Consider the following 57199-nt stretch of genomic DNA (forward strand, 5'->3'; position numbering starts at 1 on the left):
AATTTTACACCAAGAGCCGGACTTTTCGAAGCCCGGCTCTTGCTTTTGGTAAAAAAAGTGCTGCCGCACTAATTTTTATTTAGTGCGACAGCTCCATGTATCATGGTGGTATTGGCTGTGTCCGTTCCGTAAAGGACTGCCCTACGGCGTATCGGCTTCGCCTTGTTCCTTTACCTCACTGGATATCGACAAACTGGGATTTGTTTTATTACTTGTTTTCCATAAATCCTATAATCGAAAAAATCAATCCTACACTCCCAATTCCGATAGCAAGTAGCCCCATTCCTGATGAACAAAGAGAGATTATGATAGCAAAAAGTAGTATCGCAATACCTAAACCGATTTTTTTCATTGAATCTCCTCCTTTGCAAAATTCTGATTTTTCTATTTCTTTCTCAGTTAAACAGACTGGGATTTAGCTCTTTTAACTCAAGTGGCAGTTATTTCATTTCCACAATAATGGAGCTTTCCATTATTTTAATATCCTCAAAAGAACTGCTATATAGGCTTTTTGACACATCTTCAAAGGTCAATTTTTCATTGTCCGTAAGAACGACATAATAACTATCTGCCTCAGCATTTGGCATTCTTCCGTCCAGTTCTAATCGAAATGGATATATTGTATCCTCACATTTCCATGTTCCATCATTCATTTTATAGTATGTTATTAGTATTCCATCTTGTTCTGATTGTTTATAGGTTTTAGAAATATCACTCTTTCCGCAACCAGTAACCAATAAAGTATAAAGTACCAAAGCCGTTACTATTTTTTTCATTACAATACCGCCTCGTTTTTCAAGATTAATTTTTACACAAATTCCATTTTTTCTATTTCTTTCTCAGTTAAACAGACTGGGATTTATATACCAAATCCATTTGTTAATCCAATAACAACCAAAATCATTCCTGCTATTCGTATTCCCTTTTCTGCATCTTTCCGTTCTAAACGAACTATATTTTGTGGATATACAGGGTTAATGAAAAAGACGAGACCTGTAAAGGCCCACGCAAGATTATAATATATATCCTTATTGAACCATAAAGAACTTATAAACCCTACAATAACCAAAATCATAGTAGCAATTATTTGCGTTCGGAAATTTATTCTCATTTTCTGCTCCTCCATAAATTCATTTTTACCACTTTCTATAAACTGGAAATGGTCTATTTCTTCATCCTATACATTACTATAAAAATTATTGCAAAAACCATAGGGACACAAGCATAGCCTGCTTTTACTTCTCCATGATTAAGTAAAACATATCCTACACCTATCAAGGTTATTATTGTGAATATAATACCCAATATTAAATATATCCTTTTCATGCTCATACCTCGAATTTATTTTTTTCTAAATGGTAATGCTATTAAATTACCTAGTAACGCAATAACTGTATACGCAACTACATAAACCCACGCCGTATAGTTATAAAAAATAAATATAGATGGAATAAGCATAATAAGTACAATCAAAATATACAAAAAGCGAAAACCGTTTCTAATTCCATAAAAAATAGACGTTACTAAGCATACCAAAGGAACAATCATTAACATAACAATCATTCCGCTCCCTGTGTCTTTTATAAGACACGGAATAACATAAAAATCTGCAAGCAATACAATATAAAAAATCATATTCTTTTTTAACTTATCCATAATTTCCACCCTCCTTGCAAATTCCAATTTTTCCGACTATTTTCATGGTAATATTATATCATTCTGATACAATATTGTCATTCAGTTTCAATCTTGATTTTGAACATTTCTGGGCGGTCTTTAACATTGTAGACGTAATTATTTTCTGTGCCTGCTTGATATAAAATTGTAAAATGATTATCCCCAAGTTTTCGACTTAATTCATTTGGATAAACAGAAATACATATTCTATTTGGATATCCTGTTATGTCATACGAAAAACGTACCTCACGAAAAGTGTTATCTGTACATCGTTCTATTATTTCTTCAGCAAACTTTTCTTTATTTGAAACAAAGAGTTTATTCGCTATGATAGTCAATCTTTGCTCATAAAATTCACTGGAGCAATTCAGAACACTTGATTCCACCTTAACATCACGTCCATATTGTAAGTAAATCAAAGTGGTAAAAATACCAATGAATACAAATACCGTAATAAAGCGTTTTTTCAATATTTCCACCTCTTACAGTGTTCGTATACGAACACTATTATTAAAACAATTTTACGCTAATAATAATTACATAGCAACAGAAATTTGTAAGAAAGCGGAAAAGCGTGAAATGATAAAATATGACAAGTTGTGGGAAACAATGAAGTCTAAGGGAATTACTCAATATGATTTGTATACTCGTTATCATATGAATCGTTCCCAACTAAACAGACTGAGACATAATCGAAATGTAGAAGTAAACACCATAGATAAATTGTGTAATATTTTGAATTGTAACATTGAAGATATTATGACGCATTATCCAGACGATAATGTTTTTTAATGAGTAGCAGAAGTATTTATTAGAACGATACCATGCTGAACGATTTCTCCTTTCTGATTGTTATTTTATATCCATGTAGTCAAAATGTAGTCACTTGTAGTCAAACAGAATTTGAAGAAATGCTGTATTTTCGGGGATTTCGAGAGTTCCCCACAGGGTTCGAATCTCCTCCCCGCCATCCATCTGAATCTGGTCCATAAACAATATCCAGACCGGAAAAATATCATAGGAATTCTCTGTATTCTTTTGAGCCATCATATATAACGCCATTTTATTGACTTCAAAAACATCATCTGAAATAATCATTTCATACTGACTCTCCACTTTCTCAGTTAATTCATCCAAAGTAAGCAATGATACCGGCTTCTTTTCCTCAGAAGGATTCATTTCAAATAATTTATCAATATCCAAGCGTTGAATGCCTTCCTCTGAATAAATCACTTCAACCCCTGTATAGCACGCCTCCACATTCTTCATGACGTTTCCATACACATAATATAAAGGCAATCCTTCAATTTTCTGACGCACAAAACAATAATAACAACTATCCTGATCATTCCACGATTCTTTATATTTACTTGTATCTTCATTTCCATACATATCACTGGCATATTCTTCCTGTTCCAGTATCTTATAATCCATCGCATATATCGATGGTATAAAATCCATATCCGATTCAAAACCGATACGATTCAAAACCGACAATATTTCCTCATATACATCCTCACCACTCATAAATTTCAATTCACCATTGAGTTCATATCTATCCAGATTGTACCGGGAACGGCCGGATTCAGGGTATACGCATCTCAAAATATAATTTGAAAAAGGCAGTGAAAAGGTCAATGATTCCCCGTTAATGTGAAAATACTCCTTATTTGTGCCAACATAATGTTTGGATTTAAGCATTTTCCCATTGTCCCCGAGAACATCCCCTTCGTGGATTTCTTTGACTTCTCTATCCTTAAAAAACGCATCATAAGCCGAATTCATGTCATATCCCGCCCGCTTTGCTGTAAAGCGTTCCAGTCCATTTACATCTGCTTTCTCCGGCACCACGATTACCGTTTTAAAATTCAACTTATCATATGCTTTTTCATAATATTCGGGAAATTCCACTGTCACTGCTTCCTGATTTATTTCCCCCTTTACCGGCGGTTCCATCTTTTGACATCCGCTCACATAGACCGCCAGGCAAACCATACACCAAAAAAAGCCAAAACTCTTTTTCATAAGCCACTCCTCCTCTATAAGTATTTTAATAAAATCAATCTGCAAATTAATATAAATATTATCAATCGTTGTAATATAAAACTTTCAACAATACAATACCTCCCCTTTCTTCTGACATCGATATCACCATATTTCATCAAATTTGATAATTCAATTATATATTCATAATTGTGCAAAAACAAGAAGGTGGCCATCAACGACACGTTTCAGGCCACCAACTGCACTTTTCTATTTACTTTTTATAACTCCTCACTTGCAATACGGTATTTGTAATCATCAAAGCCAACAAGAAAATAAAAATATTCCAGCTATAATGCCACCAGTAAACTAACATTAAGCTTATTAAAATGATAACTGAGATACTTTCAGTAATCATATATATTTTATAAGCAACCTTACGGGAAAAGAAATTTTTGAGTCCAAAAACAAAAGCAAGACAAACTTCATATAGATAAATCAGATAAGCATATTCTGTTTGAAAAGTATTCGCTATTTCATTTCTGATCACATCATACAATGGCTGAAAACAAATAATCAAAACCCAAAATACCAAACATAACCCACAGTAAAAAAACTTATATTCAAATCGACTCATAGAACACCTCCATTATTCTGCTTCAATATTCTCTCTGACATTTTCCGGATTTAAGACGATTTTTTATTGCTATACCGCAAACACATTATATTATGTATGACCCCAATAATCACTAAAACTGTCGCCAGATAAAATCCTATTCTGTAGACCGGAACAATATAATTCCCCAGGCGCTGCATAAACAGCTCATGCTCATAAATCCGAAATAATTGTCGATGTTCTTCCGAATACAAAACAAACAATGGCGCTGTAATAAATTGGAATATAAGCAGGATTTTACTGATCATAGCAATCACATACCCTTTATGATTCTCAATGACCAGATATTGAATTAATAAACATAAAATATAAGTGATAAATATACTGCCGCCATTAAATGTAAATATTTGCATACCATTTATTGATTGAAAAAAGATTTCTATATTATCGGCATCCAGGACCGACGGAACGGTTGACCTGTACCACTCTATCGGAAAAAGAAGCATAATAGCTAATAAACATGCCATACCAAAATATTTTCTCATTTTTTCTTTCATCATATCTCTTTGCCTCCCCCGTAAAAGACACCGATGCGCCCAACTCTTTTATCAAATCAGATTCTATTCTATCATTCCTTATGCCCTACCATATTTTGTCAACAAATCATCAATTACTTCTTTTTGCTCGGGTACATGATATATACATATATGCTGTTTATATTTTCTTCCCACTTTGCCATAAACAGAGATTTCAACATCGCTTTTCCGCTCGTATTTATAAATACTCTCCCAGGGAATTATTCCATGTTTACAATCAATACCAATGTTTCCGAACGATATGTTTTTAGCTTCTGAAATTAACATAGAAATACACGCCAATAAAAGTGCTTCAATCCATATTAAATATTCCCACAATGGCATAATATTCTCTAACAGTATCCATTCACCGATACAATTTAAATACATAACCCCTATAATTTGCTGATGTGTGATAAAGAAGTAAAAGAAGTGTAAAAAATTTTGCCGTTCCTATCCGGCACTTGCGCATTGTGTCGGATAGGTCGGGCGGTCATTCGGGCAAGTCTACTTTGCCGACGAAAGAGTAATAGATTTCAATTTCCTGTCTGCGGGTTCCGTTCTCGTCATAGCTGCACTCATGCACTATGATTTTCTCTACAAACTCCCGCAACAGGGTAGGGGTAAGTTCTTCAAAATTCATGTTCTTGCGGACGATATTCATAAACTTTCCGGCGTTTACGGTGGCTTCCTGTGCTTTGGAAAGTTCCGCCTGTAATGCGGCGGCTCGCTCTTTCAGTTCTTTCTGCTCGGCTTCATAGTCTGCCGACAGTTCCGTAAACCGTTCATCAGAAATGCGCCCGGTCACGCTGTCCTCATACAACCGCTTGAAGATAGCGGATAGTTCGCCGATACGCTTCTCGGCGGCTTCCAGTTCCTTTTTCTTTGCGGCGTTCCTGCGCTTGCCCCCGTCCTCGTTCTGCTCAATCAGCAGCTTCATAAAGCGGGCTTCGTGCTTCGCCGCATAGCTGGTAACTTTCCGCAGATTATCTGTCACTCCGGCGGTCAACAGGTCGGTGCGGATAAAGTGCGCCGTACAGTCATGGGTACGCTTCTTGTAGCTGCCGCAGATGTAGCAATCCTGTTTCCGGGCGGCGTTCTGGTAACGCTGCTGATAAAGGACGCTACCGCAGTCGGCGCAGAACAGCAAACCGGAAAACAAGCCCACTTCATCATAGCGGTTCGGGCGTTTGCGCTGCTTTCGTAACTCCTGCACTCGCTCCCAAATATCCCCGTCAATGATAGGCTCATGGTGGTCTGGGAAAATCGCCTGTTTCTCAATGGGGTTCTCTACGCTGTGCTTGGTCTTGTAGGACGGCTTCTCCGTTTTGAAGTTTACCAGACAGCCCGTGTACTCCCTGTTTTCAAGGATATGTACAACGGTGTTCGTCGCCCACTTGCACTCATAGCCGGGGTGGTAGCGGCGGGTGCTGCCCGTCCTGCGGTATTCCAGCGTCCCTGGCGTGGGGATCTGCTGCTCCGTGAGCATACGGGCGATTTTGGTCGGCCCGTTCCCGGCAAGGCACAAGCTGTATATCTGCTTGACTACGGGGGCGGCTTCCTCGTCAATGATGAAATTTTCGTCCTCGTCCATGAGGTAGCCGTACACGGGCTTGCTTGTGACAGGCTTGCCGCTCATGCCCTTAGACCGTTTTACTGCCTTGATTTTCTTGCTCGTATCTCTCACCAGCCATTCATTGAAAATGTTCCGCAGCGGGGCAAAATCATTGTCGCCCTGTGCGCTGTCCACTCCGTCATTGATAGCGATAAAGCGGACGCCTTTCTGCGGGAATATCATTTCTGTGTACATTCCCACTTGCAGGTAGTTTCGCCCTAATCGTGACATATCCTTGACTATGACGGTGCCGACTTTCCCGGCTTCAATGTCTGCAAGCATGGCTTGGAAGCCCGGTCTTTGGAAGTTCGCCCCAGAATAACCGTCGTCTGTGTACCATTGCAGATTAGAAAAGCCGTTCTGCTTTGCATAGGTTTCAAGAATACGTTTCTGGTTTGAAATAGAATTGCTCTCGCCTTGCAGTTCGTCCTCGTGGGATAATCTCGGATAAAGGGCGGTAATAAGGTTTCGGGTGGTCTGTCTTAACATAGTGTCCTCCATTTCCGACAGCCAGCCCCACTATTCCGTAGCTTTATTGTACCACGGAACAGGGGCGGTTGTATAGCGGTTTCTGCTTCTTTACGTCCCGTCAAATTGCCGATTTTTGTGTAGCAGCTTCGGCTTCCAGTACTTTCATCATTTTGTCGGCGGCGGTGGCGGTGGTGTTCTCCTTGAAATAGCCGGAAACGACAAGGACAGAGTTGCCTACACGGATTTCCGTCACGCAATCCGGGCGGCGGGCGGTGCGGTCATGCTTTGGGGTGTTGGTCATAGGCGGCTCTCCTTTCCATTTAGCAGCGTTTTCAAGCGTTTCATTTTTTCCTGTGCCGTGGCTTTTCTGAAATTCTCCCCGGTAAACCGGACGGGGGAACACATTTCAAGCAGACGGTCATAAATGCGGGCGTGGGCGGTGTCCTCCGGGTGCTGCAAGTCCTCCAGCGTGAGATTGGTCGTAACGATTAGCGGCTTGTTGCTGCGGTATCGGCTGTCAATCACGTTGTAGACCTGCTCTAAACCGTATTCCGTCCCCCGTTCCATGCCGAAATCGTCAAGAATGAGAAGCGGAAAGCTGCAAAGACGGGATATGTACTCATTCCTGTCCTTGAAGCTGGCGGCAAGGTCATTGAGTATCAATGCAAAGTTCGTCATGCACACGGCAATTTCACGCTCCATGAGGGCGTTTGCGATACACCCGGCGAAATAACTCTTGCCTGTGCCGACTTTGCCCCACAAAAGCAAGCCGATATTTTCCGCTTTCATCTGCTCCCAACATTCCACATAAGAACGGGCGTGCTTCATCTGCGGGCATTTCCCGTTGTCGTTGTCAAACGTCCATTCCCGCATAGCCGGATTGGTAAAGCCCCGCTGCTTCAAACGCTCAACCGCTTCAAGGTGGGTGCGCCGCTTCTCGGCGGCTTCCCGCTTTTCACGCGCTGCCCGCTGGCAGTCGCACTCTGCCGGGTGGCGGTCATGTCCCAGCCATGCGGCGGTTTCTTTGGGGAAGTAGGCTTCTTTGGGCTTGCGGCACTTCCCGCAGTATAAAAGCCCGTCCTCTCCGGTATAGTCCTCCGGCTCCGGCGTGGTCTGCGTCATATTCAAAACCATATCATCAAACTGGCTCATAAACTTTCTCCCTCCTTGCAAGTGTAATCGGGTATGCCTTTCTTCGGCTTCTTCTTTGCTTCGTCCTCCTGCGCCCACTTGTAAATCGTGGCTGCATGGCTTTTGTATTTCTTCCCGCTGGAAGCGATATGGCAGGATAGGCGGTCAATGTAATACTCCCACTTGCCGGGAAGTTCTGCTTTCAGTTCGGCAAGTTCCTTGTCTGAAAGAAATACATTGTTATATCTGCCATAGGCGGCGGGGTGTCCCGTTTCTAACTCTCTCTCTTTTTCTATCTCTATATCTATCTCTTTCTTTATCTCTATCTCTGGTGGACGAATGTCGGACAAATGTCCGCCGTTTGTCCGGGGCGGCAAAAGCGCCCTGTTTTCCAGCCTTGCAGCCCGTTTCCGTTCCGCTTCGGTAGAGGACTGACCTATCATCAGTTCAATGTCGGTCATGTAGAGAAGCCCGCTGTTAAGCTGCTCCACAAGCCCCAACTGCCGGAAAATCTCTAAAGCCCGTTCAACCGTCCCTATCTGGTGGCGGGTAAGCGTCGCAATCATTTGCGCCGTATAGGGGATATGTTCGTCAAGCTGCAACTTTCCGCCGTTTTTCAACGATTTTAAGTACAGCTTCAACAGGATATTGGAGTACAAAATCCCGTCTTTCATATCCTCCAACAGCACAATGGAGTCGCTGTCAAAAAAGTTCTCTTTCAGCTTGAGGTAGTAGTATTTGCGGTTATCTGCCATTGGCTGCGCCCTCCTTTTTCCAGCGTTTGGAGTAGTAGCGGGGGCAGAGTATGATAATTGCCCGGAAGCTCTGCTTGCAGTCACGGGTACAGCCCCGGCATAGGTCGTTGTATGTGATACGGTTGCGGTGGTTGAGGAAGAAAGACCATTCCTCTTTCCGCTTCTTGCTCATTCTTGGCAATCGTAGGCTCCTTTCTGCCGTTTCTATCGGCGTGGCGGGATAGGCGGCATTTTCTGTATGTTCTCGGTGTCATTTTCGGGCTTTTTCCGCTCTGTAAGCCCCGTTTGGAAGTCGGGGAGTATTGCGGTAAGGGGAAAGCCCACACCCTCGTTTTTGTATGGTTTCGGTATCATTTCGGGGCAGTCTTTAACGCTCCTGTTCCTGCTTTTTCTGCTGGCTCGGCTCCCGGCGCAAAATCTGGTCGATATTGCCCTTGACGGTCTGAAGCTGGCGGACACGCTCACGCTTTTCCCGGTAGTCGTTATATCCGGTGTTCTTCTGGACGGTAAGCTGCTCAATCTCTCTTTGTAGGGCTTTGCTGGCTGGCAGCTTCGTGATTCCATGTGCCTTGAAATAGCGGGCGGCGGATTCCGCAAGGATAAAGTCGCTCTGGTGCTGCTCCCGGTAGGCTTTCCGGGCTTTCTCCGATTTCTGCGCTTTCAGCCCGTCACGGGCGGGCTTGGTGCCGATGTAGCTTAGGAGATTGCGCTGCAATTCCTTTTTGTCTGCTATGGCGGCTTCCAGTGCTTTCAGTCCAGCAAGGCTTTCCTGCATATCCGCATGGGCGGCTGTGAGGGCTTCGTCCAGTTCTTCCGGGGAAGAAAAGCCGTATTGCTGGTAGGCGGCAAGGGTAGCCGCCATTTGCTTTAGGTTGTGCATGGTCGCCCACTTCTCATAGCCCCGTCCCTTGCCCTCGGCTTTCTTTGCGGCTATGTCAACCATGCGCTGCACACCGTCATTCTTCGGGGCGTTTTTCGCTGGTTTTGTCCTCTGTAACCGCTCTTTGATACTGGCGGGGTATTCCGGTATGGCTGCGGCTTTTTCGGCGGCTCTGGCGGCGTTCTGCTCCAAAGTGGAGAGGACGGCGGTGCGGTCAAAATCGTCCCCCAGTTTGCGGGCGGTAATAGGTTTTGCCCTGTCCGGCGTGAGGTAGGACAGTCGCCCCCGGCTCTCCTTGACGGTCACGCCCTCCCGGAGAAGCAGAGAAGAAAACTCGTCAAAGCTGGTCGCTTCGGAAAGTGCTGCCCGGATAGTCCGGCGCAGCTTCGCCTTGTCTGTTTCAAACTTGGTCGTGCGGGGTGTGATACTGTCCGCAATCATGGGGGCGTTGCGCTCGTCCAGTGCGGCTTGTCCTTTCTTCTGCGCCCAGTATTCCCGGTCGGTCACTCGTTCCTTGCTGCCATTCAAAAGGTCAATCTGGTAAAGCCCCTCGCTGTGGCACATTTCCATGACTTCGGCTTTCAGATAGTTCATGGCTGCGTCTGTACAGCGGTGTTTGCAGCCTGCTTTTCTGTCCGCTGGTCTGTCCATGTGGGGCAGCATGGGAACCTCCGCAATCCGCAGGCTGTTAATGACGATATGCACATGGATGTTTTCAGTGTGATTATGCCCGTCCGGGTGGGTGCATACAAGGGCTTGGTGTCCGGGGAAATGCTCTCTGCAAAACTTCTCGCCCAACTCCTGCGCCCGGTCTACGGTCAAGCCGTTGTCCGGGCCGTCACGGGGGTCAAAGCTGATGATATAATGGTGGCTCTTTACGTCCTCCCGTTTCTGGTTCTTGCCATAGCGGAGATTGGAACGCATACAGGCAATGGCAAAATCCTCCCCGTTGCAATTCAAAGAAGAAATGCGGTAGTCTGTCCTTGGTATCAGCCGCCCGTCTGCGTCAAGGGTGGGCTTCATGGTAAACTCGTCATGCTCGAATGTGAGATACTTTTCAGCGTCCCCGTAGTCCGCATTTTTAGAGCTGATATGTTTGAGTATCGCCAATAGCGTCACCTACTTTCTTGAGGACTTCAAACTTGAGGGCGGCAAGGTCGGCGGCGGCTCCCCGTACCTCGCCGGATAAGTTGGCGTAGGGTGCGCCGTACTCATTCAAAAAGCGGGCTATCTGGTTTAAGTTGCCGCCGATCCGTCCGTACTCGGCGGTTAGCTTCCCGACAGCGGAAAGCAATTCATCATTGACGGGGGAAACGGTAATCACGGGGCGTATGGTTGCCCCCTGTATGGCTTGCCGGATAAACTCGGACTGGCTGATTTGATAAGCCGCCAGCCGCTCCATGAAGTCGGCGTGTTCTTCATCGGACAGCCGGGTTTTTATCACATGGCAGCGGTGGGGCGTGTTGTATTTCTTTCGCATGGTATGACCTCCTTTCGGTTGCCGCATAACGGCGGCGGTATGAGCGGCGCAAGCCGTAAAGCAGGGTTTGGGGAAGGCACTCCCCAACAAGATTCCCGCAGGGGCAAAATGAGCGGATAAGCGAATTTTGGTACTGTGGTAGAATCTTGCTCTAAAAAAGTGGCAGCTTCCGGCTCCCTTCACTTACTACTACAATTCCGGCGGGGCGTTTTGGCTTCTCTGACTTCACTAACAAAGCGATTGCAACGGCAGTTTCTGCCCGCTTTTCACTAACAAGACAAATCAAAATGCCTTTTCTGCCCGCTGTTCCCCTCCACGGAGAAGAAAAATTTTTGCCAATGCTGCGGCGGATATTTTTCTCTTTAATACCTACAAACCAGCAAAAGGTAAAATAGACGGAGATTTCAGAAATTTTTATCTTATTTTCCCTTTTCGTGGGGTAATACAGGGTTTTTTCAAAAACGCCGAATAAAACCGGAACTTTTTTATCAAGGAGCGGCAAGCTGGCTCTCCGGCGAAAAATGAGCGCAAAAAAGCAGGAAACCTTATCACTGATTTCCTGCTCCGTGTGCCGCTGTATGGCGGCGGTTATTCAGTTGTGAGTTTATCGGTCAAGCCGGAACTTGAATAGGCTTTCTATCAGCTTCGTCTTGATGTAGTCCTCCATATCCACGTTGTAATGTCCGTAGATGTGGGAGTAATAGCGGATATATCCGGCATAATGGGCACGAACGGCGTTGACCGCTTCCGGCTCCCCGTTGGTAGCCTGTATGATTGTTTCATAGGGGAGAAGCCTGCTCATGGGCTAACACCTCCATTTCCTCCCGTAGTCGGCGCAAGTCAAGATAAATGTGCCGTCCGGCTGTGCTGCGTGTCCGTCCGTACCGCTTGCCGATTTCCTCATGGGTTAGATGTTCAAAGAAGTACAGGAAGATGATTTCCTGCTCTGTTTCCGGCAGAGAGGACAGGGCTGCGGCAAGATCTGGATTGCTTAACATGACAGTCTGACCGCAGACCGTGAACGGGTATTCCTCGCTCGACGGCGGCTTCGCAAAGTATTCATCTGTGGCGGCAAACGGCATGAATTTTTCTTCGGACAGGTATTCAAGGGAGATTTCCCGCTTCCACTTTGAATACAGCTTGCGGGCTGCGTCAATGGACGCATGGCGAATAACAATCCTGCAAAAAGCATTATGCGTGTATTGGATATGCTTTTGATATTCTTCAAATTCGGTCATGGAAAATCCCCCTTTCTGAATAATGTGAGGGGCGGCAGCACTCCTTGCTGTCGCCCCTTGATTGCCTACCAGCAAAGGCGGGCGGGGCTGTCAACGGCGGCGCAGTATGCGCCGTTCATCTTGACCGTTGACTGGCTCGACTGGTTTTGCTATTTTATACAGACCTTTGCTTTAATAAGTTAAATATGTATCTTTCATGTGTGATGATTCCTCTGTTGCAGCTTTTTTTACAATCTCTTTCAAAGCTATTTAATATCTTTTCGGCTTTGTCTTTATCATGCGAGATAAACGCTGCATAGGAATATTGTGTATGATACGAAGCCAGTGGAACAAGCCTTGCCTTTGTCGTGCTTTTTTTGAGAAAGTACGGTTTATTCGTTGATGTTATTCCTAACATTATTTCGCAAAACTGTTTCTCGCAGGTTGCTTCATTTTTGTAAATGCCCGGAATATTTTTTGCTTTAAGCATTTCATTACATATATCCAATGCCTTTTGATATTCCTCCAATTCTAAAAAATAGAAAATCTTATCAATGGCAAAACAGCAAATAAGAGGATTATTATAGTCATTTTCCGGCAAGTCAGAAAATAAAATTGCTGGATAGTCCAAAATGATTCTTTCTTCCATGCCAAACGCATTTATTTTCATAATTCTGTAAAAAGCCCGTTTTGCACTTGGATTATTTATCATCATTAAAATATTATAAGCGTCATTTGTTTGCAAATGTGTTCGCATTGGTATGCCATTAGAAACGGCAAAAAATAGTCCAACAATGGCAATGGCTACAAAAAAAGTTCTTATAAACGATTCATCATTAAGCCATAGAACAAACCATCCCGCAAGAAAACTTAAAAGCAAATTAAAAACTGTTCCGCCGGCATTATACCAGAAAACCGGAATATTATCAGATTCACTAAAATTAGGTTCCATAGCAGCTTGACCACCCGCACCGATTACCGGAGAGAGTCCTACAGTAAGTTTCTTATCTCTTTTGTATATCCGAATATTCAAAATTGTAAAAGAAACGAATTTATATCCTGTCATTAGCCCAAACACAAGATGTCCAGCTTCATGTACGACTATTTGTAACAATACGGCGAAAATCAAAAAGAGAATTAAAGATATTGAACCAACCATGTTTCTGTTCCTCCTGACTGATATTGACCTTTTGGATATAGCTCACCCACCTCTCGATTATATACTATTTCTTGCTGTATGTAAAGTATTTCATACTTAAAGGGTAAATAAATTCGCCACTCGGAATAATAAGACTTTGATATTTGAGCGGCGAATACTATGTTATCGAATTTTTCTTAAAACCAAAATAGAAATTAAAACTACAATCAAAAAGCCGTCATACACTAACCGTAAAGCATTAGCAAATATCACTATGTTTTCTATCGCAGCGTACATAAAATAGCTTAATATATTCATGAAGATAAACATGGCGATTATTCCATAAAAACAAGCTGTACCAATAATAGTCCTACCATGTTCATCACGTCCCTCTTTTGAAAGGCAGTAGGCAAAAAATAAAATGGAAAGAAGAATTGTTACGCCCCAAAGAAACCATGTAAATGTCATATCGTTCATCAATTTATATATTAACTCTGACATTATTATACCTCCTCAAAATCAAATAAATCTTCAATCGTCACACCAAAGACTTTTGCAATATTATAAACTAACAACATAGAAGGATTGTACCTATTTCTTTCAAGCTGCATAATAGTCTGCCTTGAAACACCCACCAAATCGGCAAGTTCTTGTTGTGTCATTCTCTTTGTAGCTCTATAAACATGGATTTTGCTTTCAAATCGGTATTTGTTACTTGCCATTGGTTCGCCACCTTTCTTTGATTTTAGTGGTACTGTGTAAATATGAGTATAACATATTTCTTGCATTTTGTGAAATAAAGATTTTGAAATATTTAAGGAATAGTGGGCGGCTGCCTATCAAAATCTTTGTTTGTTACTTTATCGCACATGAGCATTATAATAAGAGTTGTAACAATCAACACCATAAAACCAATAATGTATCGATGCCATATGGGATACTTTACATTCAAATATATTGATGTATTTTTTGATGAATATATATCTTTTATTCTATATATTGTATAAACAATGATTATCCCACACCCTAAAATCCCATATGTAAAATATACACGAAACAGTTCTTCCATAGTGACGCCCCTTTATTATCTTGTTTGATAATTCAATTATATACTCATAATTGTCTAAAACAAGCAGGTGGCCATCAACGACATGTTTCAGGTCACCATAGCCATTCATAAATCAAAATAATTCTGCCATAAGTTTTTCCGGATATAATGAAAAAGTTAAATATATATCGCGCTCTAAAAAACTATCCCACTGTGATTCTCGCATATGAATTGGAGCCACAAATGTCGGCAATTTTAATTGTATATTTTCTCCTGGCTGTAAAATCGGGTTAAAACTCATTTTTTCATTATCTTCATTTAACTTAGTAAACGCCATATAGTGAATCGCATTTTTCCATCCCCCTGATTCAAATATCAAGGCTGTAAGATCAATTTTCTTCTCTGTAAATGAATTATTCTCAATTAGAACATCTGCCACTATACCAATACACCCACCATAATGCTCTTTTTCCCATGAGAAATATCGATTTATATCTGTTTCATTCATGACATAACCATCTGTAATCAATACATTTGCTCCCTGATACTCAATACATTGATTTAATCCCACAATCTCTACCTTTGTTTGAGGATATTTACTATTAACTCTGATAACACAAATTCCATAAACTGCTAATAAAGTAATCACGATAATTTTTATTAACCATCTTTTTAATCTTATCACAACTCGACCTCTTTCCTCAGCTCACTAGGTATATAATGACTAATCATCTTACCTTCCTGCATACAAAAAATTTCATCCGATAAAAACTCTAAATCTTCTCGTATATGACAAGATATAATAATTAAGGCGCCTCTCTTTTTATGTTCAAAGAGCAACTCTTTTAATATTTTTGTACTATGCTCGTCCAAAGCATTTGTTGGTTCATCCAGCAAAATTAAATCAGGCTGTTCCATAAGTGCCGCTGCAATCCCTAGTTTTTGCCGCATTCCCAATGAATATTTTTTTACTCTTTTCTTATCCTGTGGATTCAATCCAAGAGTCTTCATTATTATGTCAATCTCTTCATCGGATATTTTGTTCTGTATAGAAGCTAACACCTTCAAATTTTTAAATCCACTGTACCCCGATATAAAACCAGGGCTCTCAATCAACGCCCCAATACTCCGTGGAAAAGAAATATCTTTTCCTAAGGACTCTCCACCAATAAGAATTTCTCCATCTGATAAGAAAACCAAGCCGCTAATCAAACGCATTAACATCGTTTTTCCGCAACCGTTTTTTCCCCAAAGTCCGTAAATATGCCCTTTTTCCATACTTAAATTTACATTTTTTATAATATCAGCCTTTCCGATTTTTTTAGACACATTCTTCAATTCCAAATACATTCCAGACCGCCCTCCTTTATTCACTGTAATTTGCCAATATGTCTTTCTTTCTAAATCCCACATATCCAATAATTCCAGAACTGCAAATGACTGCCACCGAATAAAGAATTCCTTTTTCCGCAATTATTTGTGATACCGGATTGAAAGCATAACTTCGCATTAACATTAAATAGTTTCCCATCATCCATGGCCAGGAAAAATATATGGACATTATATATATTGAAGCAGATACAATTAACCCCACCATCGGATGAACGAGCACAGCCCACATCATTTGAAATAATGATATGGCTATTGTCACAACTAAAGGAACTACACATACGATTAAAATAAATTGGAATATATTCACCGATGTGACAATCATTTGGTTATAATAAGCCTGTACATTTACCTGAGGCATGATATTTATATTTCCTGTGATGACACCACATACAAAAACATCCATAATCATAATGAAATAAAATATGCCAATGCTCAATATATTCCATATACATTTACTGAACCACCAGTACTTTCTTTGTTTTGATTGCAGTAACATCAATTGCCCATATCCGTGCAAATCCTTTAAAGGATAATAACTTACCGAAAAAGTAATATACATATACATAAAAATCCATGTGAATTCTGGAACATATATTTCAGTCAACGAAGGTTGATAAAATTGCATTCCCTTTAGAATATACGAAAGCAAGTCGCCTGTAGACAAACTTTTTTCTAAATCTTCGAAAGCTAATACACTACTATGTCCCATAATAAATTTCAAACATAAAAATAAAATGAATGCAGAAAAAACAATGTATTTTTTCCATTCCATCAACAATCCATGATGTAAATCATATTTTATATATTTAATAAACTGTTTTAACCCGTTATCCAACATAAAACTCCTTTTTATAGCTGAACCACTCACCTATACCAAGCAGGCCAATAATTATTAACAAAGCCGTCAATAATTTATTCCAAACGAAACATTCTATCCAATCTTCATATTTTAAATAAAGGTTTTGGTAAAAAAATGTGTATTTACTGTAATATTCAAAATAAAATAAGATAATCAGAGAAAACCAGCTTGCTACAGGAATATTAAAAATCCACCGATTAATAATATAAAAAACCATACTTCCAAAACTAAATAAAAAAACAGAAAAAACATATACCAATAAGCATGAATACCAGTTTATATGCAAAGTTCGCTGCATATTTAGAAAAAAGTAACTTCCTACGATATCCCAATTATATTTTGTCAACTTGCAACTTACTGCATATCCAAGCAAGACTATGACCTCCGCCACAGTTATTATGCCTGAAAGCAGCAAAGCTCTACACGTTTGTCTCCGCCATAAACTTTTACGACTTTTGTACCTTAATACAACAAAAACCGAAAAATCATTCTCTGTGCCTAATATAATCATACATAAGCAGATAATCAATAAATAGGGAAAGGATGTTCGAAAATAAGACGCTTCAACAAATAAATCTAACAGACATAATGAATCTTCGATGCCTAACATATATCATCCTTACTTCCTTTGACAACAAATATCCAAAAGGTTCCTGCCATAATGATAAGCCCTTCCAACATTATTGGTAATATTCTATTTCCACTATAGCCAGGATTTAAAAAAAAGACCATTTGCCAATCTGTTAATCCCAACATAGAAAATAATGAATTTAAAAACACACTGAGAACAAACGGTGTAATCAGTACGATGAACATATGATCTGTATAATAAGTTGCAATAAAGGCAACCGTTGCCAAAATTCCACCAAACACAAAAATAATCATTAAAAATATGCATACATAAAGCATCGGATGTACAAAATAAAAATCACCTAATGTACTTCTCATTCCAATTAACGTTGTATAGTCTGCAGCCTGAGGCTTTACAAACGGCAAAACGGCAGCTGTCAGAATAAAGTTAAACATCAAGGGTATGATTGCCACCATTCCACCCGATATAAAAGCAGCCACATATTTTGATCTGTAATAATGTTTTCTTTCCTCTCGAATACATAATTCCTCAATCATATGATAATCAATATCCTGAAAAAATGAACCCGCATGCGGCAACGCTACAAACAGTGGAATAAGAAAAAAATACAGATATGAAAAAGTATATGTCTGAGCCCCAATCCAGTTATTAAACACATTAAATGGATACTTCATACTATAATCTGAAACCATATATGTATTCTGATAAAATGCTACCGGCAGCACATTGAACATCCATTGAGCAACGGAGATGCCACAACCAAAGAGTAAGGAAATCTTAACCCCCCAACTTTCACATCCCCTCACTAATTCCAGCTTATATATATTCTTCATAATCTATTCATTCCTCTCCAATAACGAATTCAGGTAAATATCCGCAACATTATCGGTATCCATAATTTCAACAGTCTCACCTTTTTCATTTTTCCCGTATATAACAGCTCCTTCTGTACCAAATGGACTAAAATGAAGCGCCACCCTGTTCCCCTTTTGCATAACATCATCGTCTATCAAATAAAATAATTTAACTTCTGACGCTTCATTTGCCGGAATCATATGATGGAAATAATCAATTCCTACCTTTTTGGCATCCACATCGTTCACATTACCCAACTGAAATCTTTCGATTTCATTCCCCTCTGAATCATAAATTATCAAACTGATACTATTCAATGACATAACTTTTTCTTCCAAAGCATTATTCGTAATAATAAGCTGCACCTCCAGATAATTGGATTCGCTTTCATTTTGATGATAGTCTGTCTTTTTTACTTCAAAATCATAATTTCTAAGAGAAACCTTACTTTGAGCATCCTTATTTTCATATTCTGTTCTTTGCATCGTTTCTTTTGTACTCTCTGCTTGATTATCCGTGGATTCTCTGATGACTCTATTATTCTCAGGACAATTAAATACCTTTTTATGTACACCTCCAATGATAATTATGACAATCATAATTAATCCAATAACGATTCCTGCACCCTTACCTTTTTTCATTACGATTTCCACTCTTTCTATAATAATTTCAATAAACAATGCGCTAGCCCAATCATATATTGGACATATATGTCAGGCTAGCAGTATTCACTCATCTACAATGATTAATCCAAATATTTTATTTTCTGTTAAATGCTGTCCGGACTCCACCAGATATGAAGATACATACCTTGTAATCCGTTAACAGGATGAAACATCAAAAAGGCATGTGTATAATCTGGTTTATGTGAATAAATTCCTTCACCATATTCATAAACCAAATTTGGTAAATAATACGCAGCTCCTCTAGGCAGACTCTTCGGTGTACCATATGTACAATCTTCATGTTGTCCAGTTGCAAATGCTCCATAAACCCTCACTTGCATAATATCTGTATTTGAAGCATCATTATATGCATAGGATGAAGAATCATCCCATTTTTCTCTACGCTCCGTCGGCGCATCTGTTATTTGGACACCCCAATAAGAATTTGTATACTCATATAGTGTATCTGTCCAATTACCATCCGCATAGCTAAATAATGAAAAATTTGATAAAAAGATACTAGCCACAAAAACTGCCGCATATACTATACATAATCCTTTAAAATTCTTGGATACTCTTGTCGATTTCATTATTTTCTACTCCTCCCTTTAGTTTTTCTATTATCAAAGCGCTCTGATATTTTTAATAATACCTATTAACCTTTATAAAAACAAGCAGGTGGCCATCAACGACATGTTTCAGGCCACCAGTTGCATTACTCCATATTCTCTTCTTTTAATCCAGTCCCAATATATCCGGCAATGTGTGATTTTCTCGTTTCAACAGAAAATACAATATTCCGCCATACCCATTCATAAGCCCCGGATTGATTTTTTCCTGCGGCAAAAGGCTTATCTCACTCTTCGGCCAAAGCGCCGCACCCGTTGCTCTCTCCAAAATCGTCAGATTGCCGCATATGCCGTGGCACAGACTCCAACTGTCCCGTTTCCAATACTGTTCAAGTTTTTTCAACGCTCTGGAAACATCCTTTTCAAGCCGTTCCCGCCACTTATCGTTCTGAAGATTCTCAAGGCATTTTAATCTTGAGAGCAACACACCTCCGGCGCCATGACACCAGGCCACCGGTCCGATATCATCCATCCTTTCTTCCCTTGACCGTACATCTGTCCAATTATTGATTCTCACATCGTACAGGTATTCTTCATATTGCCATATCTGCTCCGCCAGCTTTTCATATTTATCCTCTCCGGTAATCTTCCACAGTGCGGCCACCGGTATAAGCATCCCGCTATTTCCGTGGGCCATCCCGGCCATTGGCGGCATATTCTCTTTGACCGGCCATCCGATTCCCTTTTGCTGTCCGATAGCTGACTTTTCTATAGCTTCAACCGCCCTTACAGCCATATCCAGATATCGACCGTCATTGAACATATCATACATTTTGAGCAGTACCTGCGCCGCACCCGCATTGCCCGATAAAATATCGTAATTCTTGTCCTCATCAATTAATTTATCTAATATCTGTATATGTCTTTTGGCATAATCCAGATAAGCGCCGTCGCCGCTAAGCTGATACAATGCCAAATAAGTATACACGATCGAACTTTCTCCATTAAAGACTCCTGTATTTTTGGATTGTAATTTATCCGGATTACTGACACACTCATCCGTATATCTGAAAAGTGTCCATTCCAACACTTTCCTCATATATGAAATCTGTCTATCTGAATCAAAAAGCTCCAAAGCATACAAAATCAATAAAATTCCAGCCAGCCCGTCATAAAGATACATATTCATCGGACGGATATCCCAGGTAGTCTTCCCGAAGGATGACAGTTCCAGGGTATACCAACTTACCTCTGTTCTGTCTTTATTCCACACAGCATTGTCAATCAATCGATTTTTAAGAACACGTATATTTTCAAAAATATCTTCTCTTTTGATTTCTTTTTTGTAATCCTTTTCTTTTGCCAAATATACATGGTTCCTGTATCTTTTCTCATCACCGGGCATCAAATCCAGAGATACCTCAATAAAGTCACACTGTTTTTTCATATCTGTCTCATTCAGCATTTCCATTCTTTCGGACAAAATCTCCATGGCAGACTGTGTAAAATAAGGTTTTCCTCGTCGGGCATCCCCCAATATTTCACTCCCCTGTACCGTAAACAGACGGGTTTCGTTCAATGAATCATAAAAATAAGGAATATCCCCATTGAGCAGGCTCAGCTTCTCACTTTTTACAACTGCCCCGTCCTCTGCAGTCCTTCCCTGCCACAGTAAATCCAAAAATTTTTCCCGTTCGCCATCTTTCATCAATAAACTGGGATGATAGGAACTGGAAAGCAGCATACTGTAACGCTGTGTATCCGCGATCAGATAACGGCTTTTATTTTGAGCAAGAGGTTTTAATAAATCCCAAAATATACTTTTTTGAGCCAGGACCTGTCTGTAGGCGCATGTAAAACCATACAAAATCTGCTTTTTATATAAATATGGCTCATAAAATTCGCCTTCCAATACGGCCAGATTCTGCGCCTTTTTTGAAACAGGATATTGATATTCGATACGCATATCGGATGTTCGTGCCTTGACAATGACAGGAATCTTAAAAGGATACCGCTGTCCGCCACTGCCGCTGATTCCGCTGTGGTCCACGCCCTTTCCATCCTTATTCCAATGATAAAAAGGAAGTAAGCCTGAATATAATACCGATTGGGACAACTGATAAAAGATTTCTTCTCTGACTGTTTTTCGTTCCTGATTGCGTCGGATATTCACCAACGTTTCCAGATCAATCACCACCGGATATTCACCGGATGCAATCACATTTTCACAGTGCAGGTCCTTTGTTCCCAAATAATAAGCCAGAAATATTTGAACTCCCAGACGGATATAATAATTCTCCAGTTCGGATTGGGTATGGCAATCTTTATAAGCTACAATAGAACACCAGCTATGGTCCGAAAAAGATAAAAAAGGATACTCAAGCTGGCTTATCCCTATCCTTTCACTTATGTATCGCAATAATTCTGAATACCCTTTCTCATTTTCCATCGAATGTGGTTTATATAATATCTCATAAATATCATCCAACTGAACCCGTAAGACCTGTTTACCATTATTATGGACATCGGAAAAATTTCCCCATATCCTTGTAATTTTATCTGCCCCCGGACACAGTTTCCTGCGAATATCTTCTCTGTCTTTCTGAAAAGCATTTATAAGTTCCTTATAAAAAGCTGTCGTCTGCTGGATTTTTCTTTCAATACACTTCTTTAATACAGGAAACATCTCAAACAGCTTTTCTGAAAACTGTCGACTTCCCACGATTTCCCGACAAAAAAATTCATACTCTTCTTCCGGATTGTTCCCTTTTAGTTTACCCATTTGTTTATAATAGTGCATCTGTGCAATTAATGACCGCAGGCAAATAAACTGTAACTGTTCCGCCAGATGCAATGAATAATCCGAATATATTGTCCCAGAAAAACAAGAGGCTTTTGCATCAATATTTTCCTCCAGTCGCTCAACAGCTTTTTTTAAAATATTTTCATAAAATGTTTCAAATACAATATTTTCCATTTGTAATATCTGTCCCTTAAAACACAAAGAGCAGAACGTTTCAAACATTCCGCTCCCTGAAAAACCATTCAATCAGCAACAATAAATAGTTAAAATCGGACTGCATTCTACGCTGAAACTGTCTTTCTGCTCCAGACCATCTGATTTCTCTACAAGTCCTCTGATTTCTCTTATTTCCTCTTCCAGATTACCCGCATACAAAAAACTCTTTTCAATCACTAAAGTCCCCTCCTATATCTATTTTTTTATTTCATAAAAGAAATTTTTACTTTAAACGCCTCTTCCTCTACAGAAAACGAAAAAACGCCATCATATTTTTGAACGATACGTTTCACACTTTTCAGCCCATAGCCGTGTAGTATTTTATCCTTTTTCGATGTAAGAAGCTCGCCATCCTTTATTCTGGGAACAGTACCCAGACTATTGGATATTTCTATAAATAAAGAACGTTGTCTTTTTTTTAATTTAAATAAAATCCACCGTTTCCCATCCTGCATCTGTTCACAAGCTTCTATGGCATTATCCAGTAAATTTCCTATAAGAATGCTGATATCCCCATCACTTAGGGATGTTTCCATCAATGCTGTGACACAAATTTCAAAGTCAATTTCTTTTTCCTCTGCCGCTTCTTTTTTCTGATTCAATATAAAATCCAGAATTCTGTGTCCGGTCCACACTTTATTCTCAAATTTATAGAAATCCCCATCGATTTCTGATAAATACTGACAAAATTTCTCATATTCGCCATCACGGGCATAGCCTTGAAGAACGGCCAATTGGTGCTTTATATCATGAACTCTCTGTTTATTTGCTTCCATGTTCATCATCAGGTTCTGGTAATTCTGAAGCATTAACTCATCTTTGGACATCAAAAACTGATTTTCCTTTTGTAACATCAGGCTTTTAACATATAGCCCCCAAACAGATAAGATAATCACCATCAACAATAACAACGACATGCCGCTGTTCATTCCATTATAGGGGATTCTCCCAAACACCATCCGGCACATGACCACCTGATATCTTCTAAGCAAAACAACAAGAATAACACTGATAATATACAGCAGCTTTCTGTATTCTAAAATATTTTTTAAAAATAACTCTCCCCTTTTCTTCAAAAGGAACAGACATATGAGCATGATCACACGCGACAAAAGAAAAATCGGCAGTTTCAGCCAGGATACCCCGTCATATATGGCCTGGGTCGTTGGATAGTCCAGTACGGCCATACTCAAAAACAGAAATAAAAAATCCAACAGCGCTGTCAGAGAATAGCTCATAACAAGAAGACTGACAATTAATCTTTTATATTTCTTTATAATATTTATGGTGCAAATACCTGTAAAGACCAGGCCTAATATAAACACACCATGAGAAAAAAATATAATATTCCGATTGTATGAAACCAATATTCCCCACACAATAATATTTGTCCATATAATTATTTTTTCTTTCAGATTCAAATATTCTTTTTCCAGAAGCGTACAGTACAGCAATTGATAACACAGCCAAACCTCGAGCATGGACAGAAAAATTTGGATTCCCTGGAGCAGGACTGTCAGCATCACAGCTCACCCCACTGTTCATTGATCTTCATTCGGACGTCCGCCAATCGTCCCCGGCTTATAACAATCTGTTCGCCATTGATCATATTGATTACATTGCCCTTCACCTGGACAATATGACCGATATTCACGATATAACCGCGTTCAGCCAAAATAAATTCTTTCGAATTTATCTCCAGCATCAACTGTTCAAGTGTAATACGCTCTCGAAAGATGCCATACAGCGTCACATATTCGACATATTTAGAACCTTTAACCTTCTTTATGCAGATAATATCCTGATAGAATATTTTATTTCCGCCATTGGCCGTTTCAATGATCCGAAATTTTTTGCGTTCCTTTTGTATCTTGAAAATTAATTTTCGCATGACCAGAGGAATTCGCTCGCCCATCTGTTGTTTTAAAATATATTGATAGGCATCTACAGTATAACTATCCGCCGCATAGTGAGAAAAAGAGGTCAAAAATATCAAATAAATATGAGGAAATTTCTCCTGAATGATGGTTCCCAATTCAATGCCCCCCATTCCATTCATTTGGATATCGGTAAAAAGAACCTGACATATATCGTCCGGTCCTATTTTACTCAAAAACGCCTCCGCACCACAAAAAGTCGATATTTCGACGTCTTCCGGTAAATCATCTATTCCTTCGATACAGGCTCGTGCCTGTTCCAGTACCGTTTCATCATCATCAACAATTGCCACTTTAATCATTCGTTTCCTCGCCTCTATACAAAAATGTAATATTTATCCAGATTACAAAATATTATAACATACTTTTTATCCTTTACCGCATCAAGGCCATGAATTGTATTGTTTCAGGCCATGAACGAACAATTTCTCTCTACACAACAATTTAGCGGAATCAGGATTTCTCCTTTGATTCCGCTAAATCTAAATATTCTCTAAATTAATTTCTGTCACCTGCTTTTGCATTTGTTTAGCGCCTGCTTTCCCGGCATATCTCACAGCAAAAAGGAGAGCTTCTCAGCTCTCCACGGTCCATTCTCGGCGCAGCTCCAATTCCTTGTTGACAACGCCGATCCAGTAAATTTCTCTTTTTAAAAAATGCCTGTCCCAGGGCATTATGGACTTTTTTCGGTTCTTAAGTTGGGATTTGCGAAGCAGCAGATCGGCGACCAATTCTTCTTTTGTTGCCAATGCCAATGATTCTTCGTCCCATTTACGAGGCTTTGTTAAAATCCTGCGATACATAATTTGCTCCCCCTGATGATTAATCTATGCTTTCTTCCTGTTGTTTATTACAAATTTCACTTTTAAATATCTCCTTTTTAGTATATCATAGAATTATAGAAAAGGAGAAGGTTTTATGAACGATATTAGTATGTTTGACATTATCGGTCCGAATATGATCGGCCCTTCCAGCTCACACACAGCCGGCGCTTTGAGAATCGCCCATCTGGCCGGAAAGCTGGCGCCTGCGAAAATCCTTTCCGTAACCTTTACGCTCTATGGCTCCTTTGCATGGACCTATCGTGGCCATGGTACGGACCGGGCGCTGGTCGGCGGTATTCTGGGTTTTCTCCCGGACGATGAACGCATCAGAGATTCCTTTCAGTATGCCGATGCCGCCGGACTAAAATATGAATTCATTGAAAACACTACGGAAAAGGACATTCATCCAAATACGGTGGACATTTTATTGCACTGTGAAAATAACCGGACCATTGAACTTCGGGGCGAATCTATCGGTGGGGGAAATGCTGTCATCCGGCGTTTAAATGGTATTGACATCGCTCTTTCCGGAGCCTATTCCACACTTATTGTCCATCATAAGGACAAAAAGGGAGTCCTTGCTTATATCACGACCGTATGCAGCGGCATCGATCTGAATATTGCCTTTATGAAAGTATACCGTAAAGCCAAAGGTGATTCAGCCTATGCGATCATTGAAGTCGATTCTGACATCAACCCTTCCATTATCAGCGTTCTGGAATGTCATGATGCCATTATCAATGCAACGATCGTACCTGCGATTTAAAATGGGGGAGGAACAGTTGAATGAATTTTACGAATGGAAAGCAATTGCTTGAAATATGTTCAGAAAAACATATTCCAATTTCCCAGGCCATGTTTCTGAGAGAAACCGATTATCTGGAACAGGACCCGGTAGAAGTTACCTGCAAAATGGAACATGCCTATGATATTATGAAACAGGCCATTCACCGGGCCTTAACGGAAGATTTGATCAGTACCGGCGGCATGATCGGCGGTGAAAGTAAACAAATGAATGCCCTTAGAAAAGCAGGAAAGAATATATGCGGTCCGCTGGTTTCAAAAGCCATTACCTATGCCGTCGGTGTTCTGGAGGTTAACGCTTCCATGGGACTTATCGTGGCGGCTCCAACGGCCGGCTCCTCCGGGGTCATTCCCGGCGTTCTATGTGCTGCTCAGGAAGAATATAACATGGAAGATGCGGTTATTATCCAGGCTCTGTATACGGCCGCAGCTGTCGGATATCTGATCACACGTAATGCCACCACCGCCGGTGCAGAAGGCGGATGTCAGGCCGAAGTTGGCTCGGCCAGTGCAATGGCAGCCGCAGCCATGACCCAACTCATGGGCGGTACTCCTTCCCAATGTCTGGATGCTGCTTCCTTTGCTCTTATCAATATTCTCGGTCTGGTCTGCGACCCGGTCGGCGGTCTGGTTGAAATTCCATGTCAGAATCGGAATGCCATAGGTGCCTCCAATGCTTTAGTCAGCGCCGAGATTGCCCTGAGCGGTATACAAAGCGTCGTACCGATTGACGAAGCTATTGAAGTTATGTACCGTGTCGGACGCTCCCTTCCGGTCACTCTCAGAGAAACCTCTCAGGGCGGCACCGCTATGGCGCCGAGCGCCTGTCATGCCTGCCAGACAAGATGGAAAAAGCCAAAGTCTTAAGTTAAAACAGCGGGCGGGCAAATTGATACGTACCCGGAATTCTGGACACATATCAATTTACCCGCCCGTTATATTTTTTAATATTTTTCCTTATTCATTCCGGTTAATATATTCGCATGCAGCTAATCCGGCGACAGCGCCGTCGGCGGCAGCCGTTGCCAACTGACGTACCGTTTTTGTCCGGCAATCTCCGGCAGCAAAAACGCCTTCGCTGGTTGTTTTGCAATCTTCCTGTGCCCGTATATAACCGCCCCCATCCAATTCAACCAATGGCGCAAAGGAATGGTTATCCGGCATTTGCCCGATAGCTACAAAAAGGCCTGTCACAGCAATGTCTCTCTGCTCTCCCGTCTTTGTATCCCGAACCCGGACACCCTCCACACTGTTTTCTCCAATAATGTCCGTTACCACCGCATTCAAAACAAACTCGACATTTTCTTTTTTGCGAAGATTATCTACCAGCCACTGCTCTCCACGGAATTCGTCCCTCCGATGAATCAGGTAGACTTTTTCACAGTAGGCGCTCAAAAACTCCGCATCTTCCAGGGCCGTACTGCCTCCGCCAACAACTGCCGTTGCCTGTCCCCGGAAAAAAGCCCCGTCACAGGTTGCGCAGTAGGATACGCCTGCCCCAACCAGCGCTTCTTCTTTGTCCACACCCAATGGCCGATTTTTAGCCCCTGTTGCCAGAATAACGGAATGACACGGAATCTCACGTTCATCCGTATAGACAACAAAATCCTTTCCGTCTCTTTCCACCCGGGTAACCGCTTCAAATTCAATCACTGCTCCAAGATTCTGGGCCTGTTCATACAGACCCGTAGCAAATTCAAAACCGGAAATCTTCGCAATTCCCGGATAATTCTCAACTTCAGGCGAATTAATGATCTGACCGCCGTAATTCTCTCCTTCAAGGACCAACACTGTTTTACCGGCACGCACACCATAAATAGCCGCAGAAAGTCCGGCTGTGCCTGCGCCTATAATAACTATATCGTACATATGAATAACCTCCGTAAAATTTTAAAGATCTATAGCATAGTTTAACACAAATCTGCTTTTAAAACCATTGACTTTTCATAAATTTAGCCCTACACTAAATTGAAATAACATTAACTTCATTTATGAAAGGACGTGACAGCTATGTTTGGTTATCCGAAACAATCCTGCCTGCATCTCCCGACACCGATAAGCTATCTCTCCAACCTGTCGGACCGCCTGGGTATTGAATTTTACATGAAACGTGATGATCTGACTGAATTTGGCGTCGGAGGAAATAAACTCAGAAAATTGGAATATCTGATATACGATGCAAAAGAAAAGGGTGCGACCATGCTGATCACCGTCGGCGGAGCTCAGACGAATCACGGCCGCCTGACTGCTGCCGTTGCGGCAAAAAATCAAATGAAATGCGCCATTGTCGCTATGGATGATTATCCTGGCATTCTCTCATCCAACATGCTTCTTGACCGGATTTTCGGTGCCTATGTCTTTTTGCACAAACCGGATGGCACGCCTCTTATGGATGTGGTTGAACGGGTTGCTGATAAATTCGAATCCCAGGGTGAACGGTGCTATTTCATTCCAATGGGCGGTTCTAACGAGATTGGCGCCCTTGGCTACTACGAATGCGCCCAGGAACTTAAACAGGAGTTCAAATCCGGTCACGTCATTGTTCCCCTCGGAAGTATGGGCACCTATATGGGGCTTTTCTGCGGTCTCCATGATTCGGACCTGACCCTTACCGGTATTCAGATTATGCCTTATGAAGAGGATATTTATACATACGCCTGCAACTATTTTAATAAGATAAAAGAAAGCTGGCATCTGGATTTTGATGTGACCGAGGAGGACTTTGATATCGCCACCGACTACCTTTACGGCGGATACAATGTTCCATCTGAAACAGTGCGTAATGCCATTTATGATATGGCCCGTTCCGAAGCAATCGTTCTGGACCCTTGTTACACCGGTAAAACCTATGCCGCCCTTCTCGACATGCTCAATGAAGGTAAAATCAAAAAAGATGAGACCATCATCTTCATCCACACCGGCGGACTTCCTGGTGTCTATACACCATCCCACCAAAAGGCATTTGAAGCCGAATTGATGGACGGTGTGACCATCTTGGGTTGATCCGTTATCCATTCGCTGTCGAAATAGTTTCACTACATCTTATCAACAGGAGAGGGAATAGGCTCGCCGGAAAGCGAGCCTACTCAACCCAAATTATATATATTTGAGCATTATTTGGTATCTTTATAATAACGAATATTGTATCAGAAAACAACCCGTTGGCCATGAACAGTACCTTTTCAGGCCACCGGTTATTTTCATCTCCCCGATGTATCGCGCCTGCTTCCCGGTGTCTATACCCCATCCCATCAAAAGGCATATTACGAAAAAAGAAAGTATTTTCTCCCCTCAAAGAAAATACTTTCTTTTATTATTGGATATTTTGAGATAATAGATAACTTGACAGTATATCTATAAATTCGCCGGATGTCGGCTTTTCATAAAGCGGGATGCCCGCCATAGATTCCAGAATGTCTGCGTACTCACTTCCCCAACAACGCTTTACCACTGTCCGTATATCCCGCTCAACACAATTAATTGTCGTATTATGAATCCTTGCAATTTCTGGATACAAAGATTTCGATATATATAATAACAAAGATGCATCTTCCATTACCAGACGCACCGCATCTGCCACATAATAGTACCCCTTGTATGTTCGCCGTATTCCTAATGCTTTTAACACATCATCTATACGGCTCATGACCCACCTCCTGCGCTGACTGTTTAATGATAGCACAGCGGTCGTTTTTTGTCATCATATGCTCCAAAAAGAATACACAACTGACATGCTTCGACATATATCTACACACTTCTTTTTTGCTATTCTTTTAATGAGAGAAAACTCAAAATCAGATGGTTAACATTCAAAGAATTTTCATGAGAAACACCATCTAATGATGGTTGTATAAATCACCGTTACGAGGAGGATGCGGCTCCGATGATCGTGCCATTTAATCAGACGATTTCCGTCGGCATTTACAGTGATCTGCAGATAAATATTTCCGAATTAGTGTAAAATGTATTTGAAAAACCTTCGAATATGTAGTATAATAACAAAGGTTCTGATTCGTATGCAGAACCTTCGTCAAATGGAGACGTACCGAAGAGGCCATAACGGGACTGACTCGAAATCAGTTTGTCGGATTTACCCGGCACATGGGTTCGAATCCCATCGTCTCCGCGAAATTTTATAAAACAGGGGCTGCCTGTTCACAAAAAAGCTACACATGGATATGCTTCATGTGCAGCTTTTCTATTTTAATAAAACACTATATAATTTCTACATAACCGCCCGAGGCAACAAGCAGGGCGCCCACCAGTACCGCATCATCCAGCAACTCACTCTGTAAGATCTGATAACGGCCTTTATTGGCAATGAAGGCCAGATTATCCGTAAACTTCCGAATCCGGTCAAACAATATATCACCCATCTTGGCAACACCGCCGCCAATGACCACGGTATCCACCCCCTGGGCTGCCAGTATATTGACAAGAGAGATAGAAAAGCTCTCGGCAATCTTATCCAGTTCCACACAGGCAAACATATCCCCGGCTCTTGCCGCTTCCGCCAGATCAGCGCAGGTAATCCGTCCCATATCACCGCCATAACATCTGGAAAGAGATGAAATCTTCGGTATATAGCCTTCGCTGCGCAGTCGCTTCTCAATACTCCGTCCGGAACAGAGCAGTTCTGTCCGTGTATATCCCCCCGGAAGAAGTGAACGCCAGTCAGGTACCAGCATATTGCCAAGATAAGATGCTCCAAAACCGCTTCCGTCATAGTATTTTCGATGAATATAGAGTCCGCCGCCGATACCGGTACCGATATTCGTATAGAAAAAATTCTCCGAATTTCTTCCCGCTCCTTTGTACAACTCGGCAAAACCGCCGGTTACCGTATCATTGACCACATTGACCGGAAGGCCAAATGACTTTTCGAACCACTGCTTCAACTCAAAGTCTTTCCATCCCGGCACCTGAAGCGAGGATAAAACCCGGCCTGTGGCTGTTTCCAACGGTCCGCCAAAACCAACGCCAATCCCCGCAATATGCCCCGCATAGGGTGCCATTGCCAGATATTCCCGAATATTCTCTAAAAGCCAGTCGAGTATATCCTCTGCGCCCCTGCGATAAACAAGCTTTACCTGCCTGCTGTCCAGAATAGTCCCATCGGAAAGACCAACCGCAAGCTGCTGTTTCGTTCCGCCGATTTCTACACCGATATAATACTGGTTATTCATGCCATTGTGCACCGTATTTCTTTTCAATATCAGAAATCATATCCACGCGAACGGCATGACGACCGCCCTGGAACTCTGCGCCGAAAAATTCATCGACGATCATCTTCGCCAATTCCGGACCTACAACACGAGCTCCCATGGCAATAATATTCGCATTATTATGTTCCACCGTTAATTTTGCTGAATATGGCTCACTGCATACGGCCGCACGAATCCCCGGCACTTTGTTTGCCGCCAGAGAAATCCCAATACCTGTTCCGCAGATCAATACGCCCTTTTCAACTTCCCCGCGCATAATGGCCTCTGCAACCCTTAAACCCGGCTCCGGATAATTCACCTTAACATTCGGGTCATAAGCACCATAATCCACACACTCATAACCTTTTTCTTTCAAATGCTCCATCAATGTTTGTTTTAATTCAACAGCCACATGGTCGCAGCCAAATCCCACTTTCATATCTGATACCTCCAATAAATTCTAATATTCGCGCGATATAGTATACCCATACGGGCATACCGTATGTCAAATGCTCCGCATGGGCGCGCTCCGTCAGGCTTCGCGCGATATAGTATATCATATTCCCCAAAACCCTTCAAGAAGAAGGCGGCGAAATACGTATATCCGCCTTAAATAATGGTAAAAAAGGGACTGAATATCTCAGCCCCTTTCTATTATGTCCTAATCAGACATTCGCAACCCTAAAATCTGCCTGATTATTCTTTTGTAACTAATACGGAATCAACTGGTGTCATATCCGGAACAACACCAACTTCACCGATATTGCCAGCTTTTACAGCTTCTACTAACAGTTCAAGACCTTTGGCGCCGATACCTGCCGGATCCTGAGCAACTGTAGCGGATAACTGTCCTGCATTTACAGAATCAACAGCTTCTGTGTCACCGTCTGTACCAACAACAAAGATTTCTCCAAGTTTGTTTTCATTGATAACAGCCTGTAATGCACCAAGAGCCATTGTATCGTTACAGCAGTAGATACCCTTTAAATCCGGGTTCTGCTGAATAAAGCTTGTTGCAGCATCCAATGCTTTCTGACGGTCCCAGTCACCCGGAACACTTCCTACAACTTCAAGACCAGCAGCTTCAAAAGCTTCTTTAGCGCCCTTTGCTCTGTCTTCACCGGAGGCATTACCAGCTTTACCTTCGATAATAGCTACTTTGCTTCCTTCTTCAACGTTTTCAACGATGTAGCCGGCACCTTTGTTACCAACAGCTACGTTATCTGTTGTAACAAAACCAACAACAGCGCCGCCCTGTTTTTCCATCTCTTCCATATCGAATTTTTCATCGATATTTACAACTGTAATTCCTTCCTTATAAGCTTTCGCAGCGGTGGAAACAAGATTGGATGCGGACAGCGGAGCGATAGCGATACCATCATATCCATCATTGATACATTTTTCAAGGATAGCAACCTGACCTTCGAAGTCTTCTTCACTCTGTGCGGAGTAGATATCAACCTGGATACCCATCTCTTCAGCTTTGTCTTCAACACCCTTCCACATCTTTGTCCAGAAGTCTGTTGCCTGTGTTTTCAGGATAACAGCATATTTTTTGTCACCTGTACTTTCCGCTTTGCTCTCTCCCGTTGTTTCTGCTGTGCTTTCAGCAGCTGTTTCAGCTTTTGTTTCTTTGCTGGAATTTCCACATCCTGCAAGTAAAGCTGTTGCCATAGTCATTGCACACGCTAAAGCTACAATTCTTTTTTTCATTTCTAATCCTCTCCTTTTTGCTTTCTATATAGACTGTTTTTCACAGAACTATATCATGTTACTTTTCCATCTTCCCCAACTTATCGAAAGCAGCGTAAGCCCCTCCAATTACTCCGCTATCCTGTGTGTGTTCAGGGAAAACAAATTCCAGATTTTCGGATGGGAACGGCTTTCTTGCCCGTTTCTTTACCGCCCAGATCAGGCGCTCCATCGGAAAATCTTTCATTGTCATGACACCACCGGCCATGATCACATAATCCGGATCCAGAATATTGATCTCTGCTGCCATCGGTATGGCCAGTGTATCCACATATTCCAGAATTCTCGGATCATCTCCGTGTTTTACAAACACCTCGGAAATATCCGTATCCGGGAAACAGGTATCCGACAAATATCTCAGATATCTTCCGGAGCAGCGTGTTTCAGAACAGCCAATATTTCCGCAGGTACAGGCCTCATCAATGCCATACATTGGAATATGACCAAGTTCCCCGGCCACGCCGTTCTTGCCCACATGAAGCTGTCCATTGATGTAAACGGCATTTCCAAAACCCGTTCCCAGATAAAATCCAAGAATCGTCCGTTCCCGTTCCGGGTCCAGATGATGACTCTTAATATCATTTACCAGAAGATAATTGACATCCCGGTCTACAAATACCGGAACATTGACATAAGCCTTTAACAAATTTCCCAAATCAATATTTTCAAGACCTTTTAAATTCGGTGTCGAATAGATAAAACTCTTATCCTTGCTCACCATCGACGGCACGCCCACCGAGACCGCTGCCACCTGACCCTTGAGTCCACAGCGTTCAATGTAAGACCGGACTTCGCTTCCAAGATTTTTCACAGCATCTTCAGATACCAGAGAAGCGCTGGACTTTCTTTCAAAATTCACCAGCCTTCCTTCCGCATCCACCGTTCCGATTCTCAGATTCGTTCCGCCGATATCAATGCCTATAACGTACTTCATAGCTCGTCCTTTCTGCACTTAAGCATTCACACAGGCATTAAAATTCTCAATCATTTTGTCCCATGCAACGGTTAAATCTTCGTCCAGATTAAAAAGTCCGGATGTTCCTACAATAAAACATTCTGTGCCGGCTTCTGCCAACTCTTTAAATGTACCCGAATTGCAGGAACCGTCGACTTCAATAATGTATTTGTAGCCATTCTCCTCTTTCAGACGTTTTGCTTCAGCAATCTTACTCAACATCTCGCGTATAAACGGTTGTCCGGCAAATCCGGGATCCACACTCATAATCGTGATCTTATCTACCAGGTGAATATAATGCTGAATATAGGACAGAGGCGTCGCCGGATTCAGAACAACGCCAACTTTACATCCATTGGCACGGATTTTATTAATGATACGAAAAGCATCGGAATTAATCGTTTCAGCATGCGGACAAATATATCCGGCACCAGCCTTTGCCAGACTCTCAATATAATCATCCGGGTCTGTCACCATCAGATGACAGTCCATCGGAATTTTAACCACCTTACTGATCGCCTTTACAAAGTCCGGAGACAATGTAATATTTTTCACAAAATGTCCATCCATGATATCAACATGGTACATATCCGCTCTTTCATTTAAAATTTCAATCTGCTCTTTGATGTTCAATAAATCCATACACATCAAAGAAGGATTAAATAATGGTTTCATAACTACAGTCCTCCTTCTCGGTGTCTACATTCTACTATATCTGTCTGCATAATACAATTGTGTAATATGACACATTTTATCAGGATTTTCTACCAACAACTGTATCAATCGTTACGGCAATGATAATCAGCGCACCCATTACAATCTGCTGATATGTGGATGGCAATGTCAAAGCTGTCATTGCATAATTGATCAGACCAATGATCAGACCGCCGACTACAACGCCTGGAATCTTACCTTTACCGCCCATAAAGCTTGTACCGCCGATAATGGATGCAGCGATGGCATAGGTTTCAAAACCTGTTCCGGCTGCCGGTTCTGCAGCGCCTACACGACCCAGAAGTACAACACCAGCCAGACCGGCGCATGTTCCGGAAATCATAAATACGATCAAACGGTGAAGGTTTACATTGATACCTGAATACCAGGCCGCATCAATATTTCCACCCAATGCGTAAATATTACGTCCGACTTTGCATTTTGTCGTAACAAACCAGAGAATAACAGCCGCGATTAAAGCAATGATGACCGGAATCGGAATACCAACAACGCTTCCACTCATCAGTGATGTAAAGGAAACCGGAAATCCATATACGGAACGGGAATTGGATAATACAAGGGTTATGCCCCGGAAGATCGACTGAGTACCCAATGTAATGATAAACGGATGAAGTCCTGTCTTATTAACAAGCATACCATTGATAAATCCAAAACCTGTACCAATAAGAATACCAGCCAGAATAGCCAGAGGTACCGGAACACCAACAATCATCATCTTCGCGGTAAAAAGCCCGGTCAATGCTGCCACAGAACCTACGGACAAATCAATACCTGCTATCAGGATGGCGAAGAACTCACCAAGGGCCAAAAGGATATTAACCGAACTCTGTTTCAAAATCTGCGGCACGCTGCTCGCACTAAATACACTGCTTGGCCTAATCACAGCCAGAATAACTAATAACAAAACAAAGATACCAATAGTACCAAATTTCTGCCACGCTTCGCCGAATGACATTTTTTTCTTTGCATTATTTTCGCTCATCGTTTCAATCTCCTTTTTCTATTCGCCTGTGGATGTTTTTACAATCTTCTCTTCGGTCGCTTCCGAGTTTTTGAAAATTCCACGGATTTCACCTTCACGGAAAACGGCTATCGTATCGCATACGGAAAGCAATTCCGGAAGTTCGGACGATACAACCAGTACCCCCTTGCCCTCATTGGCAAGTTTACGCATAAGAACGTATATTTCGCTCTTACTGCCCACGTCAATACCCTTTGTCGGCTCGTCGAAAATAATCAGTTTACTTTCTGCCGCCAGCCATTTACCAAGGATGACCTTCTGCTGATTACCACCAGACAGCTCCGTGATATTCTGGTTAATATCCCGCATCTTTACACGAATATCTGCGCACTGCTGATTCGCATAATTCAATTCTTCTTTGTCATTGACCAGACCAATGACGCCATTTCCTTTTGATTCCTTAATATACGGCACAATAGAAATATTCTGTTTAATATCAAAATTATCCAGGAAACCGGTCTCACGGCGGTTTTCTGTAACCATACCAAGACCGCTCTTGATGGCTTCATATGGATTATCGATCTTCAGTTCTCTGCCTTCCATAAAAATCTGGCCCTCAGACTTCGGCTCCGCACCAAAAATCGCATTCATCAATTCACTTCGCCCCGAACCAACCAGGCCGGCAAAGCCAAGAATCTCACCTTTATGAAGCTGGAAAGATACATTCTTTACCTTCTGGTCTTTTCTGGAAATATTTTTCACTTCAAAGAACACGGGTTTGTCTGAAAAATCATGACATTCTTCATTCAGGTAGGTTCCCTGAATCTTACGTCCAACCATCATGGCTACCAGATCATCGACCTCAACGTCGGCCACATCCCGGGTTCCGACATAAGTCCCATCTTTCAATACGGTCACCCGATCGCCGATTTCTTTGATTTCTTTCATCTTATGACTGATATAGACAATCCCCTTTCCCTCAGCCTTTAACTGACGGATAATTTTAAACAGGTGCTCTGTCTCCGAAGTTGTCAAAGATGTGGTCGGCTCATCCATGATGATGACATCAGCCTTTGAAGCCAGTGCTTTTGCAATCTCGACCTGCTGTTTCTCTGAAATACTTATCTTTTCAACAAAAAGATTCGGGTCCCGGTGAACGCCGACCTTGCTCAAGACATCCGCTGCGATCTCCCGCATCTTTGCATAATCAACTACAGGAATGATACCTGCTTTCTTTGTCGGAAGTTTACCAACAAACAGATTTTCAAGAATTGACAGCTCATTGATAACACTCAATTCCTGATAAATAATGCTGATTCCCAAATCATAGGAATCCTGTGGTGTAAGTTTTGTATACTCTTTTCCTTTTACAGTAATTTTCCCTGACGTCGGTGTATAAACACCGCTGAGAATTTTCATTAGCGTGGATTTCCCTGCACCATTCTCCCCCAACAGGACATGCACTTCACCTGCATTAATCTCCAAAGAAATATTGTCAAGGGCTTTGACACCAGGAAATTCTTTGGTAATGCCTTCCATTTTGACTAATGTTTGCATAGAATCCTCCTTTTTCTTCATTTACGAGTTACCAATTTATGCCAGTTTAAATAAAGTCCGTTATTTAGGTTGTGCTCCTGACTTCCAGATGGATGGGAACCACATATTCCTTCTGTTCGATCGGCTCCTTACGAATCAGCTTAAGCAGCGCTTCTCCGGCCACAAGCGCCATCTGCTCCGTATCCTGAGCAACGGTTGTCATCGGAGGATTGCAGAACTCCGACAGGGAGACATTATCAAATCCGACGATCATCACCTGTCCTGGTACATTATACCCAGCCTCAGCCAGAGCATGTATCGTTCCCAGAGCCATCATATCATTTGTTGTAAAAACACCGTCAAAGCAACATCCCTTTTCGCCTAAAAACTCGGCAACTTTTTCTTTTGCTGATTTATAATCTGGTAAGATTGTAATTTCAAAATTCCCTTCACAGGTCTTTCCATATTCCGCCAACGCATCCAGAAATCCTCTGCGGCGCTGCTGAATCGTCGAGGCCATCCGATAATCCCGAATCAATAATGGCCTGGTGCAGCCTTTCTCGCACAATTCTTTTCCAGCCAGATATCCACCCTGATAATTGTCTGACTGGACAACAAATTCCGCATTCTTCGGAGACCGGTCAATGAATACCACCGGAACCCTCGGGTTTTTCACCAGTGAGCTGATAGCTTCCATACCTGAAACATAAATCAGTCCATCCACATTTTTGTCAAACATGTCCTGAATATGGCGCTCCTCCAGTTCAGGATCCTCATTGGAATCACAGATCAGAACTGAATAATTATATTTAATAAAAAAGATATCTAAAGTCCGGACGATCTTTGCAAAGAATTCATTTGTTATATCCGGAACAATGACCCCCACACTGTGGCTGCGCCGTGTTCGAAGACCGATGGCATTGACATTGGGGCGAAATCCACATTCCTTAATCGTGTGAAGAACTTTTTTCTCTGTTTCCTTTGAATAACCACCTAATTGATTGACAACTCTGGATACTGTGGCAGTGGAAACCCCGGCCGTCTTTGCCACATCAACAATCGATACCTTTTTCCCTTCCATTCTGCCACCTCTTTCTAACATTTGCGTAAAGGTTTACGTTTGATTTACATTTAGTATATAACCGCCTAACAATACTGTCAACGGCTTTTAAGTTTTTCTACAAAAACGGCAATATTTTATGTATTTTTTTGTGCATATATTACATAACACATCCGAACTTTCCCAAATTTTATCGTGTTATTTTAATAAGTAAACGTTTAATCTTTAACAAATAAAAAAACTGCCCTACCCCTCCGGATATCTATCCGGTTTCAGGTATGACAGTTTTCATGTGAAACGCAGTTACGCGCTGCTATTCTTATTTTGCCTGAATATAGCCTTTTGCAGTCAGCAGCTCGGCGCAGAGAATGGCACCGCCGGCAGCGCCACGAATCGTGTTGTGGGACAGGCCAACAAATTTATAATCATAGACCGTATCCTCACGCAGACGTCCTACAGAAATGCCCATGCCGTTTTCATAATCCACATCCAGCCCGACCTGAGGACGGTTGTCCTCCTCCAGATACTGAATGAACTGCCCAGGCGCACTTGGCAGATTTAATTCCTGAGGCAGACCACTGAAGCTCTTTAATCTGGCAATAAGCTCTTCTTTGGTCGGTTTCTTTGCAAATTTAACGAATACAGCCGCCGTATGTCCGTTTAAGATCGGCACACGAATACACTGGGTCGTGATAACGGGGCTTTCAGCCTTCACGATGACGCCGTCTTTCACTTTGCCCCAGAGACGCAGCGGTTCCTGCTCGCTCTTTTCTTCTTCACCACCGATATAGGGTATAATATTTCCTACCATTTCCGGCCAGTCTTTAAATGTCTTTCCGGCGCCGGAAATGGCCTGATAGGTCGTAGCCACGACTTCCGTCGGCTCAAATTCTTTCCATGCAGTGAGTACCGGTGCATAACTCTGAATAGAACAGTTCGGTTTTACGGCCACAAAGCCCCTGGTTGTACCGAGACGTTTTTTCTGATGTTCGATCACTTCAAAATGCTCCGGATTAATCTCCGGTACGACCATCGGTACATCCGGCGTCCAGCGATGGGCGCTGTTATTGGAAACAACTGGTGTCTCCGTCTTTGCGTAGGCATCTTCAATCGCACGAATTTCTTCTTTTGTCATATCTACAGCGCTGAAAACAAAATCCACTTCAGCCGCAACTTTTTCTACTTCATTGACATTCATGACCATTAATTTCTTAACGCCTTCCGGCATCGGTGTGGTCATTTTCCAGCGGTCCCCCACCGCTTCCTCATAAGTTTTTCCTGCGGAACGCGGGCTTGCTGCAACAGCGACAACTTCATACCACGGATGATTTTCAAGAAGAGAAATAAATCTCTGTCCGACCATTCCAGTTGCTCCAAGAATCCCCACTCTCAATTTCTGTTCCATTGTAAAATCTCCTTTGCTCTGATGTCCGTCCAGTAAACACATTTGTGTGTACTCGAACCATGTTACACGATATTGTATGAAAAAGCAAGTATTTTTTTATACTTTCCGATAAAATTGCCCGGAACTGGTCAGATAATAAACCGAATCATCATCCAGGCAATAAAAGGCCATTTTACCGCCGAAAGCATAACCGCAGTCCAGACCGATACGATTCTCATCCCGCCAAACTTCCGTGGAATCCAGCGGTTCGCCTCTGTCATCCCGAATGATCAGAGAAAAAGTATGCCCGAAAAATACCCGAACCTCTGGATCTTTTAATGGAAGCGGCCGCCCGTAAAAGGCCTTTTGCTCCCATAACATTTTAAAGGGCTGCTGCTGCTTCATCAACTCTTCCAGAGAATGATATCGAATCCCCTCTGTAAAAACACCGGCATGGACCAGTATATTTTTTCCGAGAATCTTATACATTGGCCGCTCCCGAAGATAATCAACTATCGCCTTCTGCTCCTTCTCTAAAAGTTCCATATACTGGATATAAGTTTCCCGCCCACCATGTTCCAGCCAAAATCGCCGCACTTCCCTATCGGAAAGGGAACTTGTATTTACATCCACATTCCACAAGAATCCCTGTTCATGATTTCCCATAAGAAGTTCCATATTCGGTTGTTCCATAATAAATTGAAGCAGCGGAACCGGCTCTTCTCCCCGATCGACCGCATCGCCGATAATATAAAGAAAATCTTCGGGGCCAAAGTGAATATAGTCCAACATTTGTTTAAATTGTTTGAAACATCCGTGAATATCCGACGTCAGATAAATCATTTTATTCGCCCCGCTTTCCCTTGCAACCGATATAATATTAACGCAAAAAATTCTCTCACATAATAGTTCCATAACAACACAGGTTCGGAGGATGCCGCCAGCCCCGAGACATGCGCCATCCCAAGCCGTCTGGCTGTCTCCATTGCCCGGAACAGATGAAATCCGTTGGTCACAATAACATAACTGCTTTCCCGTCCCCCAAAGACCATTGAGTACAAAAGATTTTCCCTCGTACTCGCCGATACTTCCTCTGTCAATATCCGCTCTCTGTCAATGCCCATCTGCATCAGCGTTTCACGGATACACGCCGCCTCTGTTATATTTTCCCCAGGTCCCCGTCCGCCGGAGGCAATAATCTTTGCTTCAGGATTCTCTTTTAAGTATACTGCCCCGGCTTGAATCCGCCGCAGTAATGAACGGGATGGCTGTGTTCCCTTGACCTGTGCGCCGAGAATGATCACATAATCGGCTCCGGTCTCAGGCCTTGCATGAGCCATATGCATCAGCTCGAATTCCTGAAAAATAAAATAAACGACTCCGATACCCATCGGAACCTTAAGCCAGGACAGCAATTTCCCCGGCAGAGCCGTCAATGCCATGAAAAAAACGCCTGTCAGCAGCCAGAATTTTGAGAATGTTGTTCGCATTCCCGCATATGATATGATAAGGGCATAATAGAGCAGGTGAAGAACGCCTGCTGTTTTTAATATCTTCTTCATTTTCAGCTCCATTGTATTAGAAAGGAATGACTCCATGAAATCTTCGAAACAGGTTCAAATTGTGCGTCAGGCTTTACTCCTCCGTGAGAAAAACCAGTACACTCAATCCAGTCGCCGTTTACTGGTCGACAAAGGTTACAGCGACTGTTCTTCCTTTGTCTGGTGGATTTATCTTTCAACATTAAAAATTGATATCGGAATGGACACCCCGGAACAGATACTGTCTCTTAAAGGGTTGGATGTGGATTTTGGTGATATGGATACGCCTGACGCTGCCCGTTTGAAACCCGGAGACCTGCTTTTCTTTAAAGGCACCGATACTTCCCGACCCTTCCAGGTAGGACATGTGGAAATGTATCTTGGTCAGAAAAAGCTCATCGGCCATAATGACAACGGCCATCCCGGACCGACCGTTAAAAATCTGGACACCTTCTGCCGGGAACGCGCCAATGCGGGACGTACTTATATCAAAACCCGTCGCTTTCTATTTTAATAATTTTTCAGGTCAAAGTAAATAATATCTTTATTTTTTAACAAAAATACTATATAATACTAACTATATGTGATTAAAAAACAGGAAGGTGATTTTATGAAGATCGGTAAATTTTTTAAATTTGTCATTAAAACATTGACCGCTGCCATTGCCGTTGGAAGTATCATCTATATCATTAAAGATATCATGGATAAAAAAGCTTCTGATAATTTCGATGACACCTGGGATGATGATTTAGACGAGGATTTTGACGATATGTTTGACGATGAGGATTCCGAAGATGTCACCAGCACTCGTGAATATGTAAAAATGGATCCTTCTAAAATGTCTGCCGAAACCTGTGAAGAATAATGAGGTGAAAATATGAGTGAATCAACAAAACGTGCTACAGAAGAAAAAATTTCATGGGAAGAATTACAGCAGATGATGGATGAGAACACCATTCTTTCTGTTCAGATCAAAGGCGTTGTCAACGCCGGCGTCATCGCTTATGTTCAGGATGTCCGCGGATTTATTCCGGCTTCCCAGCTTTCCACAAGCTATGTCGAAGATTTAAATGAATGGCTGAACAAAACCATCGATGTTAAGATCATTACCGTAGATGCCGAACAAAAACGTCTCGTTTTATCCGGTCGTGCTGCTCAGCAGGAAAAGGTTGCTGCTGAAAGAGCGGCGCAGATTGAAGCTATTTCTGTTGGTGATATCTTTGAAGGAACCGTTGAAAAAATCACTTCCTACGGTGCTTTCATCCGGCTTGAAAACAATTTGAGTGGTCTGGTACACATCTCTCAGATGAGCACCAAACGCATCAAAACGCCAAACGATGTTGTAGCTGTCGGCGATACTGTAAAAGTAAAAGTTATCCAGAAAAAAGAAGGCAAGCTCAGCCTCAGCATGAAAGCTCTGCTGACAGATGACACTGCTGAACCAAGATATGAAAGAGAATCCGTGCATTTCAAATCTGAAGGCGATGCGGCTACAAATCTTGGCGCTTTACTCGCCGGTATCAAACTGGATTAAATAAAAGAATCAACAAAGGGCAGCTGCTCAGCTAAAAACATTTAGCCGATGAAGCCGCCCTTTTTTCTTTTGTGTATACCCTTATTATCTGCCGCGTTTTCTTCCTTCGCTCAAAAAATGTTTGAACTTTTCCACCGAATCATTCAAAAGCAATTCTTCCGGAAAACCTGCTTCTTCAGCCACCTGGACAGCCTGGGTCAAATCTCCCACCATAAAACTGGCATGCGCATCCGTTGCCATGACCACAGGTACCTCATATTTCTTACACAAGCCCAGAATGACCCGGTCATTTTCACGGGCGTTGGTCCGGGAATTTAAAGGACTCATGGAATTGTTGTTCAATTCCACAATCTTCCCGTATTTCTTCGCCTCAACAATGACTTTCTCATAATCCAGTGGATAGCGTCCGTCGTCCGGATGCCCCAGAATATCCACATAAGGGTTATGAATAACGCCCAACATGGCCGCCGTATTCTCCTCTGTGGACCCCGGTGTTATGCAGGGTGGATGGAGGCTTGCGATTCGAAGGTCTGTGCAATCCATATACCGCTCCGGCAAGTCTACCCGGCCCGTGTAATCCATAATATTTAATTCCACGCCAAACATCAACTCCAGGCCTTTCTGAAATCTCGGCAATATTTTTAAATTATAAAAGTAAAAATCTTTACAGCTTCCCGGCATAGCCGGCGCATGCTCCGTGATTGCCAGAAGTTTCAGACCTTTTTCCACTGCCGCATCGATCATTTCCGTAATCGTATTATAGGCATGACCGCTGGCCAGTGTGTGGGTGTGAGTATCCAACTCTATCTTCATAATGTCCCTTCCTTTACTCGATTTTCAAAATAAATAAATTGATCAATAGCATCCAGAATATCTTTAAACGTATCCCTCGGCGCCGTATCAATGTAGGCTTTTAAAATCTCATTTTCCCTTTTCTTATAACGGCCATAAAAAATATCGTAAAGATTATGTCCTCGCATATATATTTTGAATTCTTCCATATGCTCGCGGATATCCTCCGGACGTTGGATATCGAGGCCGGTCGCCTCAGTAAAATGCCTGCCGCTCTTTAAACGGTAAAGATATTCTTTCCACTTATCATACAGTATATCATAAAATTCTCCCACGCTGTCCAAAATTCCAATTTTTACCATGATATCCGGATTTAAAAAATAATTTTCAAAAGAATAGTATTTTAAAATAAGAACATTTCGCCGGGTCACCTTCGGCATCCTGTCCACATCCGTTACCCGGCATCTGTCATAATATCGGCAGAGCTGATTTGCCAGCACCTCCGGATCTTTACCGTCTCCGTCCCGGATCATAAGAAACTGGTCTTTCAGGTAAAGCTTGTTCATATATTTTAAATTCGCATAGGTTTTAATATTCGTACAACTATTCGTTGTGATGATCGCCATTCGATAAGGTTTCCCTTCCTCATCCAATATTTCGGAATAGTATTTATCCAGTAAAAGCGGCAGCCGACTTTTGTCCTGCTTTCCTTCAACAATAAAAACAAAATTGACGTTCATCAGATCATTGGCCGTATAGCCCAGATCGTCGAGAATCTCATCTACATCCTCCGGCTTTTTCGCCGTTGAATACCACTCCTTATCCAAAACAATCTGACGAATCTGATTTGAGGTAAAGTTAAACAGCATATTCGGCGAATGGGTCGTAAAAATGACCTGATTCGTTTTGGACAGACGATACAAAATTTCCCCGGCAACCTTTTGAAGTCTCGGATGAAGGAATATTTCCGGATCTTCCATCAGAATAATGCATGAAAGCCGTTTTCCTCCATACATATAGGCCTCCAGCAGCGATAAAATATAAATGCAGCGCATGCCTGTCCCCATCTGTGACAAAGGCATTTCCACATCCCGCTCCCGATTCCGCACAAAACCACTGACCTTACATATATCCGCCATATTTTCTGCCATATAATAATAGATATCTTCACTCTGGCCGCCGTTTTTGTGAAAGTAATCATTAACGCTCCGAGCAAAACGATTAAAATTTCCCTGATAAAGTTTATATTCAAACAACCGGGCCGTCTCCAATACATTCAAATCAGCCGGCGTCTTCTGTTCAATCTTTCCGATACAATGAAAACAATGACGGCATTCCTTTCCTCCATCAAAAAGACAGCGGCCATCCCGAAGCCGTCCGGTCCATTCGCCCTCCTGGCATAAAAAAATATCATCCTGAATATCCTGAAAGTGACGCATACTGTCAATATAATAGAATTTGGGAACTACCTGGGCAATATAAACATTATTTTTCCGAATACCATCACTGTATCGCCGTTTTCCATTCCTATTGACAGTCAGCCGAAAACGAAGCAGCCCTGTCGTCTCATCGTAAGAAGGCAGCCGATTTTTAAATTCCCGGAGCCACAGATCATAACGTTTATAATTGCTGACGATACTATCCTCGTTAAACATATGCAGATCCTCATCGTCCAACTGCAAGTCCACATCAATCTCAATGTTTCCCCCATCCACATTAAAATCATTTTCATCAATCCGATATGTATCATCCAAAATACGCAGAGCATCCAGAATGATTGTCTTTCCCGTATTATTTTTCCCAACCAGAATCAGAACATTTTCAATATCTTCAATCTCCATATCCCGAATCGATTTAAAATCTTGAATCCGAAGTCGATTTAATCGCATACAATCCCCCCTGTCTATCGAACGCGCCCGGGCGCAGGAGGAATTTTCCCCTGTGTAAAAGCGCCCGGTGCCAATGCTTTATCATTTTGAGAACTGAGTCGTTACAAGTGCATCATAATCCACCCGTTGTTCAAGAACTCCAGCTTCCTCCAGAATATTTTGCAGGAGTTCAAAAGCCTCCTCTGTAAAAATAGTATCCGTTTTCCAGGTATCCTGGCTATGATATCTTTCCACGATTGTTTTCAGCGTATCATCATCGGTTTCTTCAAACTGTGGCTGAATGACTTTCGCAATTTCCTCGCTGCTGTGGCTGTTCACATAGTCCAGTCCCTTTTGGATACCCCGGGTAAAGCTTTGGATGATCTCCGGATGTTCCTTCATATAAGAACCAAGGGCGGAGAAACAGGTATACGGCACATAGCCCGAATCCACACCAAGAGATGCGATAACATAGCCGGAACCGTCTTTTTCAATGCCTGTCGCATGAGGTTCAAATTCCACTGTATAATCTCCGGTGCCTCCGACGAAAGCCTCTGCTGTCACGCCAAAATCAATATTCTGGATAATGGTCAGATCCGTTGTCGGGTCTATACCATTCATCTTCAGAATATACTCAAAAACCATCTGCGGCATACCGCCTTACGCCACCATTACAATGTAAATAATCGTTCGATAATTGTTCAGAAGTCATTTGAGTCGGCAAATCCGGCAGATATTGATGCATCAATACCGTAATCTCTTCTTTTGTTTTCACAATATTGTAAGGTTTCAGCGAATTATCCATATCTTCCAAAATTCCCAATTCTTTCATCAGATTGATATAAGGCAAGATACTTTGTTTCGTTTTCTTAAATCCCAATGCTGTGATATGTTCTGACAAATATTTTGCAGATGTATATCCACGTTCCTCTTCTATAATCAACTTCATTACAAGAGCGATTACGGTATTTTCCCGGCGATTCATCTCATCAGCAGGACTGTAATTAATTAAATCAGACAAACCATATTTTAAAGTGATTTCCGGCATTCCCTCTTTATCTACGTCTATTCTCTCAATCAACAGTTCAATATCTCTTCGGTCAAGAGTTCCACCTGCAATGATTTTATCAACTACATCCAATGCGTTTCTCAATTTGTCCTTTACATCCGGCGTTTCTATAGTAGTTTCATTCAGTTCTTTTTCCTGCATCTCCAAACCATGAATCTGCGCCAGTAGATCCTTTTGCATGGAATCATAGGTTTCATGGATCAAATCCTCATTTTCAGATGCTATGGATAAATCTTTTATTTTTTGTGTTAAAAGTACCTTTAGTTGATTTTTTCGGTTTTGAATTTCTTCCTGAATGTCCTGTCGTTTTTCTGCCAGCGTTTTCTTTTCTGCCTCAAAGTCCCTCATATCATATGTGGAAATTACTTCACAAAGCGCTTCTCTGCATAGTTTAATATAATTCAGCACATCTTCCATCAAATCATGTTCCTCAATCAGATGCGCTTTCTCACAATACCGCCTGCCTTTCGTATTATAGGTAGTACAAATATAATATTTTCTTTCTCTTCTGGATGTTTGACGCTTAATCGGTGTCAAACGACTTCCACAATCTTTACAAAACAAACAGCTTCCAAAAGGATTGGGAATTTCTGAACCGATCCATTCCCCCCTGCTTCCACGATAATTTGTGCGATTACGCTTTTCCTTTAATTCCTGTACAAGAGAAAAAGTGGCTTTATCAATAATTGCCGGATGATGATCTTCAAAAATACACTGTTCTTCTTTTGGAACACGTTTATCCTTTCCATGTACTGTATTTCTGGCACGTTTTCGCAAACGAAAAGTTCCAATGTAAAAATCATTATCTAATAATTCCTTCACCATGCTGTCAGACCAAATGGCTGCAACTTTCTTTTTGCTTATGCGACCTTCTTCAATTTCTCGTTCTCGCTGTACCATAGAAGGCGTTGGGATACCCTGGTCGGTCAAATAATTTGCTATTTTGCGATAACCGGATCCGGAGATATAAAGATCGTAAACCATTTTGATAAATTCTGCCTCTTTGGGAACGATTTTGATGATACTTTTGTCTTTCGTATCCCGACAATATCCGAAAGGTGGTTTTGTCATAAGAGTGCCTTCTTTTTGTCTAGCTCCGATCGCTCTTTTGATTTTCTTACTGGTATCTTTTACATAACGCTCATTGAACCATGTTTTAATTCCAATGGTGTCGTCGCTGGAATCGAAAGAATCATAATTATCATCAATGACAATGAGATGTTTTCCCCGTTCCTGAAATTCATCCAAAAGCAAAAGAACCTTCGCATTATGTCTGCCAAGACGAGAGAAATCTTTCACATATACGGTATCAATATCTTTATCCAGATCAGCCATCAACTGCCTAAATCCCGGTCTGTCAAAAATATAACCTGACACTCCGTCATCTTCATACCATCGATCAATAACCATTCCATGGTCAGATGCATACTGATTGATAATTAACTTCTGATTTTCTATAGAAACATAATTTCGCTTATCGTCATCTCTTGAAAGACGCACATAACCTGCATTCATACTCTTACCCTTTCTGAAATATTTATCATAGAATAATGTAATATAATTATATATTAAAAAATCATTTTCGTAAACGGAGTCTCATATAAACTTTATATACAATTTTCGATCATCCACATAACCACTGTACTTTCGGACCTTTTGAAGTATATCGAAACACTCATTTTACCACGAATTTACCACGATTGAATGAGCCTTGATATATAAAACAGCACTAAAAAGCAGTCAGTCGTAAAGACCAACTGCTTTGTGTGTATGGATATTAAATTTTGTTAGAATCTATTAGTGCCCTAAATCTTAAATACTAATATAGCTTTATCTGTTCCGACCATAGACATAGTTACTAATTTATATCCTTTGTTCAGCATTTCCTCTCCTTATTTGATTTTAGAGCAAATAGAATTTACTATTGTTTCTTTTCTTCTTTTTTTCTTCTTTTTTTATTCTTTCTATCCCACCAAGTACCTGCTAATGAACAACTTCCGCCCATAACTATAAAGCCAATCATAATAAGCCAAAATTCCATGATTTTCCCTCCGTTTTAATTTGTTAAATACTGACAAATAAAAATTACAACAAAACATATAATAAGTGCGATTGCACCTGCAATGAATGCAAATATGATTTTTTGATAATTTCTTTTTCCTATTTCTTGTTGTGTTTCATCATGCGTTAATTGTTTTTCGTCAATAAATGCCAAAATTTCTTTATAGGTTTGAATATCATATCTCTTTTTGAATTTTTCAATCTTACATGCCGTATAGAGCGTTATTGCGAACAAGCATAACCAGATAACAATTCCTATATTTCCCTTAATACTAAATAAAGGATAGGCACTTACGGCTACAACTATTAATTCAATTAGGAAAACTACACTTATCACATTAAACTTTTTAATTGTTGCTTTTTCTACAATTTCCCTCATCTCCTTTATATCTTCTTTTATAAAATTATCTAAAGACACATTGAAGATATTAGATAAAGTAATTAAACTTTTAATATCTGGACAACTTTTATTTGTTTCCCAATTAGAAATTGTTTGTCTTGAAACAAATATTTTAAGAGCCAGCTCTTCTTGAGAAATTTTTTGTTGTTCCCTAAATTTCTTGATTTGTAATCCAATATCCATCTTGAATCTTCTCCTTTATTGTATCTGAATATAGCTATTTTGTCTGTCAAAAGCCTTTGACATTGCCCTTTTTCCCTTGTCAAAATAGTTTTACATGGTTTAGAATAGAACTTTTCAACTAATTATACTTGGTTTTATATATAAGTTACAAGAAAAATATGATCTTATATTTATTTTTTCGGTTGTTCTCTGTATCGGTTTACCCCTCGCATTTTCTTATGTACTTTCATCATGCGTTCTATTTTTGACGCTATATTAACTACTTAAGCAAGAGAATGTCTCCCGCCCATAGAAATTACTGATTGATTTCTTTTATATGGTTTCGAATCAATGCTTTTATTCCATTATGTATATTTTTATCCGGCTGCCCATCTGCAAATGTGACAACCCGAAAACCTATTTTCCTATATTTCTCCTTATCTGCCTCAAAGTCTTCTGATGACGTATAATCTGTTCGCCACAGGTAATACGTAGGTTTCTGCAGAACTATCACACTCTTTCTATTTCTGATGTCTATACTAAGATATAAACATCAGATTGTTTTTGTGCCTGTCTGCTCTATAATATTTTCAGTCTGACTTGATTCGGCAGTAGCGAAAAAGGTTTTCATTTTCCCCATTTTTTCATGGGCAATATCACTCCGATAGCTAGAACCGCCGACATATAACGGAACACACATTTCCAAAATACGATCATAAATTCGTTTCTTTTCTATGTTCGTTTCTTCTTTTAATTGTTTTATCGGAAGATTGGTAGTTACGATTAATGGTCTGCCGGAGCGATATCTTCGGTCAATTACACTGAATACAATTCCAAGAGCATACTCAGAACTTCGTTCTGTGCCAAGATCATCCAAAATTAAAAGTTCATATCGTGCCAAAGCATTGATATATTCTGTTTTATCCTCTAATGGAAACATATCATCAATAATTGTATTAAAATTTGTCATTTTCACAGTAATTTCCCGATTCAAAAGTGCGTTGGCAATGCAACAGGCTATGTAACTCTTTCCGGTTCCTATTGGTCCCCACAAGAGAAAACCAATATGATTTTTCTTCATATCATTCCAGTTTGCTGTGTATTCTTTGGCCTTCTCGATGGTGGTAGTCTTTTCTGCCAGTTCAAAATTCCAATCATACATTCGTGGTTCTTCAAAACAGATTTTTCTATTTCTTTCCACTAATTCGCGGTGTTCTCTTTCTTTATATGCCTTTTCCTCTACTTCACGCTTTTGACGGATACATGCACATTGTCTAAAATGTTTTTTCATACCAAGAATACTGTCTGGAGGGAAAAATGCCTCTACAGGTTCTCCACAAATCTTGCAATATGCTAATCCATCTGCACCTAAATATGTGTTTTCCTGATTTATCATAGACTGTCGCCCTCCTCATATTCGTAATTTACTCTAATCTTATTACTAAAATTATATTTTTCTTTTACTTTACTAGGTGCCACATTTCCGACCATAGAAGAGGCTGTTTTCCGACTGAATGAAGGACAGCTTTTCATCCCAATGGAAGTTTTATTTTCGTCTGTCTGCTTTACATCCGGTTCAGAAATCAACTCTATACAGGGGATTCGCATATATAAATGATTTGGTTTTGAAAATCCTCCGGAATTGCGAATCAACAATCCATACTCATCTAATTCCTTCATGGCAGCTTTTACAGAAGTACAACATTTTCCCCATTTTAAAGAAATTTCTGTAATCGGAAAGACGAAATATACATATCCGTCTTCATTGAGCCAATGGTTTTTCTGTGAAACTCTGGCTCTGTCATATAACAGCATATAAAGTATTTTTGCATTTTGAGAGAGTGGTAGCTCTAACAAAAATTTAGGGAACTGATAATAGGGAAGTATCTTTTCCGTTTCCATCATATATTCAAATTTCATATTTTCTTTTACCTTTCTGAAAAATTAAGGAGACGGATGCCGGCTTTCCCAAAGAGATTTTTATGCTTTATTAAAATTCTCTTTTTATATCTCCCTATATAACGAAAGGGAAAAAGCTCATTTTACAGGGTACAGAGAGAAAAAATTTTACAAGAGCAAGATCCACCCATGTTTAACGTTATCACGTTTCCGCCTCCGTTCACCTTATGGGTGTTCTCTTGATGGGGAGTGACAATTCCCCATACCCTTGCTTATATAATTGGCTTACAAAAGAATTTGTTCGCATCACCATGTGTATTTTCAAAAAGAAAAAGGCATCCAATTACTTATTGAATGCCTCAAAATAGAATTATGTTAATTATGATATTTTGCTGCATACACCGCCGGTGTAGCTAATAAAAAAGTGGGTATGGGGAGGCGACAGTTCCCCAACAAGATAAAACTCCGGAATATTACGTATATGGCAGAATGGCGATATGGTAATACCGGGGTGGATCTTGCTCTTGATAATTTGAAAAAGAAAAAATGCAGAGAATACTATTTTTTTAGATAAGTGATATTCAGAGTGTGTTTGATTTTTTATGATGCTTTTACAATATGATTCTGATAATTTGCCTTATAAGAAGATTATAGCATTCGACGTTTTAAAATTCAATTTTGAATTGTAATTCTCAATCATACAAAAGCGAAAATTAAATGCAATTTTTCAAAAGACAAGTATTGAGAAACAGAACTGCTTATACTATAATTTACTTATGTCAAAGTGGAGGGGATACAAATGTCAGAATACGGATTTACCAAAAAGGATTGGTCTTTGTTCAGAGAGAAAATTTCAGACTGGCAATAAGCCTATATGGATAAGTTGAATAAAGAATATATTGAATTGCTAAATGGTGAAGGAACTCCTTCCGAAAAATTTTGGACTTTAGAAGAACGTATTCGCAATGATAAAAAAGATACCGGTGTGCAGTTAAGAATGAGTCGTTCTAATTGCATCTCTAACATTGTTTCACTTTTAAATGAAGGTGCAATCACTATGAACGATTTAGAAGAATTTAGCGATGAACTGAAGGAAAACATTCGTTTTATTACAGGCTAAAAATCGATTGTATCACAATTAATAGTTTTAAATGTTAAACAGGAGAATTTATGTCAAATTATAAATCAACAGATGCACTAATGCGGCATCTTCGGAATAATGGAATTGCTATTTCAGGCAGTTCACAAAAGCAACAATTAATTAATACAGGATATTTTCACGGATATAAGGGATACCGTTTTTTTGTTTCGTCCAATCGTAGAATCCCTTTTACCTCATACAATGAAATTAATGCTACGATTCAATACGACACAAAATTAAAATCATTGTTATACGGTAAAATGATGTTGATTGAAACTGCTCTTAAAAACATTGCCCTTAATACCATTATGGCAGAGATTAATTCAAACAGCATTTATGATATGTATGACAAAGCCGTCAGCAGTTACAAAAATGCTCCACCAGGAACTTCGGAAGACATTAAGAAAAAATTCCAGAACAATAAATTGAATTTACAGGGTTCTATTCAAAATTCTATTGCAGCGGCATACCGAAAAGAAAATCCGAAAATTACACATTTTTATAATACTGTGAATTATAATGAAGTCCCAATCTGGGCAATCTTTGAAATTTTGACAATGGGAGATTTTGGATATCTTCTTTCCTGCTTAACACAAGATGTCAGAAAAAAGATTTCAAGAAATATTGGTTTGAATTTGTCCAGCGATACCAATTGTACGTTAGTCTATAAATATGTATATGCATTAAAAGATTTAAGAAATGCCATCGCACATAATGATGTTGTTTATGATACACGTTTTAGAAAAATGGATCCATCGAAACCTATGAAGCAATGTCTAATGTTAGAAATGGGATTACCATACATAAATTTTAAGACTATAGGGGATTATATCATTCTTATATGTTATTTCTTAAAGTTGTTGAAAGTGTCCAAAACTGAAATCAAAGCATTTATAAGAGAATTTGAAAAAATAACTAAAGAATATGAGGGGCAGGTTAGTTCTGCCGTAGCCGCAATCACCGTTCATCCAGACTTGTTTTTGCGGATGACAATATTAAAAAATTCAATCTAATCTATTGCATATTTTTCGTTATTATAGTATATTATTAATAGCAATTGGGGTATGTGTTTGCGGACACATACTTGGAGGAGCCGGAGAAATCTGGCTCCTCTTTTGATTTCATGATATTTTTTTATTTCAATTTCTGAAATTCTTTCGCACTATTCATTTCATCCACCCAATTACATAAAATCACAATACTCTCTAAATTTACATTGATATATGTATGCCACCTGCCCGACCGCCAATGACGGTTTTCCCCTTTAAGTCTGACCAGGCGAAATTCTGGTCATTTGACCGGCCAACAAGAAAGTTTCCGGCTCTCTGGGTCAACTGGGCAAAGTTGACGGCATAATCTGAGTTTCCTTCGTTGTAGACATAAATCGTCGCTTCCGGCCCCATAAAGCCGATATCCGCCTCACCGGCGATCATGGCAGTCATGACCTTGTCAGCGCCGTTGCCGTTGGTCAGTTCCACATCCAGGCCCTCTTCCTGAAAATATCCTTCTTCCAGCGCCACATACATCGGTGCATAAAAAATGGAATGAGCCACTTCCTGAAGCCTTACCTTCGTAAGCCCGGCCGTACTCTTGCCGCACCCGGTCAATACCACGAGCAGCATAGACAAAACCGTTCCGATAACTATACCCTTTTTTCGCATAACTAACCTCCCATCAAATCTACTTTATAGTATTCGACGGAGGTCCTATGGGTTCCTCTGTTTTCACTGAAACGGATCTCTCTGTTCCCTTATTTCACCTGAATGGCCTTTTTCGGGCACATTTCCTGACAACAGAAACATGCAATACACTTTTTATAATCATAGACCGGCGCTGCCGGCTTATTCAAATGAATCGCCTTTCCTTCCACCGGACAGGCTTCCACACATATTCCGCAGCGAATACATCGGCTTTCCACAATATACGGTTTTCTCTGAAAATGCCGGGATAGCCAGCGAATCTGACGCCACAGACGACGCACTTCCTTTCCCCGGTTTACATCATAATCCACCTTACCGAAATATTCTCTCACCTGGGTAGTCGTCAGCCTGCCATCCCGTGTAAGGACTTCGATATCCTCTTCCCGCCAGACGCCAAGTCCCATCTTCTCTCCCTGAACATTGGTCGGCACCAGCTCCGGTGCCAGATTCATCAGTGCGCAGCAAACACTATCCAATGCGACCGGGTCTGTCGATATGAGCATCACACCCATATGCACCGGCGTTCCCGAAGCCGGGCCATTACCTTCCATAGCGGTGATACCATCCATAACGTAAAGTCTTGGCCGAATAAATTGATTTAAATCCACCAGCATCCGGGCAAAACTCTCTGCATTGGAATATTTGGTATGTCCCTTCGCTTTATGAAGGCCCTGAATGCAGCCGTACATATTTTTCACAGCTCCTGTCATCCGCTCCAACTGATGGGTTTTCATCTTACATATATTGATGAGAGCATCCGTTTCCCGAATCCCCCTCGCTATATGAAACTGTCTGGCCATCTTTCCCTCAGGATAAGATATGAGCACACTCTCATTAAAATCAGCCATTGGAATTTCAAGCGCCTCCATCTCATCGGCCAGACCACAAGCCTCCGCAATTCTTTCCATAGAACCGACGCCCGCCGAATCTCCATAGAATAAGTGGCTGCAGCCCGCCTCCTTTAAAATCCGCCCCACCTCAGACACAACCAGCGGATGGGTCACTATAGCGCTATCTACCTCTGCCTTCCGAAGAAGATTTGGTTTTAAAAGGATTTTTTCCTCCGGACGGACAAACCGGCAGATACCGCCAAGCTGCTCAATTCCCCAACAAAGTTCTTCATATATCTTTTTCCTGTCGTATGTGTCACATTTGAGTAAAATAACCTGACTTTTCAAGAAATTCTCCTTTCTTCACATCGTTTCTATTGTTACATAAATGTATTCATGGCCGTGATGACCACCATTACTAATATGGCAATGACCAGCCATGGGTCCAGAATATTTTCCGTCTCATCAATCTCCGGCAGATCATAACGCTGATAGGCAGGTGCATCTTTCTTAAAAGCGTCGGAAACTTTCCGTCCATTGACACGGAAAGTTGCTTTAATGATCAATATGATCAGCGGTATCATGATCACCGCTAAAATTCCTATAGATACCAGGGTAATTCTCATCTCGGCGCCTGACCCGAGTACACTCTCCGCATTATAGGCCGCCCCGGGCATATTCTCCACCATAGCTTCTGAAAAAAAGCCGGACAAGGTAGAAATGCCGTTCATAAAAAAGTGCATGAGCATCGGTGTCACGATCGAATCACTGGCTTCCATCATTACTACCATGATCAACCCCAGATAAATCGCATAGGGCATCTGATTAAAATTCATATGGAGCAGTCCAAAGATGACCGCTGATAAAATCCAGGCCAAAACCGGCGATTTTTTTCGATAACTCCGGTAAACAATCCCCCGCATCAAAAATTCTTCGCCGATGGCCGGACACAGCGCCATCACCAGCATGGATGCCAGAAAACCATGTTGATAAAGTCCTGCTGCCGTCTCTGCAACTGCATTTTCTACAAAAAACATAGATATCACATTCAGCAGCGCCACGATTGGATACGAGCAAAGAATGATCATAAGTGAAAACACCACGGTCTTAATACTCACCGCCCGTATTCTGAACGTCTCTTTTATGTCTGCCCCTGAGATAAATGCCCCGGCAACTGGAATGATCAGGACAGACAACTGAGTGCCGAGCACCAGGGGCAGCATATCATAAACGCCGAAAAAGACCAGTAAAAACTGAATTCCTATCATAACTACTGTTGTCACACATAAAATCCGATTGCCGGCCCTGGCGCTCAGGCCCGGATGATTCTCATAATTTTCTTTATAATATTCTTCCATGAATTCCCTCCGTTTTTCAATGTAGTTTTAAAAACTATATATTGTACTTTCATTGACTTTTTCCGTAAATTCGATATAATAAGACATATCAAACGTTTTTTTCATTTTTTACAGGAGTGTGTATTTATGGATAATTTTCCTTCCATTCAAACAATTTTAGATGAGTTTATTCAGCATATATCAGAACAGCCTCCGGTTTCAGCAGCCGATCTGCCGAATATTGACCTTTATATGGACCAGGTCACTTCCTTCATGGACGACCATCTGAAACATTCCAAACGCTACCCGGAGGACAAGATTCTCACAAAAACTATGATCAATAATTATGCGAAGAACCACCTTCTTCCTCCTCCCGAAAAAAAGAAGTATTCCAAGGACCATATGCTGCTTCTCATATTTATCTACTATTTTAAAAATATATTGTCTATCAACGATATACAGAAACTGCTCACGCCAATAAACAATCGTTACTTTAAAAATACCGAAGGTCATGACATGACCTGGCTCTACAGCCGTATTATGAATGCAGAACCGGAGCAGTCCACACGCATCGGCGAGGACATCCGGCAGCTGTCCGAATCAGCACAGAAAATTTTTCCGGATGGTCCGGAGGATGAGCAGGAATATCTTCAATTATTATCTGTTATTGCTCTGCTTTCCTATGATGTTTACATCAAAAAACAACTGATTGAAAAGCTGATCGACTCTTTTTCCTTTCCTGATGACAGTGAGAATAATAAAAAGTAAAAGAAGCACTTGTTTCTCCTGACAGAGAAACAGGTGCTTCCTGCTTATTCCTGTTTTTCCTGAATCCGCTGAATCGCCAGATCGTACCCATCATTTCCATAATTCAGGGAGCGGTTCACACGACTGATCGTCGCCGTCGATGCACCTGTTTTCTCGGCAATCTCCAGATAGGTTTTATGCTGACGGAGCATTCTGGCCACTTCGAATCTTTGGGACAGCGAAAGGATCTCATTGATCGTCGCCAAATCCTCAAAAAAATCAAAACACTCGTCCACCGTTTTCAACTGGATAATCGCTTCAAATAACGTCTCCACTGCCGGTGTGCGTATCTTTTTATTCATAGTCAATCCCACCCTTTAACACTGTAAAATTTGAAATCATTACTTATATATTAACATCTCATAATGA

At 41.2% G+C, this 57199-nt stretch carries 65 protein-coding genes, 1 tRNA gene and 3 pseudogenes; 11 read left to right on the forward strand and 58 right to left on the reverse strand.

The window, feature by feature from the left end; genetic code table 11:
- Positions 1-208: 208 nt before the first annotated feature.
- From EV212_RS13390 to EV212_RS02335, 5 genes are all read right to left on the reverse strand, one after another.
- Positions 209-352: a hypothetical protein gene (locus EV212_RS13390; RefSeq protein WP_005335410.1), complete on the reverse strand. Its 144-nt coding sequence runs from the start codon at positions 350-352 to the stop codon at positions 209-211.
- Positions 353-440: 88 nt separating this feature from the next.
- Positions 441-776, reverse strand: coding sequence for a hypothetical protein (locus EV212_RS02320; protein WP_005335412.1), 336 nt, complete (start codon positions 774-776; stop codon positions 441-443).
- Positions 777-859: 83 nt separating this feature from the next.
- Entirely contained in the window at positions 860-1111 is a 252-nt protein-coding gene (locus EV212_RS02325) for a hypothetical protein (RefSeq protein ID WP_243115437.1), read from the reverse strand.
- A 230-nt stretch (positions 1112-1341) separates the two neighbouring features.
- Entirely contained in the window at positions 1342-1656 is a 315-nt protein-coding gene (locus EV212_RS02330) for a hypothetical protein (protein WP_005335418.1), read from the reverse strand.
- A gap of 77 nt (positions 1657-1733) precedes the next feature.
- Positions 1734-2147 (reverse strand): hypothetical protein, encoded by a 414-nt coding sequence (locus EV212_RS02335; RefSeq protein WP_132088329.1) that lies wholly within the window; start codon positions 2145-2147, stop codon positions 1734-1736.
- Between the two features lie 109 nt (positions 2148-2256).
- Here EV212_RS02335 and EV212_RS02340 point away from each other — a divergent pair, with 109 nt between their 5' ends.
- A complete protein-coding gene (locus EV212_RS02340; RefSeq protein WP_040015714.1) occupies positions 2257-2469 on the forward strand; it encodes a helix-turn-helix domain-containing protein in 213 nt (70 codons plus the stop codon).
- A 90-nt stretch (positions 2470-2559) separates the two neighbouring features.
- Here the strand turns inward: EV212_RS02340 and EV212_RS02345 are convergent, their stop codons facing one another.
- From EV212_RS02345 to EV212_RS02475, 29 genes and pseudogenes are all read right to left on the reverse strand, one after another.
- Positions 2560-3702, reverse strand: a complete 1143-nt coding sequence (locus tag EV212_RS02345) for a hypothetical protein (RefSeq protein ID WP_132088332.1) — start codon at positions 3700-3702, stop codon at positions 2560-2562.
- 232 nt (positions 3703-3934) lie between these two features.
- A complete protein-coding gene (locus EV212_RS02350) occupies positions 3935-4297 on the reverse strand; it encodes a hypothetical protein (protein WP_132088335.1) in 363 nt (120 codons plus the stop codon).
- 50 nt (positions 4298-4347) lie between these two features.
- Positions 4348-4836: a hypothetical protein gene (locus EV212_RS02355; protein ID WP_132088338.1), complete on the reverse strand. Its 489-nt coding sequence runs from the start codon at positions 4834-4836 to the stop codon at positions 4348-4350.
- Positions 4837-4911: 75 nt separating this feature from the next.
- Positions 4912-5241, reverse strand: a complete 330-nt coding sequence (locus tag EV212_RS02360; protein WP_165873270.1) for a hypothetical protein — start codon at positions 5239-5241, stop codon at positions 4912-4914.
- A gap of 1 nt (position 5242) precedes the next feature.
- Positions 5243-5323 (reverse strand): annotated as a pseudogene (locus EV212_RS14080) (Maff2 family mobile element protein); the annotation flags it as partial.
- Between the two features lie 21 nt (positions 5324-5344).
- Positions 5345-6955 carry a recombinase family protein gene (locus EV212_RS02365; RefSeq protein ID WP_132088344.1) on the reverse strand — a complete coding sequence of 537 codons (1611 nt, stop codon included), beginning with the start codon at positions 6953-6955 and terminating at the stop codon, positions 5345-5347.
- 100 nt (positions 6956-7055) lie between these two features.
- Positions 7056-7238 carry a transposon-encoded TnpW family protein gene (locus EV212_RS02370; protein WP_132088347.1) on the reverse strand — a complete coding sequence of 61 codons (183 nt, stop codon included), beginning with the start codon at positions 7236-7238 and terminating at the stop codon, positions 7056-7058.
- A complete protein-coding gene (locus EV212_RS02375; protein ID WP_132088350.1) occupies positions 7235-8089 on the reverse strand; it encodes an ATP-binding protein in 855 nt (284 codons plus the stop codon). The genes EV212_RS02370 and EV212_RS02375 overlap by 4 nt, the downstream gene beginning before the upstream one ends.
- Positions 8086-8823 (reverse strand): phage replisome organizer N-terminal domain-containing protein, encoded by a 738-nt coding sequence (locus tag EV212_RS02380; RefSeq protein WP_132088354.1) that lies wholly within the window; start codon positions 8821-8823, stop codon positions 8086-8088. Before EV212_RS02380 ends, EV212_RS02375 begins: the two co-directional genes overlap by 4 nt.
- The gene (locus EV212_RS02385) at positions 8813-9004 is read right to left on the reverse strand and encodes a hypothetical protein (RefSeq protein WP_083787635.1); all 192 of its coding nucleotides are present in this window, start codon (positions 9002-9004) and stop codon (positions 8813-8815) included. Before EV212_RS02385 ends, EV212_RS02380 begins: the two co-directional genes overlap by 11 nt.
- A 186-nt stretch (positions 9005-9190) precedes the next feature.
- Entirely contained in the window at positions 9191-10813 is a 1623-nt protein-coding gene (locus EV212_RS02390) for a relaxase/mobilization nuclease domain-containing protein (RefSeq protein WP_006060462.1), read from the reverse strand.
- Positions 10785-11183 carry a plasmid mobilization protein gene (locus EV212_RS02395; RefSeq protein WP_039865072.1) on the reverse strand — a complete coding sequence of 133 codons (399 nt, stop codon included), beginning with the start codon at positions 11181-11183 and terminating at the stop codon, positions 10785-10787. The genes EV212_RS02390 and EV212_RS02395 overlap by 29 nt, the downstream gene beginning before the upstream one ends.
- Before the next feature lie 604 nt (positions 11184-11787).
- Positions 11788-11985, reverse strand: coding sequence for a helix-turn-helix domain-containing protein (locus EV212_RS02400; protein WP_006060459.1), 198 nt, complete (start codon positions 11983-11985; stop codon positions 11788-11790).
- The gene (locus tag EV212_RS02405) at positions 11963-12421 is read right to left on the reverse strand and encodes an RNA polymerase sigma factor (protein WP_039865071.1); all 459 of its coding nucleotides are present in this window, start codon (positions 12419-12421) and stop codon (positions 11963-11965) included. The genes EV212_RS02400 and EV212_RS02405 overlap by 23 nt, the downstream gene beginning before the upstream one ends.
- A 154-nt stretch (positions 12422-12575) precedes the next feature.
- A complete protein-coding gene (locus EV212_RS02410; protein ID WP_006060456.1) occupies positions 12576-13559 on the reverse strand; it encodes a M50 family metallopeptidase in 984 nt (327 codons plus the stop codon).
- 162 nt (positions 13560-13721) lie between these two features.
- On the reverse strand, positions 13722-14039 hold the full coding sequence (locus tag EV212_RS02415; RefSeq protein WP_006060455.1) for a hypothetical protein: 318 nt from the start codon (positions 14037-14039) through the stop codon (positions 13722-13724).
- A gap of 2 nt (positions 14040-14041) precedes the next feature.
- Positions 14042-14260: a helix-turn-helix transcriptional regulator gene (locus EV212_RS02420; protein WP_039865070.1), complete on the reverse strand. Its 219-nt coding sequence runs from the start codon at positions 14258-14260 to the stop codon at positions 14042-14044.
- Positions 14261-14719: 459 nt separating this feature from the next.
- Positions 14720-15271: a hypothetical protein gene (locus EV212_RS02425; RefSeq protein WP_132088357.1), complete on the reverse strand. Its 552-nt coding sequence runs from the start codon at positions 15269-15271 to the stop codon at positions 14720-14722.
- Positions 15268-15936: an ABC transporter ATP-binding protein gene (locus tag EV212_RS02430; protein WP_132088360.1), complete on the reverse strand. Its 669-nt coding sequence runs from the start codon at positions 15934-15936 to the stop codon at positions 15268-15270. Before EV212_RS02430 ends, EV212_RS02425 begins: the two co-directional genes overlap by 4 nt.
- Before the next feature lie 16 nt (positions 15937-15952).
- Positions 15953-16816: a hypothetical protein gene (locus tag EV212_RS02435; protein WP_132088363.1), complete on the reverse strand. Its 864-nt coding sequence runs from the start codon at positions 16814-16816 to the stop codon at positions 15953-15955.
- Complete coding sequence (locus tag EV212_RS02440) at positions 16806-17210, reverse strand: hypothetical protein (protein WP_132088366.1); 405 nt, start codon at positions 17208-17210, stop codon at positions 16806-16808. Before EV212_RS02440 ends, EV212_RS02435 begins: the two co-directional genes overlap by 11 nt.
- A gap of 230 nt (positions 17211-17440) precedes the next feature.
- Complete coding sequence (locus EV212_RS02445; RefSeq protein WP_132088369.1) at positions 17441-18262, reverse strand: hypothetical protein; 822 nt, start codon at positions 18260-18262, stop codon at positions 17441-17443.
- 3 nt (positions 18263-18265) lie between these two features.
- Positions 18266-18925, reverse strand: coding sequence for a hypothetical protein (locus tag EV212_RS02450; RefSeq protein WP_132088372.1), 660 nt, complete (start codon positions 18923-18925; stop codon positions 18266-18268).
- A 128-nt stretch (positions 18926-19053) separates the two neighbouring features.
- The gene (locus EV212_RS02455; RefSeq protein WP_132088375.1) at positions 19054-19539 is read right to left on the reverse strand and encodes a DUF2712 domain-containing protein; all 486 of its coding nucleotides are present in this window, start codon (positions 19537-19539) and stop codon (positions 19054-19056) included.
- A gap of 145 nt (positions 19540-19684) precedes the next feature.
- Positions 19685-22495: a type 2 lanthipeptide synthetase LanM family protein gene (locus EV212_RS02460; protein WP_165873271.1), complete on the reverse strand. Its 2811-nt coding sequence runs from the start codon at positions 22493-22495 to the stop codon at positions 19685-19687.
- A gap of 72 nt (positions 22496-22567) precedes the next feature.
- On the reverse strand, positions 22568-22714 hold the full coding sequence (locus EV212_RS13395; RefSeq protein ID WP_165873272.1) for a hypothetical protein: 147 nt from the start codon (positions 22712-22714) through the stop codon (positions 22568-22570).
- Positions 22715-22740: 26 nt separating this feature from the next.
- The gene (locus EV212_RS02465) at positions 22741-24060 is read right to left on the reverse strand and encodes a sensor histidine kinase (protein WP_243115447.1); all 1320 of its coding nucleotides are present in this window, start codon (positions 24058-24060) and stop codon (positions 22741-22743) included.
- A complete protein-coding gene (locus EV212_RS02470; RefSeq protein WP_132088384.1) occupies positions 24060-24776 on the reverse strand; it encodes a LytR/AlgR family response regulator transcription factor in 717 nt (238 codons plus the stop codon). Before EV212_RS02470 ends, EV212_RS02465 begins: the two co-directional genes overlap by 1 nt.
- A gap of 273 nt (positions 24777-25049) precedes the next feature.
- Positions 25050-25277 (reverse strand): hypothetical protein, encoded by a 228-nt coding sequence (locus EV212_RS02475; RefSeq protein WP_132088387.1) that lies wholly within the window; start codon positions 25275-25277, stop codon positions 25050-25052.
- 115 nt (positions 25278-25392) lie between these two features.
- Between EV212_RS02475 and sdaAB the strand changes: the two genes are divergently transcribed.
- Both sdaAB and sdaAA read left to right on the forward strand, forming a co-directional pair.
- The gene (gene sdaAB / locus EV212_RS02480; protein ID WP_132088390.1) at positions 25393-26064 is read left to right on the forward strand and encodes an L-serine ammonia-lyase, iron-sulfur-dependent subunit beta; all 672 of its coding nucleotides are present in this window, start codon (positions 25393-25395) and stop codon (positions 26062-26064) included.
- 20 nt (positions 26065-26084) lie between these two features.
- Positions 26085-26969 (forward strand): L-serine ammonia-lyase, iron-sulfur-dependent, subunit alpha, encoded by an 885-nt coding sequence (gene sdaAA / locus EV212_RS02485; RefSeq protein ID WP_132088393.1) that lies wholly within the window; start codon positions 26085-26087, stop codon positions 26967-26969.
- A 90-nt stretch (positions 26970-27059) separates the two neighbouring features.
- Here the strand turns inward: sdaAA and trxB are convergent, their stop codons facing one another.
- Entirely contained in the window at positions 27060-27971 is a 912-nt protein-coding gene (trxB, locus tag EV212_RS02490; protein ID WP_132088396.1) for a thioredoxin-disulfide reductase, read from the reverse strand.
- Positions 27972-28112: 141 nt separating this feature from the next.
- Here trxB and EV212_RS02495 point away from each other — a divergent pair, with 141 nt between their 5' ends.
- Positions 28113-29105: a 1-aminocyclopropane-1-carboxylate deaminase/D-cysteine desulfhydrase gene (locus EV212_RS02495; RefSeq protein WP_132088399.1), complete on the forward strand. Its 993-nt coding sequence runs from the start codon at positions 28113-28115 to the stop codon at positions 29103-29105.
- Between the two features lie 310 nt (positions 29106-29415).
- On the opposite strand, the gene EV212_RS02500 is transcribed toward EV212_RS02495, so the two are convergent.
- Positions 29416-29748, reverse strand: a complete 333-nt coding sequence (locus EV212_RS02500; protein ID WP_132088402.1) for a sporulation initiation factor Spo0A C-terminal domain-containing protein — start codon at positions 29746-29748, stop codon at positions 29416-29418.
- A gap of 390 nt (positions 29749-30138) precedes the next feature.
- Between EV212_RS02500 and EV212_RS02505 the strand changes: the two genes are divergently transcribed.
- Positions 30139-30228, forward strand: a tRNA-Ser gene (locus EV212_RS02505).
- An 88-nt stretch (positions 30229-30316) separates the two neighbouring features.
- Here the strand turns inward: EV212_RS02505 and EV212_RS02510 are convergent.
- From EV212_RS02510 to EV212_RS02560, 11 genes are all read right to left on the reverse strand, one after another.
- Complete coding sequence (locus tag EV212_RS02510) at positions 30317-31288, reverse strand: ROK family protein (protein ID WP_132088405.1); 972 nt, start codon at positions 31286-31288, stop codon at positions 30317-30319.
- A complete protein-coding gene (gene rpiB / locus EV212_RS02515) occupies positions 31281-31745 on the reverse strand; it encodes a ribose 5-phosphate isomerase B (RefSeq protein WP_132088408.1) in 465 nt (154 codons plus the stop codon). The genes EV212_RS02510 and rpiB overlap by 8 nt, the downstream gene beginning before the upstream one ends.
- A 257-nt stretch (positions 31746-32002) precedes the next feature.
- The gene (gene alsB, locus EV212_RS02520; protein ID WP_132088411.1) at positions 32003-33019 is read right to left on the reverse strand and encodes a D-allose transporter substrate-binding protein; all 1017 of its coding nucleotides are present in this window, start codon (positions 33017-33019) and stop codon (positions 32003-32005) included.
- Positions 33020-33077: 58 nt separating this feature from the next.
- Complete coding sequence (gene alsK, locus EV212_RS02525; RefSeq protein ID WP_132088414.1) at positions 33078-33992, reverse strand: allose kinase; 915 nt, start codon at positions 33990-33992, stop codon at positions 33078-33080.
- Between the two features lie 18 nt (positions 33993-34010).
- On the reverse strand, positions 34011-34688 hold the full coding sequence (gene alsE, locus EV212_RS02530; protein WP_132088417.1) for a D-allulose 6-phosphate 3-epimerase: 678 nt from the start codon (positions 34686-34688) through the stop codon (positions 34011-34013).
- Between the two features lie 79 nt (positions 34689-34767).
- Positions 34768-35730: a D-allose ABC transporter permease gene (gene alsC / locus EV212_RS02535; protein ID WP_132088420.1), complete on the reverse strand. Its 963-nt coding sequence runs from the start codon at positions 35728-35730 to the stop codon at positions 34768-34770.
- 18 nt (positions 35731-35748) lie between these two features.
- Positions 35749-37266 carry a sugar ABC transporter ATP-binding protein gene (locus EV212_RS02540; RefSeq protein ID WP_132088423.1) on the reverse strand — a complete coding sequence of 506 codons (1518 nt, stop codon included), beginning with the start codon at positions 37264-37266 and terminating at the stop codon, positions 35749-35751.
- 64 nt (positions 37267-37330) lie between these two features.
- Positions 37331-38326 carry a LacI family DNA-binding transcriptional regulator gene (locus EV212_RS02545; protein ID WP_132088426.1) on the reverse strand — a complete coding sequence of 332 codons (996 nt, stop codon included), beginning with the start codon at positions 38324-38326 and terminating at the stop codon, positions 37331-37333.
- Between the two features lie 298 nt (positions 38327-38624).
- On the reverse strand, positions 38625-39710 hold the full coding sequence (gene asd / locus EV212_RS02550; RefSeq protein WP_132088429.1) for an aspartate-semialdehyde dehydrogenase: 1086 nt from the start codon (positions 39708-39710) through the stop codon (positions 38625-38627).
- A 96-nt stretch (positions 39711-39806) separates the two neighbouring features.
- Complete coding sequence (locus tag EV212_RS02555) at positions 39807-40532, reverse strand: metallophosphoesterase (RefSeq protein WP_165873273.1); 726 nt, start codon at positions 40530-40532, stop codon at positions 39807-39809.
- Positions 40529-41251, reverse strand: a complete 723-nt coding sequence (locus EV212_RS02560; RefSeq protein WP_165873274.1) for a YdcF family protein — start codon at positions 41249-41251, stop codon at positions 40529-40531. Before EV212_RS02560 ends, EV212_RS02555 begins: the two co-directional genes overlap by 4 nt.
- A gap of 34 nt (positions 41252-41285) precedes the next feature.
- Here EV212_RS02560 and EV212_RS02565 point away from each other — a divergent pair, with 34 nt between their 5' ends.
- The 3 genes from EV212_RS02565 (at position 41286) to EV212_RS02575 (ending at position 42764) form a co-directional block, all read left to right on the forward strand.
- On the forward strand, positions 41286-41744 hold the full coding sequence (locus tag EV212_RS02565) for an NlpC/P60 family protein (RefSeq protein WP_132088439.1): 459 nt from the start codon (positions 41286-41288) through the stop codon (positions 41742-41744).
- Between the two features lie 96 nt (positions 41745-41840).
- The gene (locus tag EV212_RS02570; RefSeq protein WP_132088442.1) at positions 41841-42095 is read left to right on the forward strand and encodes a hypothetical protein; all 255 of its coding nucleotides are present in this window, start codon (positions 41841-41843) and stop codon (positions 42093-42095) included.
- Positions 42096-42107: 12 nt separating this feature from the next.
- Positions 42108-42764 (forward strand): S1 RNA-binding domain-containing protein, encoded by a 657-nt coding sequence (locus tag EV212_RS02575; protein WP_132088446.1) that lies wholly within the window; start codon positions 42108-42110, stop codon positions 42762-42764.
- Positions 42765-42848: 84 nt separating this feature from the next.
- Here EV212_RS02575 and EV212_RS02580 read toward each other — a convergent pair whose 3' ends face one another.
- The 7 genes and pseudogenes from EV212_RS02580 to EV212_RS02615 form a co-directional block, all read right to left on the reverse strand.
- Positions 42849-43577 (reverse strand): phosphatase, encoded by a 729-nt coding sequence (locus EV212_RS02580; protein ID WP_132088449.1) that lies wholly within the window; start codon positions 43575-43577, stop codon positions 42849-42851.
- Entirely contained in the window at positions 43574-45445 is a 1872-nt protein-coding gene (locus EV212_RS02585; RefSeq protein ID WP_132088452.1) for an ATP-dependent nuclease, read from the reverse strand. Before EV212_RS02585 ends, EV212_RS02580 begins: the two co-directional genes overlap by 4 nt.
- 81 nt (positions 45446-45526) lie before the next feature.
- Positions 45527-46084, reverse strand: a pseudogene (locus EV212_RS02590) (ABC transporter substrate-binding protein); the annotation flags it as partial.
- Positions 46059-48008 (reverse strand): recombinase family protein, encoded by a 1950-nt coding sequence (locus tag EV212_RS02595; RefSeq protein WP_132088456.1) that lies wholly within the window; start codon positions 48006-48008, stop codon positions 46059-46061. The pseudogene EV212_RS02590 and the gene EV212_RS02595, both read right to left, overlap by 26 nt.
- 541 nt (positions 48009-48549) lie before the next feature.
- Positions 48550-49137, reverse strand: coding sequence for a helix-turn-helix domain-containing protein (locus tag EV212_RS02600; RefSeq protein WP_132088459.1), 588 nt, complete (start codon positions 49135-49137; stop codon positions 48550-48552).
- Between the two features lie 532 nt (positions 49138-49669).
- Complete coding sequence (locus tag EV212_RS02610) at positions 49670-50512, reverse strand: ATP-binding protein (RefSeq protein WP_132088465.1); 843 nt, start codon at positions 50510-50512, stop codon at positions 49670-49672.
- Positions 50509-51036, reverse strand: coding sequence for a replication initiator protein A (locus EV212_RS02615; protein WP_132088468.1), 528 nt, complete (start codon positions 51034-51036; stop codon positions 50509-50511). Before EV212_RS02615 ends, EV212_RS02610 begins: the two co-directional genes overlap by 4 nt.
- An 853-nt stretch (positions 51037-51889) precedes the next feature.
- Between EV212_RS02615 and EV212_RS02620 the strand changes: the two genes are divergently transcribed.
- On the forward strand, positions 51890-52135 hold the full coding sequence (locus EV212_RS02620) for a hypothetical protein (RefSeq protein ID WP_306812162.1): 246 nt from the start codon (positions 51890-51892) through the stop codon (positions 52133-52135).
- A 50-nt stretch (positions 52136-52185) separates the two neighbouring features.
- Positions 52186-53169 (forward strand): Abi family protein, encoded by a 984-nt coding sequence (locus tag EV212_RS02625; RefSeq protein ID WP_132088471.1) that lies wholly within the window; start codon positions 52186-52188, stop codon positions 53167-53169.
- A 213-nt stretch (positions 53170-53382) separates the two neighbouring features.
- On the opposite strand, the pseudogene EV212_RS02630 reads toward EV212_RS02625, so the two are convergent.
- The 3 genes and pseudogenes from EV212_RS02630 to EV212_RS02640 all read right to left on the reverse strand — a co-directional run.
- Positions 53383-53817 (reverse strand): annotated as a pseudogene (locus tag EV212_RS02630) (ABC transporter substrate-binding protein); the annotation flags it as partial.
- An 89-nt stretch (positions 53818-53906) separates the two neighbouring features.
- Complete coding sequence (locus tag EV212_RS02635; protein WP_132088477.1) at positions 53907-55034, reverse strand: DUF362 domain-containing protein; 1128 nt, start codon at positions 55032-55034, stop codon at positions 53907-53909.
- A 32-nt stretch (positions 55035-55066) separates the two neighbouring features.
- Positions 55067-56044 (reverse strand): CPBP family intramembrane glutamic endopeptidase, encoded by a 978-nt coding sequence (locus EV212_RS02640; protein WP_132088480.1) that lies wholly within the window; start codon positions 56042-56044, stop codon positions 55067-55069.
- A 126-nt stretch (positions 56045-56170) separates the two neighbouring features.
- On the opposite strand from EV212_RS02640, the gene EV212_RS02645 reads away from it, so the two are divergent.
- The gene (locus EV212_RS02645) at positions 56171-56791 is read left to right on the forward strand and encodes a DUF1836 domain-containing protein (RefSeq protein ID WP_132088483.1); all 621 of its coding nucleotides are present in this window, start codon (positions 56171-56173) and stop codon (positions 56789-56791) included.
- A gap of 44 nt (positions 56792-56835) precedes the next feature.
- On the opposite strand, the gene EV212_RS02650 is transcribed toward EV212_RS02645, so the two are convergent.
- Positions 56836-57132: a YerC/YecD family TrpR-related protein gene (locus tag EV212_RS02650; protein ID WP_132088486.1), complete on the reverse strand. Its 297-nt coding sequence runs from the start codon at positions 57130-57132 to the stop codon at positions 56836-56838.
- Positions 57133-57199 lie beyond the last annotated feature (67 nt).

Origin of the sequence: Frisingicoccus caecimuris, assembly GCF_004340975.1 — a bacterium.
GTDB classification, from domain to species: domain Bacteria; phylum Bacillota; class Clostridia; order Lachnospirales; family Lachnospiraceae; genus Frisingicoccus; species Frisingicoccus caecimuris.

Coding starts and splice junctions, on each gene's coding strand:
- EV212_RS02500 (WP_132088402.1), bottom strand. CDS start 29,748: ATGAGCCGTATAGATGATGTGTTAAAAGCATTAGGAATACGGCGAACA.
- EV212_RS02450 (WP_132088372.1), bottom strand. CDS start 18,925: ATGAAAAAAGGTAAGGGTGCAGGAATCGTTATTGGATTAATTATGATT.
- EV212_RS02360 (WP_165873270.1), bottom strand. CDS start 5,241: ATGTATTTAAATTGTATCGGTGAATGGATACTGTTAGAGAATATTATG.
- EV212_RS02620 (WP_306812162.1), top strand. CDS start 51,890: ATGGATAAGTTGAATAAAGAATATATTGAATTGCTAAATGGTGAAGGA.
- EV212_RS02570 (WP_132088442.1), top strand. CDS start 41,841: ATGAAGATCGGTAAATTTTTTAAATTTGTCATTAAAACATTGACCGCT.
- EV212_RS02615 (WP_132088468.1), bottom strand. CDS start 51,036: ATGAAATTTGAATATATGATGGAAACGGAAAAGATACTTCCCTATTAT.
- EV212_RS02325 (WP_243115437.1), bottom strand. CDS start 1,111: ATGAGAATAAATTTCCGAACGCAAATAATTGCTACTATGATTTTGGTT.
- EV212_RS02625 (WP_132088471.1), top strand. CDS start 52,186: ATGTCAAATTATAAATCAACAGATGCACTAATGCGGCATCTTCGGAAT.
- EV212_RS02350 (WP_132088335.1), bottom strand. CDS start 4,297: ATGAGTCGATTTGAATATAAGTTTTTTTACTGTGGGTTATGTTTGGTA.
- EV212_RS02395 (WP_039865072.1), bottom strand. CDS start 11,183: ATGCGAAAGAAATACAACACGCCCCACCGCTGCCATGTGATAAAAACC.
- EV212_RS02460 (WP_165873271.1), bottom strand. CDS start 22,495: ATGGAAAATATTGTATTTGAAACATTTTATGAAAATATTTTAAAAAAA.
- EV212_RS02420 (WP_039865070.1), bottom strand. CDS start 14,260: ATGGCAAGTAACAAATACCGATTTGAAAGCAAAATCCATGTTTATAGA.
- EV212_RS02595 (WP_132088456.1), bottom strand. CDS start 48,008: ATGAATGCAGGTTATGTGCGTCTTTCAAGAGATGACGATAAGCGAAAT.
- EV212_RS02430 (WP_132088360.1), bottom strand. CDS start 15,936: ATGTATTTGGAATTGAAGAATGTGTCTAAAAAAATCGGAAAGGCTGAT.
- trxB (WP_132088396.1), bottom strand. CDS start 27,971: ATGTACGATATAGTTATTATAGGCGCAGGCACAGCCGGACTTTCTGCG.
- EV212_RS02495 (WP_132088399.1), top strand. CDS start 28,113: ATGTTTGGTTATCCGAAACAATCCTGCCTGCATCTCCCGACACCGATA.
- EV212_RS02400 (WP_006060459.1), bottom strand. CDS start 11,985: ATGAGCAGGCTTCTCCCCTATGAAACAATCATACAGGCTACCAACGGG.
- asd (WP_132088429.1), bottom strand. CDS start 39,710: ATGGAACAGAAATTGAGAGTGGGGATTCTTGGAGCAACTGGAATGGTC.
- EV212_RS02510 (WP_132088405.1), bottom strand. CDS start 31,288: ATGAATAACCAGTATTATATCGGTGTAGAAATCGGCGGAACGAAACAG.
- rpiB (WP_132088408.1), bottom strand. CDS start 31,745: ATGAAAGTGGGATTTGGCTGCGACCATGTGGCTGTTGAATTAAAACAA.
- EV212_RS02565 (WP_132088439.1), top strand. CDS start 41,286: ATGAAATCTTCGAAACAGGTTCAAATTGTGCGTCAGGCTTTACTCCTC.
- EV212_RS02645 (WP_132088483.1), top strand. CDS start 56,171: ATGGATAATTTTCCTTCCATTCAAACAATTTTAGATGAGTTTATTCAG.
- EV212_RS02365 (WP_132088344.1), bottom strand. CDS start 6,955: ATGTTAAGACAGACCACCCGAAACCTTATTACCGCCCTTTATCCGAGA.
- EV212_RS02330 (WP_005335418.1), bottom strand. CDS start 1,656: ATGGATAAGTTAAAAAAGAATATGATTTTTTATATTGTATTGCTTGCA.
- EV212_RS02640 (WP_132088480.1), bottom strand. CDS start 56,044: ATGGAAGAATATTATAAAGAAAATTATGAGAATCATCCGGGCCTGAGC.
- EV212_RS02585 (WP_132088452.1), bottom strand. CDS start 45,445: ATGCGATTAAATCGACTTCGGATTCAAGATTTTAAATCGATTCGGGAT.
- alsE (WP_132088417.1), bottom strand. CDS start 34,688: ATGAAACCATTATTTAATCCTTCTTTGATGTGTATGGATTTATTGAAC.
- EV212_RS02380 (WP_132088354.1), bottom strand. CDS start 8,823: ATGGCAGATAACCGCAAATACTACTACCTCAAGCTGAAAGAGAACTTT.
- EV212_RS02610 (WP_132088465.1), bottom strand. CDS start 50,512: ATGATAAATCAGGAAAACACATATTTAGGTGCAGATGGATTAGCATAT.
- EV212_RS02465 (WP_243115447.1), bottom strand. CDS start 24,060: ATGCTGACAGTCCTGCTCCAGGGAATCCAAATTTTTCTGTCCATGCTC.
- alsK (WP_132088414.1), bottom strand. CDS start 33,992: ATGAAGTACGTTATAGGCATTGATATCGGCGGAACGAATCTGAGAATC.
- EV212_RS02320 (WP_005335412.1), bottom strand. CDS start 776: ATGAAAAAAATAGTAACGGCTTTGGTACTTTATACTTTATTGGTTACT.
- EV212_RS02435 (WP_132088363.1), bottom strand. CDS start 16,816: ATGTTGGATAACGGGTTAAAACAGTTTATTAAATATATAAAATATGAT.
- EV212_RS02600 (WP_132088459.1), bottom strand. CDS start 49,137: ATGGATATTGGATTACAAATCAAGAAATTTAGGGAACAACAAAAAATT.
- EV212_RS02410 (WP_006060456.1), bottom strand. CDS start 13,559: ATGGTTGGTTCAATATCTTTAATTCTCTTTTTGATTTTCGCCGTATTG.
- EV212_RS02580 (WP_132088449.1), bottom strand. CDS start 43,577: ATGAAGATAGAGTTGGATACTCACACCCACACACTGGCCAGCGGTCAT.
- sdaAA (WP_132088393.1), top strand. CDS start 26,085: ATGAATTTTACGAATGGAAAGCAATTGCTTGAAATATGTTCAGAAAAA.
- EV212_RS02345 (WP_132088332.1), bottom strand. CDS start 3,702: ATGAAAAAGAGTTTTGGCTTTTTTTGGTGTATGGTTTGCCTGGCGGTC.
- EV212_RS02340 (WP_040015714.1), top strand. CDS start 2,257: ATGATAAAATATGACAAGTTGTGGGAAACAATGAAGTCTAAGGGAATT.
- EV212_RS02355 (WP_132088338.1), bottom strand. CDS start 4,836: ATGATGAAAGAAAAAATGAGAAAATATTTTGGTATGGCATGTTTATTA.
- EV212_RS13390 (WP_005335410.1), bottom strand. CDS start 352: ATGAAAAAAATCGGTTTAGGTATTGCGATACTACTTTTTGCTATCATA.
- EV212_RS02475 (WP_132088387.1), bottom strand. CDS start 25,277: ATGTATCGCAGGATTTTAACAAAGCCTCGTAAATGGGACGAAGAATCA.
- alsB (WP_132088411.1), bottom strand. CDS start 33,019: ATGAAAAAAAGAATTGTAGCTTTAGCGTGTGCAATGACTATGGCAACA.
- sdaAB (WP_132088390.1), top strand. CDS start 25,393: ATGAACGATATTAGTATGTTTGACATTATCGGTCCGAATATGATCGGC.
- EV212_RS02560 (WP_165873274.1), bottom strand. CDS start 41,251: ATGAAGAAGATATTAAAAACAGCAGGCGTTCTTCACCTGCTCTATTAT.
- EV212_RS02545 (WP_132088426.1), bottom strand. CDS start 38,326: ATGGAAGGGAAAAAGGTATCGATTGTTGATGTGGCAAAGACGGCCGGG.
- EV212_RS02375 (WP_132088350.1), bottom strand. CDS start 8,089: ATGAGCCAGTTTGATGATATGGTTTTGAATATGACGCAGACCACGCCG.
- EV212_RS02455 (WP_132088375.1), bottom strand. CDS start 19,539: ATGAAATCGACAAGAGTATCCAAGAATTTTAAAGGATTATGTATAGTA.
- EV212_RS02370 (WP_132088347.1), bottom strand. CDS start 7,238: ATGACCAACACCCCAAAGCATGACCGCACCGCCCGCCGCCCGGATTGC.
- alsC (WP_132088420.1), bottom strand. CDS start 35,730: ATGAGCGAAAATAATGCAAAGAAAAAAATGTCATTCGGCGAAGCGTGG.
- EV212_RS02415 (WP_006060455.1), bottom strand. CDS start 14,039: ATGTCAGAGTTAATATATAAATTGATGAACGATATGACATTTACATGG.
- EV212_RS02470 (WP_132088384.1), bottom strand. CDS start 24,776: ATGATTAAAGTGGCAATTGTTGATGATGATGAAACGGTACTGGAACAG.
- EV212_RS02540 (WP_132088423.1), bottom strand. CDS start 37,266: ATGCAAACATTAGTCAAAATGGAAGGCATTACCAAAGAATTTCCTGGT.
- EV212_RS02650 (WP_132088486.1), bottom strand. CDS start 57,132: ATGAATAAAAAGATACGCACACCGGCAGTGGAGACGTTATTTGAAGCG.
- EV212_RS02405 (WP_039865071.1), bottom strand. CDS start 12,421: ATGACCGAATTTGAAGAATATCAAAAGCATATCCAATACACGCATAAT.
- EV212_RS02575 (WP_132088446.1), top strand. CDS start 42,108: ATGAGTGAATCAACAAAACGTGCTACAGAAGAAAAAATTTCATGGGAA.
- EV212_RS02555 (WP_165873273.1), bottom strand. CDS start 40,532: ATGATTTATCTGACGTCGGATATTCACGGATGTTTCAAACAATTTAAA.
- EV212_RS02445 (WP_132088369.1), bottom strand. CDS start 18,262: ATGAAGAATATATATAAGCTGGAATTAGTGAGGGGATGTGAAAGTTGG.